This is a genomic window from Paraclostridium dentum, from assembly GCF_012922555.1.
In the GTDB taxonomy this organism is placed as follows: domain Bacteria; phylum Bacillota; class Clostridia; order Peptostreptococcales; family Peptostreptococcaceae; genus Paraclostridium; species Paraclostridium dentum.
Map to the genome: position 1 here is coordinate 230,687 of NZ_WIPK01000002.1, position 57,671 is coordinate 288,357.

The 57,671-nt window shown below is 27.4% G+C and carries 61 protein-coding genes, 1 tRNA gene and 1 other annotated feature (2 of these 63 running past the window's edge); of the genes, 49 read left to right on the forward strand and 13 right to left on the reverse strand.

Annotation, left to right across the window (positions count from 1 at the left end):
* Window positions 1–764: the 3' portion of a serine/threonine-protein kinase gene (locus GFJ41_RS07035; protein WP_021429935.1), read on the forward strand. 298 nt of this gene lie to the left of the window's left edge; the window shows 764 of its 1,062 coding nt (coding positions 299–1,062); its start codon lies beyond the left edge, outside the window; it ends in the stop codon at window positions 762–764.
* Between the two features lie 246 nt (window positions 765–1,010).
* Here the strand turns inward: GFJ41_RS07035 and fdxA are convergent, their stop codons facing one another.
* Window positions 1,011–1,181 carry a 4Fe-4S ferredoxin gene (gene fdxA / locus GFJ41_RS07040; RefSeq protein ID WP_035114423.1) on the reverse strand — a complete coding sequence of 57 codons (171 nt, stop codon included), beginning with the start codon at window positions 1,179–1,181 and terminating at the stop codon, window positions 1,011–1,013.
* A 197-nt stretch (window positions 1,182–1,378) separates the two neighbouring features.
* Here fdxA and GFJ41_RS07045 point away from each other — a divergent pair, with 197 nt between their 5' ends.
* Together GFJ41_RS07045 and GFJ41_RS07050 are read left to right on the forward strand one after the other, a co-directional pair.
* The gene (locus tag GFJ41_RS07045; RefSeq protein ID WP_170074965.1) at window positions 1,379–2,284 is read left to right on the forward strand and encodes a transglycosylase domain-containing protein; all 906 of its coding nucleotides are present in this window, start codon (window positions 1,379–1,381) and stop codon (window positions 2,282–2,284) included.
* 12 nt (window positions 2,285–2,296) lie between these two features.
* Complete coding sequence (locus GFJ41_RS07050; protein WP_170074966.1) at window positions 2,297–2,716, forward strand: DUF3785 family protein; 420 nt, start codon at window positions 2,297–2,299, stop codon at window positions 2,714–2,716.
* A gap of 30 nt (window positions 2,717–2,746) precedes the next feature.
* Here the strand turns inward: GFJ41_RS07050 and GFJ41_RS07055 are convergent, their stop codons facing one another.
* Window positions 2,747–3,385 carry an SIMPL domain-containing protein gene (locus GFJ41_RS07055; RefSeq protein WP_170074967.1) on the reverse strand — a complete coding sequence of 213 codons (639 nt, stop codon included), beginning with the start codon at window positions 3,383–3,385 and terminating at the stop codon, window positions 2,747–2,749.
* 209 nt (window positions 3,386–3,594) lie between these two features.
* On the opposite strand from GFJ41_RS07055, the gene GFJ41_RS07060 reads away from it, so the two are divergent.
* Window positions 3,595–4,872, forward strand: a complete 1,278-nt coding sequence (locus GFJ41_RS07060) for a replication-associated recombination protein A (RefSeq protein ID WP_170074968.1) — start codon at window positions 3,595–3,597, stop codon at window positions 4,870–4,872.
* Between the two features lie 40 nt (window positions 4,873–4,912).
* Here the strand turns inward: GFJ41_RS07060 and GFJ41_RS07065 are convergent, their stop codons facing one another.
* Window positions 4,913–5,470, reverse strand: a complete 558-nt coding sequence (locus GFJ41_RS07065; RefSeq protein WP_170074969.1) for a hypothetical protein — start codon at window positions 5,468–5,470, stop codon at window positions 4,913–4,915.
* 213 nt (window positions 5,471–5,683) lie between these two features.
* On the opposite strand from GFJ41_RS07065, the gene GFJ41_RS07070 reads away from it, so the two are divergent.
* From GFJ41_RS07070 to GFJ41_RS07100, 7 genes are all read left to right on the forward strand, one after another.
* On the forward strand, window positions 5,684–6,454 hold the full coding sequence (locus tag GFJ41_RS07070; RefSeq protein ID WP_035114406.1) for a GNAT family N-acetyltransferase: 771 nt from the start codon (window positions 5,684–5,686) through the stop codon (window positions 6,452–6,454).
* 165 nt (window positions 6,455–6,619) lie between these two features.
* Window positions 6,620–7,069: an RrF2 family transcriptional regulator gene (locus tag GFJ41_RS07075; protein WP_035114403.1), complete on the forward strand. Its 450-nt coding sequence runs from the start codon at window positions 6,620–6,622 to the stop codon at window positions 7,067–7,069.
* 18 nt (window positions 7,070–7,087) lie between these two features.
* Window positions 7,088–8,275: a cysteine desulfurase NifS gene (gene nifS / locus GFJ41_RS07080; RefSeq protein ID WP_021429866.1), complete on the forward strand. Its 1,188-nt coding sequence runs from the start codon at window positions 7,088–7,090 to the stop codon at window positions 8,273–8,275.
* Window position 8,276: 1 nt separating this feature from the next.
* Complete coding sequence (gene nifU, locus GFJ41_RS07085; RefSeq protein WP_035114400.1) at window positions 8,277–8,732, forward strand: Fe-S cluster assembly scaffold protein NifU; 456 nt, start codon at window positions 8,277–8,279, stop codon at window positions 8,730–8,732.
* A gap of 392 nt (window positions 8,733–9,124) precedes the next feature.
* A complete protein-coding gene (locus GFJ41_RS07090; RefSeq protein WP_170074970.1) occupies window positions 9,125–9,820 on the forward strand; it encodes a response regulator transcription factor in 696 nt (231 codons plus the stop codon).
* Entirely contained in the window at window positions 9,795–10,019 is a 225-nt protein-coding gene (locus tag GFJ41_RS07095; protein ID WP_021429896.1) for a hypothetical protein, read from the forward strand. The genes GFJ41_RS07090 and GFJ41_RS07095 overlap by 26 nt, the downstream gene beginning before the upstream one ends.
* Window positions 10,020–10,043: 24 nt before the next feature.
* Window positions 10,044–12,041 (forward strand): HAMP domain-containing sensor histidine kinase, encoded by a 1,998-nt coding sequence (locus GFJ41_RS07100; RefSeq protein WP_170074971.1) that lies wholly within the window; start codon window positions 10,044–10,046, stop codon window positions 12,039–12,041.
* Between the two features lie 140 nt (window positions 12,042–12,181).
* Here GFJ41_RS07100 and GFJ41_RS07105 read toward each other — a convergent pair whose 3' ends face one another.
* Complete coding sequence (locus GFJ41_RS07105) at window positions 12,182–15,613, reverse strand: pyruvate carboxylase (RefSeq protein ID WP_170074972.1); 3,432 nt, start codon at window positions 15,611–15,613, stop codon at window positions 12,182–12,184.
* A gap of 518 nt (window positions 15,614–16,131) precedes the next feature.
* Here GFJ41_RS07105 and GFJ41_RS07110 point away from each other — a divergent pair.
* Both GFJ41_RS07110 and GFJ41_RS07115 read left to right on the forward strand, forming a co-directional pair.
* Window positions 16,132–17,802 (forward strand): MFS transporter, encoded by a 1,671-nt coding sequence (locus GFJ41_RS07110; RefSeq protein WP_170074973.1) that lies wholly within the window; start codon window positions 16,132–16,134, stop codon window positions 17,800–17,802.
* A 192-nt stretch (window positions 17,803–17,994) separates the two neighbouring features.
* Window positions 17,995–18,915, forward strand: a complete 921-nt coding sequence (locus GFJ41_RS07115; RefSeq protein ID WP_170074974.1) for a DUF2232 domain-containing protein — start codon at window positions 17,995–17,997, stop codon at window positions 18,913–18,915.
* Window positions 18,916–18,976: 61 nt separating this feature from the next.
* Here the strand turns inward: GFJ41_RS07115 and GFJ41_RS07120 are convergent, their stop codons facing one another.
* Window positions 18,977–19,393: a DUF3783 domain-containing protein gene (locus tag GFJ41_RS07120; protein ID WP_035114386.1), complete on the reverse strand. Its 417-nt coding sequence runs from the start codon at window positions 19,391–19,393 to the stop codon at window positions 18,977–18,979.
* A gap of 217 nt (window positions 19,394–19,610) precedes the next feature.
* On the opposite strand from GFJ41_RS07120, the gene GFJ41_RS07125 reads away from it, so the two are divergent.
* The 10 genes from GFJ41_RS07125 (at window position 19,611) to GFJ41_RS07170 (ending at window position 30,084) form a co-directional block, all read left to right on the forward strand.
* Complete coding sequence (locus tag GFJ41_RS07125; protein ID WP_035114382.1) at window positions 19,611–20,030, forward strand: hypothetical protein; 420 nt, start codon at window positions 19,611–19,613, stop codon at window positions 20,028–20,030.
* Window positions 20,031–20,087: 57 nt separating this feature from the next.
* Complete coding sequence (gene mnmA / locus GFJ41_RS07130) at window positions 20,088–21,173, forward strand: tRNA 2-thiouridine(34) synthase MnmA (protein ID WP_170074975.1); 1,086 nt, start codon at window positions 20,088–20,090, stop codon at window positions 21,171–21,173.
* A 69-nt stretch (window positions 21,174–21,242) separates the two neighbouring features.
* Window positions 21,243–21,464: a binding site (T-box leader), on the forward strand.
* Window positions 21,465–21,528: 64 nt separating this feature from the next.
* Window positions 21,529–24,174, forward strand: a complete 2,646-nt coding sequence (gene alaS, locus GFJ41_RS07135; RefSeq protein ID WP_170074976.1) for an alanine--tRNA ligase — start codon at window positions 21,529–21,531, stop codon at window positions 24,172–24,174.
* Window positions 24,175–24,212: 38 nt separating this feature from the next.
* Window positions 24,213–24,473 (forward strand): IreB family regulatory phosphoprotein, encoded by a 261-nt coding sequence (locus tag GFJ41_RS07140; RefSeq protein ID WP_021429857.1) that lies wholly within the window; start codon window positions 24,213–24,215, stop codon window positions 24,471–24,473.
* 9 nt (window positions 24,474–24,482) lie between these two features.
* The gene (locus tag GFJ41_RS07145; protein ID WP_035114373.1) at window positions 24,483–26,651 is read left to right on the forward strand and encodes a hypothetical protein; all 2,169 of its coding nucleotides are present in this window, start codon (window positions 24,483–24,485) and stop codon (window positions 26,649–26,651) included.
* 145 nt (window positions 26,652–26,796) lie between these two features.
* Entirely contained in the window at window positions 26,797–27,222 is a 426-nt protein-coding gene (ruvX, locus tag GFJ41_RS07150) for a Holliday junction resolvase RuvX (RefSeq protein WP_025161651.1), read from the forward strand.
* 67 nt (window positions 27,223–27,289) lie between these two features.
* Entirely contained in the window at window positions 27,290–27,559 is a 270-nt protein-coding gene (locus tag GFJ41_RS07155) for a DUF1292 domain-containing protein (RefSeq protein WP_021429862.1), read from the forward strand.
* A gap of 97 nt (window positions 27,560–27,656) precedes the next feature.
* A complete protein-coding gene (locus GFJ41_RS07160) occupies window positions 27,657–28,418 on the forward strand; it encodes a YdcF family protein (protein ID WP_170074977.1) in 762 nt (253 codons plus the stop codon).
* Window positions 28,419–28,503: 85 nt separating this feature from the next.
* Window positions 28,504–29,475 carry an LCP family protein gene (locus GFJ41_RS07165; protein ID WP_170074978.1) on the forward strand — a complete coding sequence of 324 codons (972 nt, stop codon included), beginning with the start codon at window positions 28,504–28,506 and terminating at the stop codon, window positions 29,473–29,475.
* A 174-nt stretch (window positions 29,476–29,649) separates the two neighbouring features.
* Entirely contained in the window at window positions 29,650–30,084 is a 435-nt protein-coding gene (locus GFJ41_RS07170) for a Fur family transcriptional regulator (RefSeq protein WP_025161654.1), read from the forward strand.
* 21 nt (window positions 30,085–30,105) lie between these two features.
* Here GFJ41_RS07170 and GFJ41_RS07175 read toward each other — a convergent pair whose 3' ends face one another.
* Window positions 30,106–30,843, reverse strand: a complete 738-nt coding sequence (locus GFJ41_RS07175) for a metal-dependent hydrolase (protein ID WP_035114365.1) — start codon at window positions 30,841–30,843, stop codon at window positions 30,106–30,108.
* Window positions 30,844–31,068: 225 nt separating this feature from the next.
* Here GFJ41_RS07175 and GFJ41_RS07180 point away from each other — a divergent pair, with 225 nt between their 5' ends.
* The 13 genes from GFJ41_RS07180 to GFJ41_RS07240 all read left to right on the forward strand — a co-directional run bounded on the left by GFJ41_RS07180 (window position 31,069) and on the right by GFJ41_RS07240 (window position 42,619).
* A complete protein-coding gene (locus tag GFJ41_RS07180; RefSeq protein ID WP_093430348.1) occupies window positions 31,069–32,745 on the forward strand; it encodes a ribonuclease J in 1,677 nt (558 codons plus the stop codon).
* 56 nt (window positions 32,746–32,801) lie between these two features.
* Entirely contained in the window at window positions 32,802–33,137 is a 336-nt protein-coding gene (locus GFJ41_RS07185; RefSeq protein ID WP_168932143.1) for a YlbF/YmcA family competence regulator, read from the forward strand.
* Between the two features lie 114 nt (window positions 33,138–33,251).
* Window positions 33,252–34,361, forward strand: coding sequence for an ABC transporter ATP-binding protein (locus tag GFJ41_RS07190; protein WP_168932142.1), 1,110 nt, complete (start codon window positions 33,252–33,254; stop codon window positions 34,359–34,361).
* A 97-nt stretch (window positions 34,362–34,458) separates the two neighbouring features.
* Window positions 34,459–35,229, forward strand: a complete 771-nt coding sequence (locus GFJ41_RS19045) for a helix-turn-helix domain-containing protein (RefSeq protein WP_025161656.1) — start codon at window positions 34,459–34,461, stop codon at window positions 35,227–35,229.
* Between the two features lie 93 nt (window positions 35,230–35,322).
* Window positions 35,323–36,483, forward strand: coding sequence for a D-alanyl-D-alanine carboxypeptidase family protein (locus GFJ41_RS07200; RefSeq protein WP_150886287.1), 1,161 nt, complete (start codon window positions 35,323–35,325; stop codon window positions 36,481–36,483).
* Between the two features lie 101 nt (window positions 36,484–36,584).
* On the forward strand, window positions 36,585–37,178 hold the full coding sequence (locus tag GFJ41_RS07205) for a site-2 protease family protein (protein ID WP_021429892.1): 594 nt from the start codon (window positions 36,585–36,587) through the stop codon (window positions 37,176–37,178).
* Window positions 37,179–37,211: 33 nt separating this feature from the next.
* A complete protein-coding gene (locus tag GFJ41_RS07210; RefSeq protein WP_021429960.1) occupies window positions 37,212–37,937 on the forward strand; it encodes a segregation and condensation protein A in 726 nt (241 codons plus the stop codon).
* Between the two features lies 1 nt (window position 37,938).
* The gene (gene scpB, locus GFJ41_RS07215; RefSeq protein WP_142730431.1) at window positions 37,939–38,466 is read left to right on the forward strand and encodes an SMC-Scp complex subunit ScpB; all 528 of its coding nucleotides are present in this window, start codon (window positions 37,939–37,941) and stop codon (window positions 38,464–38,466) included.
* 69 nt (window positions 38,467–38,535) lie between these two features.
* Window positions 38,536–39,213 (forward strand): hypothetical protein, encoded by a 678-nt coding sequence (locus GFJ41_RS07220; RefSeq protein WP_021429926.1) that lies wholly within the window; start codon window positions 38,536–38,538, stop codon window positions 39,211–39,213.
* Window positions 39,167–39,598 carry a GerW family sporulation protein gene (locus GFJ41_RS07225; protein ID WP_025161659.1) on the forward strand — a complete coding sequence of 144 codons (432 nt, stop codon included), beginning with the start codon at window positions 39,167–39,169 and terminating at the stop codon, window positions 39,596–39,598. The genes GFJ41_RS07220 and GFJ41_RS07225 overlap by 47 nt, the downstream gene beginning before the upstream one ends.
* A 190-nt stretch (window positions 39,599–39,788) precedes the next feature.
* Window positions 39,789–40,229 (forward strand): MarR family winged helix-turn-helix transcriptional regulator, encoded by a 441-nt coding sequence (locus tag GFJ41_RS07230; RefSeq protein WP_150886283.1) that lies wholly within the window; start codon window positions 39,789–39,791, stop codon window positions 40,227–40,229.
* Between the two features lie 78 nt (window positions 40,230–40,307).
* The gene (locus tag GFJ41_RS07235; RefSeq protein WP_170074979.1) at window positions 40,308–41,741 is read left to right on the forward strand and encodes a leucyl aminopeptidase; all 1,434 of its coding nucleotides are present in this window, start codon (window positions 40,308–40,310) and stop codon (window positions 41,739–41,741) included.
* A 239-nt stretch (window positions 41,742–41,980) separates the two neighbouring features.
* Window positions 41,981–42,619, forward strand: coding sequence for a hypothetical protein (locus GFJ41_RS07240; protein ID WP_170074980.1), 639 nt, complete (start codon window positions 41,981–41,983; stop codon window positions 42,617–42,619).
* Window positions 42,620–42,624: 5 nt separating this feature from the next.
* Here GFJ41_RS07240 and GFJ41_RS07245 read toward each other — a convergent pair whose 3' ends face one another.
* Window positions 42,625–43,296: a TMEM164 family acyltransferase gene (locus GFJ41_RS07245; protein ID WP_170074981.1), complete on the reverse strand. Its 672-nt coding sequence runs from the start codon at window positions 43,294–43,296 to the stop codon at window positions 42,625–42,627.
* A gap of 206 nt (window positions 43,297–43,502) precedes the next feature.
* Between GFJ41_RS07245 and GFJ41_RS07250 the strand changes: the two genes are divergently transcribed.
* Both GFJ41_RS07250 and GFJ41_RS07255 read left to right on the forward strand, forming a co-directional pair.
* On the forward strand, window positions 43,503–44,459 hold the full coding sequence (locus tag GFJ41_RS07250) for a 2Fe-2S iron-sulfur cluster-binding protein (protein WP_035114331.1): 957 nt from the start codon (window positions 43,503–43,505) through the stop codon (window positions 44,457–44,459).
* Between the two features lie 30 nt (window positions 44,460–44,489).
* Complete coding sequence (locus tag GFJ41_RS07255; RefSeq protein WP_170074982.1) at window positions 44,490–45,773, forward strand: FAD-dependent oxidoreductase; 1,284 nt, start codon at window positions 44,490–44,492, stop codon at window positions 45,771–45,773.
* 832 nt (window positions 45,774–46,605) lie between these two features.
* On the opposite strand, the gene GFJ41_RS07260 is transcribed toward GFJ41_RS07255, so the two are convergent.
* Window positions 46,606–46,851 carry a hypothetical protein gene (locus GFJ41_RS07260; protein WP_046822359.1) on the reverse strand — a complete coding sequence of 82 codons (246 nt, stop codon included), beginning with the start codon at window positions 46,849–46,851 and terminating at the stop codon, window positions 46,606–46,608.
* A 393-nt stretch (window positions 46,852–47,244) separates the two neighbouring features.
* Here GFJ41_RS07260 and GFJ41_RS07265 point away from each other — a divergent pair, with 393 nt between their 5' ends.
* Window positions 47,245–48,198, forward strand: a complete 954-nt coding sequence (locus GFJ41_RS07265) for a DnaD domain protein (RefSeq protein ID WP_170074983.1) — start codon at window positions 47,245–47,247, stop codon at window positions 48,196–48,198.
* A complete protein-coding gene (locus GFJ41_RS07270; protein ID WP_264318548.1) occupies window positions 48,182–48,868 on the forward strand; it encodes a DnaA ATPase domain-containing protein in 687 nt (228 codons plus the stop codon). The genes GFJ41_RS07265 and GFJ41_RS07270 overlap by 17 nt, the downstream gene beginning before the upstream one ends.
* Window positions 48,869–48,906: 38 nt before the next feature.
* On the opposite strand, the gene GFJ41_RS07275 is transcribed toward GFJ41_RS07270, so the two are convergent.
* The gene (locus GFJ41_RS07275) at window positions 48,907–49,335 is read right to left on the reverse strand and encodes a hypothetical protein (protein WP_170074985.1); all 429 of its coding nucleotides are present in this window, start codon (window positions 49,333–49,335) and stop codon (window positions 48,907–48,909) included.
* Between the two features lie 259 nt (window positions 49,336–49,594).
* On the opposite strand from GFJ41_RS07275, the gene GFJ41_RS07280 reads away from it, so the two are divergent.
* The 5 genes from GFJ41_RS07280 to GFJ41_RS07300 all read left to right on the forward strand — a co-directional run bounded on the left by GFJ41_RS07280 (window position 49,595) and on the right by GFJ41_RS07300 (window position 53,303).
* On the forward strand, window positions 49,595–49,804 hold the full coding sequence (locus GFJ41_RS07280) for a hypothetical protein (RefSeq protein WP_170074986.1): 210 nt from the start codon (window positions 49,595–49,597) through the stop codon (window positions 49,802–49,804).
* 579 nt (window positions 49,805–50,383) lie between these two features.
* Window positions 50,384–50,453 (forward strand) — tRNA-Ser (locus GFJ41_RS07285).
* Between the two features lie 86 nt (window positions 50,454–50,539).
* Window positions 50,540–51,235 (forward strand): hypothetical protein, encoded by a 696-nt coding sequence (locus GFJ41_RS07290; RefSeq protein ID WP_170074987.1) that lies wholly within the window; start codon window positions 50,540–50,542, stop codon window positions 51,233–51,235.
* Between the two features lie 330 nt (window positions 51,236–51,565).
* Window positions 51,566–52,210: a hypothetical protein gene (locus GFJ41_RS07295; protein ID WP_170074988.1), complete on the forward strand. Its 645-nt coding sequence runs from the start codon at window positions 51,566–51,568 to the stop codon at window positions 52,208–52,210.
* Between the two features lie 223 nt (window positions 52,211–52,433).
* Window positions 52,434–53,303, forward strand: coding sequence for a hypothetical protein (locus GFJ41_RS07300; protein WP_206001524.1), 870 nt, complete (start codon window positions 52,434–52,436; stop codon window positions 53,301–53,303).
* 295 nt (window positions 53,304–53,598) lie between these two features.
* On the opposite strand, the gene GFJ41_RS07305 is transcribed toward GFJ41_RS07300, so the two are convergent.
* Entirely contained in the window at window positions 53,599–53,754 is a 156-nt protein-coding gene (locus GFJ41_RS07305) for a YvrJ family protein (protein ID WP_170074989.1), read from the reverse strand.
* A gap of 75 nt (window positions 53,755–53,829) precedes the next feature.
* Window positions 53,830–54,036: a DUF2922 domain-containing protein gene (locus tag GFJ41_RS07310; RefSeq protein ID WP_170074990.1), complete on the reverse strand. Its 207-nt coding sequence runs from the start codon at window positions 54,034–54,036 to the stop codon at window positions 53,830–53,832.
* A gap of 241 nt (window positions 54,037–54,277) precedes the next feature.
* Between GFJ41_RS07310 and GFJ41_RS07315 the strand changes: the two genes are divergently transcribed.
* Entirely contained in the window at window positions 54,278–54,625 is a 348-nt protein-coding gene (locus GFJ41_RS07315; RefSeq protein WP_035114268.1) for a four-helix bundle copper-binding protein, read from the forward strand.
* A gap of 141 nt (window positions 54,626–54,766) precedes the next feature.
* On the opposite strand, the gene GFJ41_RS07320 is transcribed toward GFJ41_RS07315, so the two are convergent.
* Window positions 54,767–55,009 (reverse strand): hypothetical protein, encoded by a 243-nt coding sequence (locus tag GFJ41_RS07320; protein ID WP_170074991.1) that lies wholly within the window; start codon window positions 55,007–55,009, stop codon window positions 54,767–54,769.
* Between the two features lie 167 nt (window positions 55,010–55,176).
* Between GFJ41_RS07320 and GFJ41_RS07325 the strand changes: the two genes are divergently transcribed.
* Window positions 55,177–55,485, forward strand: a complete 309-nt coding sequence (locus GFJ41_RS07325; protein WP_035114249.1) for a hypothetical protein — start codon at window positions 55,177–55,179, stop codon at window positions 55,483–55,485.
* Window positions 55,486–55,542: 57 nt separating this feature from the next.
* On the opposite strand, the gene GFJ41_RS07330 is transcribed toward GFJ41_RS07325, so the two are convergent.
* Window positions 55,543–56,820, reverse strand: coding sequence for an urease accessory protein UreH domain-containing protein (locus GFJ41_RS07330; RefSeq protein WP_170074992.1), 1,278 nt, complete (start codon window positions 56,818–56,820; stop codon window positions 55,543–55,545).
* Between the two features lie 156 nt (window positions 56,821–56,976).
* Between GFJ41_RS07330 and GFJ41_RS07335 the strand changes: the two genes are divergently transcribed.
* Window positions 56,977–57,651: a response regulator transcription factor gene (locus GFJ41_RS07335; RefSeq protein WP_170074993.1), complete on the forward strand. Its 675-nt coding sequence runs from the start codon at window positions 56,977–56,979 to the stop codon at window positions 57,649–57,651.
* A protein-coding gene (locus tag GFJ41_RS07340) for a sensor histidine kinase (protein WP_170074994.1) crosses the window boundary here: on the forward strand, window positions 57,641–57,671 show its 5' portion. Its footprint extends 1,379 nt past the window's final position; 31 of the gene's 1,410 nt are visible here — the first part of the coding sequence; it begins with the start codon at window positions 57,641–57,643; its stop codon lies off the right edge, out of view. Before GFJ41_RS07335 ends, GFJ41_RS07340 begins: the two co-directional genes overlap by 11 nt.

The following is a 57,671-nucleotide window of genomic DNA, read 5'->3' on the forward strand; positions in this document are numbered from 1 at the left end:
ATTTAACTATACGAGAAATAAAAAATTATGCACTAGATTTTTTGTATGCTGTTGAGTATATACACAATATAGGAATTGCACACTGTGATATAAAACCAAATAATATACTTATAAGTAATGAAAATAAAGCTGTATTAACTGATTTTGGCTCAGCTGTATATTTAAATAAAAATGGAGTTGGAAAATTAAGAAATGTTTATTATAAACATATAGCTCCAGAACAATGTAAGAGCACTGTTATAGATAGAAAAGTTGATATATACCAAATAGGTACAACTTTGTATAGAATGTGTAATGGAAATTTAGAATATAATAATCAATTAAAAAAATATAAAGATATAAACATGGTTAAAGTAGCATCAGCATGTGGAAAATTCCCTAAAAGAAATAAATATTTACCACATGTCCCAAAAGACATGATAAGTATAATTGAAAAATGCATAAATGTAAGTCCACAAGATAGATATGAAAATGTATCAGAGATAATCAATGACATTAAGTGTATAAATGAAAACTTAGATTGGAAATACGAAGGTAGTGATGAAAATCATTACTTTACAAGAAGGAACAATGACAATACTACTATACAAATTATAGTTAGTGAGGATTCAGGCTATTGGAATATAAAAACTATAAGAGTTAATAAGGAAAGTAGAAAATATAATATATATAAAGGTTATTGTTATGAATATATAGAGAAAAAATCTGAGGCTTTTAAGGAAGTAAATAAAATAATAGCCTTACTTTCATACCGATCAAAGTAAGGCTTTTAAAGGGGTAAAATATATTATAAAAAGGGGTTTATTAGGGAATATATTTTATTTGGGGAGTAAAAATTTTAAGGTTATCAGGGGAATAACCTTCTGAAATAATAATAGCAAGATTCGACAAATATGTCAACAATTTTCGACAAAAAAGTATAAAATAAATCAAATTGAATTTTGGATTTGAAAATAGACAAAAAAAGAAAAGCTAAGAGCTTTTCTTTTTTTGTCTATTTTATTTATGTATTATTCTGGTTGAGGAGCGTCAACAGGACATACGCTGTTACAAGTTCCACATTCTATACATATATCAGGATCTATAACGTATTTGTCATCTCCTGCAGATATACAACTAACTGGACATTCTGGTTCGCATGCTCCACAGCTTATGCAAGCATCATTTATTTTGTAAGCCATAATAAATACCTCCTAAAATTTTGTGTCAGATTTTATTATACCCTAAAAAATCAAGTTTACACAAAAATTTCAAAATTTATATAAAATAATTTTAAATAATAAGTACAAAAAAACATAAAACTATATACAATTAAAGTTTTGATTTATTTGGCATAAAAAGGTATAATTACTCATATATTTAAAAAGGAGAGAAAAAAATGAGTTATTATGATGATGGAAGTAATAAAATAAGGCGTAAGAAAATTAGCTCTCATAATGTAAACTCAAAAACTCAAGTTATTAAAAAAAATAACATAAATAGAGCTGAGAATAGTATTAATTATGATAATAGAAAAGAATATACAAGTAGTGGGAAAAGAGTTGAAAAAGTAAGAGCTAAAAAGAAATTAAGAAATAAAAAGTTTTTAGGAGTACTAAAAAAATCCTTGATATTTTTACTTATAATATCATTTGTAGGAGCTATAGCTGGAAATGCATTAATGAATGTAATGTTTAGAAATACTCCTGAACTTACATACTCATATATGAAGGACAAGTCAATAAGTAGCGACTATGTGAGTATAAGTAAAATTCCTGTGAATTTACAAAATGCGATAGTTTCTATAGAAGATGAACGATTTTATGATAATAAAGGTGTAGATTATATGGCTTTAGCGAGGTCGGTTGTACACAATGCTATAAGTAAATCTACACAAGGTGGAAGTACACTTGAAATGCAACTTTCAAAAAATCTTTTAACTACTACAGACCAAACTATAAAAAGAAAACTTAAAGACATGTATAACGCTAAGCAAATGAATAAACATATGAACAAACGAGAAATATTAGAACTTTATTTAAACAATATATATTTAGGAAAAGGTTCATATGGAGTCGCAAAAGGAGCCAAAATCTATTTTGACAAAAATGTAAGTGAACTTAATTTAGGTGAATGTGCGTTATTGGCTGGGATAACAAATAATCCAGGACTATACTCCACAGATTATGAAGCAGCTAAAAAAAGACGAGATATAATTTTATATAAAATGCAAGAATTAGGATATATAACTAAAGATGAATATGAAACAACTAAAAAGCAAGAAACTCCAATGAATATAAAGTAAAAGAGGTGTATCATGAGTAATTTTAAATTTAAATTTAGAGAAAAAGAGTATGAACTAAATGAAAGCAACTGTAGTGGGCTAATAAATGATGACGAAAAGCCAGTATCTAATATAGATTTAGATGAGGTCTTAAGATTATTAAATCAAGATGAAAATATTGATTTTGATTTAGAATACTACCAAGAAGCTTGTCCAGAGTGTTTAGCTGGAGTTAAAGAAAAACAAAAATTCTTTGGATTCTTAGAATATCATTTTTATGTATTTTCAAAAGATGGTAAATATGTAATTAGTGATATAGATAAAGAATATGAAGGAATGTCATTTAATAAGTTAAGTAGATCTGGAAAAGTAGATGATAGTTATATAGTAAGTATAATAATATGTGAGCATTGTAGTGATTATATAGTTCAAATAGAAAATTGTATAGTATAAAAAGCTGCTTTTATAGCAGCTTTTTTATTTTTATATATAAGTATTGAAGACAACAGTTACTTGAGCTGTAACTACTAAATCACCTGAGGATAGATAAGGAGAGCTTGAATATCCAACATCTCTTTTACTTACAGAATAAATCGAAGTACTATTTTCAAAAATACTTTCAGGTAAAGGTCTTAATTTTATACCAAGGTTTTTAGCTAATAATGCCCCTTTATCCAAGGCATCTTGAGTTGCAGCTAAAAGTGCATCTTTATAATGAGGAGCTGTATCTGATATAGTAAATGAAATATTAATATTGCTATTAGCGCCGTTTTCTATAGCTAAAGAATAAATATCTCCTAAATTTTTTAGATTAGTGATTTCAACTCTTAAAGTAGTAGTAATTTCATAAGCGACAAGTTCATTTGATATATTGTCATATTTTTTATTTATAGAAACATCATAAGCATTTATATTTTCTTTTGGAATCCCATAATCAGTTAGACTAATTATTATAGCATTTACAGTATTTGAATTTTCTACTTGAGCTACTTGAACATCAGGATTAGATGTAGTTACACCTACTGTCAACAAAGCTAAGTCAGCTCTAACCTTAACAGTTCCAACTCCATTTATAGAGAGTTGCCCTTTCTCTCTAATTGCATTCATATTCATATATTGCATAAAATATCCCCTTTCAACAATCACATATACTATAAATATACTAATTTAAAATAAAATTTATTCCTAAGATAAGGCTTGATTAGAAAAAATGATATATAGTAAAAGTACTATAGATGAAATAAAATTTGAAAGGTAGTATAATAATGTAAGTAAAAAAGAACTAGATTTTTATTTATATACAATTTTACATATAAAGTTAGGAGGTAAAAATGCAACCATTAGCTGATAGATTAAGACCTCAACAAATAGATGACATGATAGGGCAAACTCACATAATAGGAAAAGGAAAAATTATAAATAAACTGATTGAGAATAAAACTATTCCAAATATGATTTTATATGGTCCTCCTGGTACGGGAAAAACTACATTAGCTAATATAATAGCTAATGTAACAGGTAAAAAATATATAAAGTTGAATGCAGTTAACTGTGGAACTAAAGAAATTAAAGATGCTATAGATAGCAGTAAGAGAGATTTATTTTCGTATAACGGAATAATTTTAATGCTAGATGAGATACAAGCTTTAAATAGAAAGCAACAACAATCACTTCTTGAAGTTATAGAGGATGGATCAGTTACATTAATAGCAAGTACAGCTGACAATCCATATTTTGTAGTATATAAAGCTATATTAAGTAGAAGTACTATATTCGAATTTAAACCAATAAATAAAAATGATATATTTGTAGGTCTGAAAAAGTCTGTAGAAAAAATTAAAAAACTTAATACATATGAGATTGAAAATGTTGACGAAAATGCATTAGAGTATATTGCTCAAACTTGCAATGGCGATATGAGAAGTGCATTGAATAAGCTAGAGTTAGTTGTAAATTTAGGAACAGATATAACATCTAACAGTGTGAATATAACACTAGAAAATGTTATGGATTGTTCAACTGTAAAAATGATGAATTTTGATAGAGGTGGAGATGATGGATATTCTATACTATCTGCATTTCATAAATCTCTTAGAGGCTCAGATGCAGATGCAGCTATACATTATTTAGCAAGGCTTGTAAAAGCAGGAGATATACAAGGCATAACAAGAAGATTATTGTGCGTTGCAAGTGAGGATGTAGGCCTTGCTGTTCCTCAAGCTATAACCATAACTGAAGCTTGTGTTTCAGCAGCTCTTCAACTAGGGTTTCCAGAAGCGAGAATTCCTCTTGCACAAGCTACAATATACTTAGCTCAGTGTCCAAAGTCAAATTCAGTAATAAGCGCTATAGATTTAGCATTAGCTGATTTAGATAGTATAGAAACAGGGGATATACCTATGCACTTAAAAGATGCTCATTATTCAGGGTCAGCTAAGCTAGGTAGAGGACTCGAATATAAATATCCCCATGATTATGAAAATAATTACGTAGATCAACAGTATTTACCTGAGCCTATAAAGTATAGAAAATATTATACTCATGGATTAAATAAAAATGAAAAATCATTTGAACAGTATTGGAAAACTTTAAAGAATAAAAATGATTAATTAAAATAAAAAAGTACAGCTTCGATGCTGTACCTTTTTATTATATTCTTTTATATATTAGAGGATCTACAAATCCAAAAGTTATCTTATCATTTTTATAAAAAACTTCACTTACATATAATGTAGAGTCTTCTATTCTTTCTTTTAGTTCGAATTTAGTTACAGGTGAAAAATGACTAATACTTTCTCCAGTAAACACCCCATCAGACTCATCATAGACCATAGGTGTAAACTTTTCAGATACAATTAAATCATTATAATCCATTGTTAATGATTCATTGTCATTTCTAAAATCTTCTTTTTTAACTCCTTCAGGTAATTCATATGATGTTAACATAACCTTATTATCTTCATTTAGTGTAAATAAAAATAAATGAGGTAATATGTTGCTAAAATTACCTTGTTTATAATAACTTTCTTCTATAACAAAGTAACCTTTAAAATCTTTCGGTAAATTTTTAATTTTATCATTACATATACCATTTATATGTTTTGCATAAGGGTGTTTTACCTCACCTTTTTTTAATTCAGATTCTATTTGCTCATCGTTATTAAATGTTCCACATAAATTCTTAACAAAGACATCTAATACAGTCATAATTAACCCTTCTTTCTGAAATTATTAAAACTAATATATCACTATGAAAATACATTTTCAAGTAATTTGACTATAAAAATAAAATTTTGTTTTAATTTGATATAATTATAAAATAATAACTAATTTAATGAAGGAAAAAAGCCTTATAAAAAAGAATAAATAAATAACTAATAACATATTATTTAGCATTAAGCTTATATGTCGGAGGATAAAATGATTCTAAAGTTAGATGAATGTTACCATAATCAAATTATTGAATACTTAAGAAAAGAAGAAGATTTTAATTTATTTGTAATAGGAGATATTGAAAGATATGGATATGATAATCAATTCTTTAATATGTGGGGAGATTTAAATACTGTTGGGGATATAAATGGATTACTTATACAATACTTTGATCTATTAACGTTGTATTCTTATGACAATAGAGATTTGACTTGCTTTATTGATCATATAAATAGCCTACCATTTAGTAACATAAATGGGAAAATTGAAACTTTAAAATATATAGAGCCATATATTAATTATGATAGAAAAAGGATTGTTAATTTTTGTATATTGAAAAATATAAGCTATTTAAATGAATATAAATTAGATAGTGATGTTAAAAAAATTAGATTTGGGAAAATAGGTAAGGTGCTTAATTTATATGAAGATATAAATGAATTTCAAAAACCTACAATACAAAGTATAAGAGAAAATTTAAGAACTGGAAGAGGTTATTACATTGAAAAAGATAAAAAAATTGTATCTATGGCAAAATCTACATCAGAAAGTGCTACACATGCAATGATAGTTGGGGTAGGTACACACCCTATGTATAGGAATAAGGGGTATGCAACAAAATGTATAGTTAAGTTATGTAATAATTTGATAAATGAAAAAAAGAAGCCATGCCTATTTTATGATAATGAAGATGCCGGAAAAATTTATAAAAAATTAGGGTTTAAAGAAGTCGGTCAGTGGGTAATTTATTATAGGTAAAGAATAAAAAGAGTTGAAAACACAAGGTTTTAACTCTTTTTTTAATTCCTACAAAAATAGTATGAATTTAATGTTGACAAGATCACTAGGATATAATAAAATAATCTTAAAGATAAAACCTAGTAAGTTAGTCGGGAATACCTATTTGAAAAGAAGGTGTATAAAATGAAGTTATCAACTAAAGGTAGATACGGACTAAAAGCAATGTTTGAGCTTTCGTTGACACAGAAAAATGGACCAGTTCCATTAAGACAAATAGCTCAAAAGCAAAATATATCAGAGCAATATTTGGAGCAAATATTTTCAGCACTTAAAAAAGCTGGATTGATTAAAAGTGTAAGGGGTGCTCAAGGAGGATACTTATTAGTTAAAGAACCTAAAGATATAACTGTAGGAGATATACTAATAGTACTTGAAGGTCCTGTTTCAATATCAGATTGCGTAGTAGATGAAGATATATGCGAAAACTCTGGAATATGTGTTACTAAAATTGTTTGGGAAAGACTTAAAAAAGGTATTGAAGATGTTATAAATTCAATAACACTTCAAAACATGATAGATGATTACAAAAAAAATAAAAACATAAATGATATAACAGATTTAATTATAAAATAGATTTAGGAGATGAATGAAATGGAAAAAAGAAAAATATATATGGATTATTCGGCTACAACTCCTGTAAAACAAGAAGTATTAGATGCTATGATGCCTTACTTCACTGAAACTTTCGGAAATGCATCAAGTTTTCATTCTTTCGGGAGAGATGCAAAGAATGTTTTAGATAAATCAAGAGAAACTGTAGCTAATCTTATAAATGCAAAACCAAATGAAATATACTTTACAGCTGGTGGAACAGAAAGTGACAACTGGGCAATAGAAGGAGTTGCTTTTGCAAATAAGGCTAAAGGAAATCACATAATAACTTCTAAAATAGAACATCATGGTATATTACATGTTTGTGAATATTTAGAAAAGCATCACGGATTTGAAGTAACATACTTGGATGTAGATGCTGATGGTAGAGTAAATGCTGAAGATGTTGAAAAAGCAATAACAGATAAAACTATATTAATAAGTATAATGTTTGCTAACAACGAAGTAGGTACTATACAACCTATAAAAGAAATAGGAGAAATAGCTAAAAAACATAATGTTATATTCCACACAGATGCTGTTCAGGCTGCTGGAAATATACCAATAGATGTTAAAGAGTTAAATATAGATTTAATGAGTATGTCATCTCATAAGATTTATGGCCCAAAAGGTATAGGTGCTTTATACATAAGAACTGGTGTTAAATTACACACATTCGTTCATGGTGGAGCACAAGAGAGAAGAAGAAGAGCAGGTACAGAAAATATACCAGGTATAGTTGGATATGCAAAAGCATGTGAACTTGCAAAAGCTAACATGGAAGAGCATATAGAAAGACTAACAGCGTTAAGAGCTAAACTTATAGATGGTATACTAGAAAGAATACCTCATACAAAAGTTAATGGAAGCTTAGAGTACAGACTTCCAGGAAATGTAAACTTCTCATTTGAGTTTATAGAAGGAGAAGGAATACTATTAATGCTAGATATGTTAGGTATAGGAGCATCAAGTGGATCAGCTTGTACTTCTGGATCATTAGATCCATCTCACGTTCTTATGGCTATGGGGCTACCTCATGAGATAGCTCATGGATCATTAAGACTTAGTATAGGAGATTTTACAACAGAAGAAGATATAGATTATATAATAGATAACTTACCAAAAATAATAGAGAGACTAAGAAGTATGTCACCATTATACAACAAGTTAGAAAAGGGAGGTAATTAATATGCAATACAGTGAAAAAGTTATGGATCATTTCATGAACCCAAGAAATGTTGGAGAAATAGAGGATGCTAGTGGAATAGGAGAAGTTGGAAACGTTAAATGTGGAGATATAATGAGAATATATCTTGATATAGATAATGACACTAAAATAATAAACGATGTTAAGTTTATGACTTTCGGATGTGGATCAGCTATAGCAAGTTCTTCTATGGCTACAGAATTAATAAAAGGTAAAACTATAGAAGAAGCTTTAGAAATAACAAATAAAGCTGTTGCAGAAGCATTAGATGGATTACCACCAGTAAAAATGCACTGTTCAGTATTAGCAGAACAAGCTATAAAAGCTGCTTTAATAGATTATTCTAAAAAGAATAATATACACATAGCTGCTTTAGATGGTGTTGTTATAGAAGATGATCACGATCATCACCATGATGTAGAAGAAGATTTAGTTTAAAATTAAGTTCCACTCGGTTCAGTTATGTATGTTTCCTTCACACGACGTACTATGTACGTAAGTGTTCTGTCAACATACATAACTAAACCTTCGATAATCTTAATATTTAAACTTTGGATAGAGACGAAAAAAGAGGACATTTATAACTATAAGTTATAAATGTCTTTTTTTGTGCGGAAATTTTTATAAAAAATGAAACTTTTTTGAATAATTTATCGTCTAATATATGAAGATATTTTTAGAAAGAAATAAAATTGTAAGAAAATCTTAAGATTTATGTTAAGAAATTCTTAAGATTTATAGTTTATTATATAAATATAGAAAAAATAAAGATAGAAAGGTCGGGATATTGTATAATCAAAACTGATGATTAAATGAAGTGAGGTAAGTATATGAGCAATATTTTAGTTGTTGATGATGATAAAGAAATAGTAGACTCGATTGAGATTTACTTAAGAAATGAAGGATTTAATATATTTAAAGCTTATGATGGTATGGAGGCATTAGAAATTTTAGTATCAGAAAATATTCATCTGATAATTATGGATATAATGATGCCTAAATTAGATGGAATAAAAGCTACTATAAAAATTAGAGAAGAAAAAAATATACCAATAATATTAGTATCTGCAAAAAGTGAAGATAGTGATAAAATTATTGGATTAAATATTGGAGCAGATGATTATATAACAAAACCATTCAATCCATTAGAACTTATAGCAAGAACTAAATCGCAACTCAGAAGATACATAAATTTAGGAAATTACCAATCTGTAGAAAATAAAGATATTTTACAAAGTGGAGATCTTAAATTAAATATTAATAGTAAAGAAGTATTTGTTGATGAAGAATTAGTTAAACTTACGCCTATAGAATTTAAGATTTTAAATCTTTTAATATCTAATAAAGGTAGAGTTTTTTCAATAGATGAAATTTATGAAAGAGTTTGGGAAGAAGAGAGTTTTAACTCAGAAAATACAGTCAGTGTTCATATTAGGAGAATTAGAGAAAAAATTGAAATTAATCCTAAAGAACCAAGATACTTAAAGGTGGTGTGGGGCGTTGGATACAAAATCGAGAAGTTATAATATTTTAAAAATTAAAAGATGGAATATACAGTTAGTAATGCATTTTGCACTTTTACTTATATTTTTCTTTATGGCGCAAGTTGGAGCTGTTTTAATAGGGTTTACATATTTAGAAGGACAGTTAGGGCTACAATTTTTAGTTTTAGCAGTTTCAAATTTTATTTTTTACAAAACTATGAGAGCTATGAATTTATTATAGGTAAGATAAGAAATGGGTGAATAAATGAAAAAGACAAATAAAAAAATATTAAAGTTTATAACTTTAATCATATTATTAATTTCAACAGCAATATGTGGAGCAATAGCTGGGGATTTATTTTTTGGATATACATACAGGCAAATAAAGCCAAGTAATTTAATCAACAATTCAAATATACCACATGCAAGTAATTTTTTTGAAAGTGATGCATTTGAAAGTAGGATTCTTCCAAATATATTAACAAGCATGGAGATATCAACATCAAGTAAATATCCAAAGGAAGATATAGTAGATGCTAGAAGAAGATTAGATGAAATTAAAGGTATGAAATTTTTTATTGAAAATAATTCTACGGGAGAAGTTTATAGCAATACTAGCTTCATAAATAACGAAGAGTTTAGAAAATATCAAAAAGATTATTATAATTTAGATATTGATTTTCAAGATAATTCCGTTACGTATACTAAAATTATAAATAACAAACGAAATGAATATAAGCTAAATAGAGCAAATAATTATTGGGGTACGGAAGAGAATCTTAAAATAAGCATGTCATTGCCGAAACAAATTAACTATAAGTTAGACTATTATGATAGCTTGGGCTTTAAATGGAATTACAATCAGTTTCAGCATTATAAAAATTTATCAAAAGATTTAATTAAAGTTTTAATAATATCAGCTATCATATCAATTATTTCATTAATAACATTTATAAAAAATAAAGAAAAACTTATAAATAAAGATAGTTTAATATTAAAAATATATACAAGAATACCTTTAGAAATATATACTTTTATATTTTTAGTATTAGGTATGTTTTCAATTTTAGACGTAAGTTCTAGGTGGTCTGTAATTTTAAAGTTTATATTTTTAAGTTTCGTATTTATTTGGATAAGCTGTTTTATAAATTTAGATAGAAAAACTAATATTTTAAAAAATAGTATAACTTATAGATTTGGAAAATTCTTTACAAATGTAATAACAAATACAATTAATTATGGGAAAAAAGTACCTTTAATAAAAAGATTAATTTTATTAGATTTATTGATACTAATGTGTACAACCTTTATACTTATGTTTTTTAATGTACAATTTTATTCAATTTCATTTAGAGTAGTTATGTTTATTTTAACTCTACTATCATCAGTTTTATTTATTGTAACTGGATACACAATAAACAGATTAGCTTATATTGATGAAATTATAGAAGGGACAGAAAAAATAAAAAATGGAGATATAAATCATAAAATAAAATTAAGAGATAATAATAGCTTAACTATTCTTGCAGAAAATATAAACAATTTAAGTGATGGTCTAGAAAATGCAATAGAAGAAACATTAAAAAGTGAAAGAATGAAAACTGAGCTTATAACAAATGTAAGTCATGATTTAAAAACGCCTTTAACATCAATAATCAATTATGTTGACTTAATAAAAAAAGAAGAGAATGTACAGCCTGAGTACTTAAATGATTATATAAATATATTAGACAATAAGTCAAAACGTTTAAAAAATCTTATAGAAGATTTGTTTGAGGCTAGTAAAGCAAGTAGTGGAAATATTGATCTTAATATTGAAAAGTTGGATTTAAATCAACTATTAAGACAAAGTATAGGCGAAAATGAAGAAAAATTAATAGAATCTAATTTGAGTTTAAAATTAAATATCCCAAAAGAACCTGTTTATATAAATTGTGATGGAAGACGAATGTATAGAGTATTTGAAAATTTATTAGTAAATATATCTAAATACTCTCATGAAAATACAAGAGTATATGTAGATATGGTAGTGAATGAAAATCAAGTATTTGTTTCTATGAAAAATATATCGGCATACGAATTAAACTTTGAAGCAAGTGAAATACTTGAAAGATTTAAAAGGGGAGACTTAGCTAGAAATACAGAGGGAAGCGGACTTGGACTAGCTATTGCTAGAGACTTGGTACAACTTCAAGGTGGTAAATTAGGGGTTCAAATAGATGGAGACTTATTTAAGGTAGAACTCTCCTTCAACACAATATAAAATAAAAAAGCTATATCAAATAAATCAGCATAGTATAAATAGATAAGTTTTAGCGACCTTTCAAATCGTATTTTTGATTTGGGGAGCAAAACTTATCTATTTATACGGAGTTGCAGTCAACTTGATATAGCTTTTTATTTTTATTTCATATCTATTAGTAATTGTTTATCTTTTACCATTTCATCTTGACTTACATAAATAGATTTAACACATCCACTTGTTTTAGCTACAATAACAGTTTCCATTTTCATAGCTTCAATAACTATAAGTGGTTGATTTTCTTTAACTTGTTCGTTTTCTTCAACTAATATATTTACAACTTTTCCAGGAATGCTAGCACCTATTTGTAGAGGGTTGTTCATATCAGCTTTTAAGATATCTTTTATATTTGAACTATAGTGAGTATCACTAACTTCTATATCTCTCATCATTCCATTTAGTTCAAATGATAAAGTTCTATTTCCGTCCTCTTTTATATCCCCGATTTCTATTAACTTTATAGTTAATACTTTTCCTTCTTCAATCTCTACTTCACATTCTTCCCCTATTGATAAACCATAAAAATATACATGACTTTCAAGTTTTGAAATATCATTATATAACTGTAGATGTTTTAAATAATCTTCATAAACATTAGGATAAAGTGTGTAACTTAATATATTTCGTACATTAGAATCCATACTAAATTTTTCATCCAGATGTTTTTTTACAGATTCAAAATCTTCACTTGGAATTAATTCTCCAGGTCTTACTGTTATAGGAGTTTCTCCTTTTAGTACTACCTTTTGAATATTCTTAGGTATTCCTCCCTCAGGTTGGCCTATCATACCCCTACAATAGTCAACAACTGAATCTGGGAATGAAAGATTTTTCCCTTCTGAAACTATATTATCTTTATCTAATTTATTTTTCACCATAAATATTGCTAAATCACCTACAACTTTAGATGATGGAGTAACTTTAATGATATCACCTAATATTTCATTAGATTCTTTATATTTTTCTTTTACTTGATCAAACTTATCAGATAAACCTAAACTGTCAGCTTGAGGTTTTAAGTTTGTATATTGACCACCTGGAATTTCATATTTATAAATTTCAGCAGATGGATTCTTTAAATCACTTTCAAATTTTGAGTATACATTACGTAAATCTTTATAGTAATTTCCTAATTCTTCAAATCCATATAAATCTATTTTAGTATCTCTTTCTGTATTTTTAAGAGCTTCTACAATTGAATTTAATGAAGGCTGACTAGTAAGTCCTGCCATTGTTTCAAGTGCTCCATCAACAATATCAACACCAGCTTCAGAAGCCATTAAGCATGTAGCAACTCCATTACCACTTGTATCATGAGTGTGTAGGTGTATAGGAGTATTAACATTTTCTTTCAATGCTTTTATAAGAGTATATGCAGCGTATGGTTTTAAAAGGCCTGCCATATCTTTTATACATATAATGTCAGAACCTAATTCTTCTAACTGTCTAGCCATATTAATGTAATACTCTAAATTATACTTAGTTTTATTTGGATCTAAAATATCTCCTGTATAACATATTGTAGATTCAACAATTTTACCAGTCTCAAGAGCTGTATATATAGATGGTTTCATATTTTCAACCCAGTTAAGAGAGTCAAATATTCTAAAAACATCAATTCCTTTATTTGCAGATTCTTTTAAAAATTCTTTTATAACGTTATCGGGATAGTTTTTATAACCAACTCCATTAGATGCTCTAAATAACATTTGAAACATTATGTTAGGAATTTCTTCTCTTAGTTTTTCAAGTCTTACCCATGGAGATTCTTTTAAGAATCTATATGCTACGTCGTAAGTTGCCCCTCCCCACATTTCAAGAGAGAATAAATCTTTCATATGCTCACTTGTTGGCTTTGCAACTTTGAGTAAGTCATAACTTCTAAGTTTTGTTGCTAAAAGAGATTGATGTGCATCTCTCATAGTTGTATCTGTTAGAAGTAGTTTTTTCTCTTTTTTTATAGATTCTAAATAATCTTTTTTACCTAGTTTATCAAATAATATTTTACTTCCTTCGTTTGGAGCAAACGAATTGCTTGATTTAGGATTATATATAGTTTGAAACTCAGGTTTTTCAGAACACTTATTTTCATTTACTATAGTATTTCCTATAAATTGAAGTAGCTTAGTTCCTCTATCCTTGCTTTCTTTTATTTCAAATAAATCTGGATTTTCATCAATGAATTTTGTACTACAGTTTCCTTGTGAGAAAATTGGGTTATTTAATACATTAACTAAGAAACCTATATTTGTCTTAACACCTCTAATTCTAAGTTCCTTAATTGAACGAACTGTTTTATTTATAGCGCCTTTAAAAGTTCTATCCCAAGATATTGTCTTAACTAACAAACTATCGTAGTAAGGGCTTATTGTAGAGCCTGTGAACCCGTTTCCTCCATCTAACCTTATACCAAAACCTGAACCAGTTCTATAAACTTGTATTTTGCCAGTATCAGGCATAAAGTTGTTTTTAGGATCTTCTGTAGTTATTCTACATTGGATAGAGTATCCTCTTACTTGTATGTCTTCTTGCGATTTTATGTTTATAGGTTCATCTTCTAGCTTATATCCTTGAGCTATTAATATTTGACTTTGAACTATATCTATACCTGTAATCATTTCTGTTACAGTATGTTCAACTTGAACTCTTGGATTCATTTCAATAAAGTAGAAGTTTTCATTTTCATCAACTAAAAATTCTAATGTACCTGCATTTACATAGCCAACATGTTTAGCTATTTTTACAGCATTAGTACATATTTGTTCTCTAAGTTTATCAGATAGAGAAAATGCTGGAGCATATTCTATTATTTTTTGATGTCTTCTTTGAACTGAACAATCTCTTTCATATAAATGAACTATATTTCCAAACTTATCTCCAAGTATTTGAACTTCTATATGTTTTGGATTAGGTATATATTTTTCTATAAATATAATATCTTCACCAAAGGCTTTTCTTGATTCACTACATGCAGTTTCGTATTCTATATTTAAGTTATCTTCGCTATATACAATTCTCATACCTCGTCCGCCACCGCCATTAGAAGCTTTAAGCATTATAGGATAACCGATTATATTAGCTATTTCTTTAGCTCTTTCTATGCTTTTAATTGACTCATCTATACCTGGAATAGTGGGAACATTAGCTTCTTTAGCTATTTGTTTTGAGTTGATTTTATCTCCCATCATATTCATTATTTCAGCAGATGGACCTATAAATATTATTCCGTTTTCTTCACATTTTTTTACGAACTCTGGATTTTCAGATAAAAATCCGTAACCAGGATGAATTGCATCTACATTTTTACTTTTGGCTAACTCAATTATGCCATCTATATCTAAATAAGCATCGATAGGACCTTTATCCTCTCCTATTAAATATGATTCATCAGCTTTAGTTCTAAATAAAGAATATTTATCTTCTTTGCTATATATCCCAACGCTTTTTATACCCAATTCAGAGCAAGCTCTAAATATTCTAATCGCAATTTCACCACGATTGGCTACTAAAATTTTATTAATTTTTTTAAGCATAAGTGAAAAAATCCCCCTTAATTCTTTTGATATTAAAGATTATAGACTAATTTACTTTAATTTTAAATATAGTTATAAAAACTCCTTAATAAATAAGAAATATTTATCGAATCATGCAACTTATATAATTTAAAAGTACATAAATATCTTATTAAACACGTGTAAAAAAGGTGAAATCACTTAAAAAGTATATTTTTCGAATAAATATAAAGTAAGCTTTTTAAAATACTTTATATTAAAAAGAAATAATTAATTATACAAACATATATTTAAGAAAATTTAATATAATTTCACCAAATTTACTTTGATTAATAATGTGAATAATTTTAATTAATGTGGGTATATGAACATTATTGAGATAATTGAGTGTTGTAAAAAGCAAAAATTTATATTTACTTTAGCATATAATATTAAATTTATTATATTTTAAAATGAGTATAAGTTAAAAATAGGAACAAAAACTCTTCAATTATCTTAAATTAATAAATAAATAGGTTTAAGTAGAGGAGTGTTTTTTTATGAATGAGAAATCAAATAAAAATACTACAGCTATAGCTATGATAGTATTTTTACTTGGAATTTTTATGGGGGCTATGGATTCAGGTATAGTATCTCCGGCAAGAAATGTAATAGCAAATGGTCTAGGGGTATCACAATCAGCAAGTGTATGGATGATAACTATATATACATTAGCTTATGCAGTATCTATGCCAATAACAGGTAAAATGGCTGATATTCATGGGCGTAAGAAAGTATATATAATTTGTGTTTCATTATTTGCAACAGGGTCTTTGCTTTGTGGGATATCTGATATAGTCGGAAGTTACGAATTTTTATTAGTATCAAGAGTTATTCAAGCTATAGGTGGAGGCGGTATAATGCCAATAGCTACGGCTTATATAGGAGCATCATTTCCAGAAGAAAAAAGAGGTTCAGCTCTTGGTATGGTAGGTGGAATATATGGGATAGCAACAGTTCTTGGACCTACTTTAGGAAGTCTTGTTCTTTCAATTGCAGGAGATAGCAGATGGGGATATTTATTTTTAATAAACGTGCCTATAAGTATAATAATTTTATTTACATCTTTTAAATTAGAAGAAAACAAACAATCTTCTAAGGTGAAAAAAATGGATGTATGGGGATGTGTAGCATTAAGTATAGTTGTAGCATCTTTAATGTATGGATTAACTAATTTAAAATTCTATGATTTTGCAAACTCAGTTAAATCAATAGATGTATGGCCTTATTTATTAACAACTATAGTTTTTATACCTATAGTAATATATATAGAAAAAAGAGCAGAAGATCCTGTTTTAAACTTAGGATTTTTTACAAATAAACAGACTGCATTAACTTTGTTTTTAAGTTTTATAGTTGGATGTGGTCTTATGGGAACTGTATTTCTACCTCAATTCTCAGAGAACGTATTAAAACTAAAAAGAGGTAGTGGAGGATATATAGTAACTTTATTTGCTGTATTTACAGGAATAGCTGCACCTGTTGGTGGAAAATTTATTGATAAATATGGAGTTAAAAAGCTTTTATTATTGGGATTTAGCTCAAGTATAATAGGGGTTTTATACCAAGCATTTATTACAGCAAATCATCCTAATTTTACAAACTTAACAATAGGTTTAGTATTTATGGGAATTGGTATGGGATTTACGATGGGAACGCCTATAAATTATTTAATGATGAGCTTAGTTAAGCCAGAGGAGATATCTATGGGGCAATCTACTGTATCCTTACTTAGATCTATAGGGGTTGCGGTATCACCTAATTTACTTATAAACTTTGTTTCTGACGCCGGTAGAAATGTACCAGCGGCTATTCAAAAAGTAATGCCTCCAATACCAGGAGCTTCTTTTGGGGGAGGAAATATGTCAGCTGAAATGCTAAATAAGTTTCAAAATGCAGATGTAACAAATATATTTGATATTGTTAAATCTTTTGTAAATTCTATGTTTAATGGATTACAACATACGATGGCATCTAATCCTAATATGAATTTTGATGTGTTAAAAAGTAATTATTTAATTAGTTTGGATAAAGCGAAACCTAGTATAGTTCATGCTTATCAATACACAATGAATCAAGGATATGCACATTTATTTATAGGAACTGCAGTAATAGCTTTATGCGGATTAATAGCATCTTTATTTTTAAAAAAACATAAAAAAGAAGCTTAATTAAAATAACTACAATCTAGGTTTAGAACTAGATTGTAGTTATTTTAATGTATAAAGAATTTTATTAACGTCTATGTTATAATGTATCAATATGTATATTTTAAATCACTTATAAACTTGATCAACATATATAGTTTGTAATGTCGTTGGCAAAATTATATATGTGAATTTTGTATAGAAAGAAGGCTGTATATGGAAATAAAAAAGATGACTGAGGCAGCTATAATGTCTTCACTTTTCATAGTTTGTAGTATATTTGCAATATCTACAGGACTTTTATATGGACTTTACATAGACATAATAGTTCCGATTTTTATAGCAATTATATATTTAAGATGCGATTTTAAATTTACAATACTTGCAATGGCAACTTGCTTGTTAATTGTGGGATTAGTAATGGGTAATATAGGATCGGCAATTTGTATGAGTCAAAGTATGATTATTGGAATTATGTGTGGTTATGTTATAACTAAAAAGACTAAAATCTTTGATGATTTATTTTATTTGAGTATAGTATCTTGCTTTATAATGGTTATGATAGATGTGTGGTTTTCTAAATTAATTGGATTTAGCTTCATAAAAGAGTATAAAACTATGTTAGCACCTTGGCCTGTAAGTGATGGGTTTAAAGAAGTTTTATTTTATATGTTTATAGCTACACTTCCTCTTGGAACTATTATAATGACTTATTTTGCAAGTTTATTTATTGGAGATAGAATTAAGTCTTTGAATGAAGAAGGTAAACGAAAATTATACATTTTGAAAAACATTAGACAGTATGCAAATTACATATATTGTTCAAAATATACTGTATATTTTGGATTAGCATATTTATTTGTAATTCAGTTGAAAAATATATTAGGTGTTGATATAAAATTTGTATATTTACTTACTATAACTGAAACTATAAAGTATATTGTTTATTATTTTTTAATAAGAGATGCATATGCATATTTAAGACTTTATACTTATCAAAAAACAAAGTCTATAATGGCATTAAATATAATGGGAATGACATTTTTAGCTTCATTAGTTATAAAGTTTAATATTAGCTTTTGGATAATTTCAGCACTTGCATTTTTCTATGCACCAATGAAACTTAAGATGACTTAGAACTATTTAAAATAAAACAAAAAAGCACCCTGTAGCATTTGTTGCGGGGCGCTTTTTAAATTTAGTGATTAAGAGGTTTCCCTGATTTTAAGGCTTCTCTTTCTTCAATTAAGTTTTGTATTACAGTATTTAATTCCCAGTCAATGGAAGTTTCAGTAACTACAGCAATTAAAGGTCTTTGTATCCTAAATTTTTTAAGAGCTTCCATAAAAGAGTGAATTTTAACATGGTCCACATTATTAAATATAACAGCGTTATGCTTTAATCCATCTTCGCAACTTTCATCTATATTATTATTTAAAATATCTTTTACTAAAGTTGTAGCATTCTTAGGCATAAGAATTATTTGATCTTTTAGGCCTATTAGATTGCATATATTTTTTAACATACCTAAATCTTTTGCATTAAAGTTATAAAGTAAGACACAAACTCTATCGTCATTATAAGTAGGCAAAGTATTTATATTTTTAAAATCCATAGTAATTTAAGCACCTCCTTTTTAATAAGTTTACTATTATTGATACCAAATTTAGAAAATTTTAAACATAAACACGAACTTTATAAAAGAAATATTTAAAAATGTGACTATTATATAAGTGAATTAATATGGATATTTCATTTAAAGACATCTTAAGTATTTTATGGTATACTATTATGTAAAACATAGTAGTATATATTTTAAAAGGAGCAATGAAATGGATAAAACTCAATTTTTAAATTATACAAATAAAAAACTTAAAAATCAGGTTAATATAAGTAAAAACTGGGCATTAAGAAAAGTACTAGAGAAACCCTTGGAAATAATTTCAAAAGTACTTATAGTTCCGCCAATTGTTTTTACGGGTATAATGGTATTTGGGATGTTAATTTTAAGTTCAATGAGTTGGTTTAGTATAAGCTATTTTCCTGACTTTATTCAAATAATGGATACAAAAATAATAATAGGAATGATTGGGGTTATAATTAGCATTATATTTGCAGTGATAAGTATAGTGGCTTGGCCTATATATATAGTAGTTTTAATATTTGGAATTTGGTTTATAAAAACTTATAGAGGGTTTATAAAAAATCATAATTTATACAAAAAAGCAAATGATTTAATGGATAACCTATAAGTTAATACTTTAAAAAATATATCAAAGTATATATAATATAAAGAACGAGGTGATAATATGAAAAAAAGAGTAATGATCGGTATGAGTGGTGGAGTAGATAGTTCTGTTGCAGCGTATCTTTTAAAAGAGCAAGGATATGATGTAATAGGTGTTACTATGAAATTATGGCAAGACGATGATGATGAACTTATAGAAAATGAGGGTGGATGTTGTTCATTAGCAGCAGTTGAAGATGCGAGAAAAGTTGCTGATAGAATAGGGATACCTTTTTATGTATTAAACTTTAGCGAGGTATTTAAAGAGAAGGTAATCGAACCATTTATAGATGAATATTTAAACGGAAGAACTCCAAATCCTTGTATAGCTTGTAATAAGCATATAAAATTTGATGATTTCTTTAATAAAGCTCGTCAAATAGGATGTGATTATGTAGCTACGGGACATTACGCTAAAATAGAAAAAGAAGAAGAGACAGGTAGATATTTACTTAAGAAGTCTGTTACGGATAAAAAAGATCAAACTTATGCATTATACAATTTAACTCAAGAGCAATTAGAGCATACTTTACTTCCTATAGGAGAGTATGAAAAAGATAAAGTTAGAGAGATTGCAAAAGAAATAGGTATAGAAGTCCACAATAAACCAGATAGTCAAGAAATATGTTTTGTAAAAGATAATGACTATGCAGGATATGTACAGAAACATTCTAAAAAGAGAATTGATCCAGGATTTTTCGTAGATACTAATGGTAATGTATTAGGAAAGCATAAGGGAATAATAAATTACACTATAGGTCAAAGAAAAGGGCTAGGAATTGCATTTGGAAAGCCTATGTTTGTTGTTGATATAGACCCAGTTAAAAATACAGTTGTATTAGGTGATAATGAAGATATATTCTCAAATGCATTAATAGCGAGGGATGTAAATTTAATCTCAATAGATGATATAAATGAACCTATAAGAGTACAAGCTAAAGTTAGATATTCAGCAAAAGCATCAGATGCTACAGTAACTAAAGTTGGAGAAAATACATTTAAAATAGTATTTGACCAACCACAAAGAGCTATAACTAAAGGTCAATCAGTTGTTATGTATGATGGAGAAAAAGTTGTAGGTGGAGGAGTAATAGAAAAAAGCCTATAATAAAAAACTATTGATTATTTTCATAAAATTTAGTAATATAACTATTAATCATATAGAAATAAAATAATTTTAAATACAGTGAAAAGAAATAGTAAATTAATTGATGCATTACAGAGAGAGGGAATAGGTGAAAGCCCTTATGATAGATTAGTTGAAGCAGTCTTGGAGTATCAACTTTGAAACTAAGTAGGAGTTGACGGTAGTTCCGTTATAACTTAAGGTTTTCCGAAGATACTGTAGATTTTTTACAGTAATTAGGGTGGTACCGCGAGATATATCCTCGCCCCTATAGTATTATAGAGGCGGGGATTTTTTAATTCATAGAAAAGTAGCAAATTTAAGGAGGAAATTTAAAATGCAAAAAATGGGATTAAACGAAATAAGAAGTAAATTTTTAAAATTCTTTGAATCAAAAGGACACTTAGTTCAACCAAGTTATTCATTAGTGCCACATAATGATAAAAGTTTATTATTAATAAATGCAGGTATGGCACCTCTTAAAAATTATTTTTCAGGAACAGAGATTCCACCAAGTAAGAGAATGACTACTTGTCAAAAGTGTGTAAGAACAGGAGATATAGAAAATGTAGGGGTTACAGCTAGACATGCTACATTATTCGAAATGCTTGGAAACTTCTCTTTTGGAGATTATTTTAAAGAAGAAACTTTAAAATGGGGATGGGAGTTTGTTACAGAACATTTAAACATACCTCAAGATAAAGTATGGGTAAGTGTATACTTTGAAGATGACGAAGCTTTTGAAATATGGGAAAAAGAAATAGGTATACCAAAAGAAAGAATAGTAAGACTTGGAAAAGAAGATAACTTCTGGGAAATAGGAACTGGTGCTTGTGGACCTTGTTCAGAAATTCACTTTGATAGAGGTGAAGAGTATGGATGTGATAATCCAGATTGTAAACCAGGATGTGATTGTGATAGATACTTAGAATTCTGGAACCATGTTTTCTCTCAATTTAACAAAGATGAAGAAGGAAATTACAATCCATTAGAGAACAAAAACATAGATACAGGTATGGGTCTTGAAAGAATTGCATGTATAATGCAAGGAGTTGACACTATATTTGATGTAGATACTATAAAGCAAATATTAAATGCTGTTGAGAAAATGACAAATTCAACATATGGAAAAGATTACAAAACTGATAAATCTATAAGAATAATAACTGATCATATAAGAAGTGTAAGTTTCTTAGTTGCGGATGGGGTTTTACCATCAAATGAAGGTAGAGGATACGTATTAAGAAGATTATTAAGAAGAGCTGCTCGTAATGGTAAATTACTTGGAATGAAAGATCCATTCTTATACAACTTAGTTGATGAAGTTATATCTGTAAGTGGAGAAGCTTACCCAGAGTTAGTTGAAAAAGCTGACTATATTAAAAAAGTTATAAGAATAGAAGAAGAAAAGTTTAATGAAACTATAGATAAAGGTAATGAAATATTATCTTCATATATAGAAGAGTTAAAAACTAAAAATGAGAAAACTTTAAGTGGAGAGAATGCATTTAGATTATATGATACTTATGGATTCCCTGTTGACTTAACAAAAGAGATATTAGAAGAAGAACATTTAGAAATAGATGAAGAAGGCTTCAAATCTGAAATGGAAAAACAAAGACAAACAGCTAGAGATGCAAGAGGAAATATGGATGCAGAAGCATGGAAAGAAGATGCTATAGCTAAATTAGATAAAGATATAGTTACAAATTTTGAAGGATATGATATTCTATCTATAGAATCAACTGTTAAGGGAATAGCTAAAAATAATGAATTAGTAGACTCAGCAAGTGTTGGTGATGAAGTTATAATAGTTCTTGATAAAACTGCATTTTATGCAGAAGGTGGAGGACAAGTTGGAGACAAAGGTCTTTTAGTTAATAAAAACGAAGATTTAGTAGTAGAAGTTTTAGATACTAAAAAAGGTCCAAATAACACTATAAAGCATGTATGTATAGTTAAATCAGGAATTATAAAACTTGAAGATGTAGTATATACTAAGGTTGATAAAGAAGTTAGATTAGCTTCAGCAAGAAACCACAGTGCTACACATGTTCTTCATAAAGTATTAAAAGAAGTTTTAGGAGATCACGTAAACCAAGCTGGATCACTTGTTACTCCAGAAAGATTAAGATTTGACGTAACTCACTTTGAATCTATATCAAAAGATGAGTTAAAGCTTATTGAAGAAAAAGTAAACAATATTATATTTGAAGCATTAGATATAACTTGTGAAACTATGAGTATGACAGAAGCTGGTCAAAAAGGCGCAACAGCATTATTCGGAGAAAAATATGGTGATGAAGTAAGAGTTGTTTCAATGGGAGAATTCTCTATGGAATTATGTGGAGGTACTCACTTAACAAACACTTCTCAAATAGGTATGTTTAAGATACTTTCTGAAGGTGGAGTTGCAGCAGGAGTAAGAAGAATAGAAGCTATAACTGGTAAAGAAGTATATTACTTCTTAAATAACAAGCAAGATTTAATAAATGAAGTGTGTACATCTGTTAAAGCTAAAGAAGATAATTTAGTAGCAAGAGTAACTAACTTATTAGATGAAAACAAGTCATTAGCTAAAGAATTAAATGAAGTAAAAGCAAAAATGAGCTTACAATCTGCAGATTCTATATTAGACTCTAAGACAGATATAAATGGAGTAAATATAGTAACAGCTAAGTTTGAAGATATGGATATGGATACACTTAGAAACACTGCAGATACTTTAAGAGACAAGTTAGCTTCTGGAGTAGTAGTATTAGGAAATGTAGCAGGAGGAAAAATAAACTTTGTTGCTACAGCTACTAAAGATGTACTTGAAAAAGGTGTTCACGCTGGAAATATAGTTAGAGAAGTAGCTCAAGTAGCAGGAGGAAAAGGTGGAGGAAGACCTAATATGGCACAAGCTGGAGCTCCAGATGTAGCTAAGGTTGACGAAGCTTTAAATCATGCAAAAGAGGTTTTAAAAACTCAAGTGAAATAATAATTTTAAATAAATATTAAAGATAGGGGTGTTGTAGTATGAATGAAAATATGGATTATACAATGAAATTCGAAGGTATAACATCTGAACAAATGAGTGTTAGTGAGGCTATCGATTTAGTTTATGATTCACTTCAAGAGAAAGGATATAACCCAATAAATCAAATTATAGGATATATACTTTCAGGAGATTCTAGTTATATAACAAGTCACAATAATGCTAGAGGGATAATGAAGAAATTTGAAAGAGATGAAATATTAGAAGAGGTTATCACTTATTATTTGAACAATAGAAAGTAGGTCAATCTTATGAAAAAAAAGATTGTATCCTTATTAACAATTTTAATGATACTTATAAGTTCTGTTCCTAGCATTTGTTTTGCTGATGATAAAGGCAAGGCAATAGTAATTGATTTAAATAGGACTGGCCTTGAAGATATGCTAAGTATAGACTCTCTATCTAAAAAGATGGAAAAAGAAGGCTATATAGGGCTTATGAATATCAGAGGTGACAGAGGAACAGATGACAGAAGGTCATATGCAGCTGTAGGTGCTGGAGGAAAAGTTACCTTGCCAAATCAGAACCTAATTAACTTTGAAGAAGTTAATAAAGGTAATGCAAAGGCGTATAAAGCTGAAACAGGACACAATCCCAAGAAAATAAATGATATGACAATAAACCATTCTCTAAGTGAGAACTTAGAGAATGGTTCTTATGGTTCTGTACTTGGATCGTTAGGACAGACTTTATCAAATCATAAATTAAGGGCATCTGTTATAGGTAACGCCGATAGAGTTAATAATGGAGAACTAATAAAAAATAGAAATATAGCATTAATGGCTATGGATAACATAGGTAGAGTTGACGATGGTAATGTAGACAATATAAATATCAAAGACAACACTATGCCCTATGGAATAAGAACAGATTATGACAAACTAAAAAGTGAAACTAAAAAGTTTTATGATAATAGTGATGTTTTATTTGTTGAACTTGGAGATACGTATAGATTAGATGATTACAAAAACTATTTAAACGATAAAACTTACAATAATATGAAAAAAAATATTTATAAAAATATAGATGATTATTTACAAGAAGTTTTCAAAATGGTTGATGAAAATGATACAATTTATATAATGTCAGCTTTTCCAAGTAAAGAAGATTATAAAAATCAAAAAAGGTTATCTCCTATAATTAAATTTGAGGGTTCTCAAAAGGGAGTTTTAAAATCTGCTACAACAAGAAGAGAAGGTGTAGTTGGAAACTTAGATATAGGAGTAGATATACTTGCTAAGTTTGGCCTAAAAAATGAAAAAATGGTAGGAAGAGCATTTGAGGAAGTTAATAAAGAAGATAATATAAGTTTTATCAATCATGAATTTGATAAAATGGTATCTATGCTAGGAGTGAGAACTCCTATTGTAAACACTACTGTAGGAATAGTTGCAGCAGCATGGATTATATGTACGGTATTATTAATTTTCTTTAGAAAAAAACTACCTAAAAAAGAATTAGTTTTTAGCATATTAAAAGAATTTATAAAACTAGGGGTAGTGATACCTTTAGCATTTATAGTTTCGCCTATTTTTAATTTTGCAACTCCAACTAGTATAACCTTAGGAATATTTGGAACCTTATTGGTATTATATTTAATAGGAAAAATTTTCTTTAAGGACGATATTAAGTATATGGCATTTTTCTCTATAATTACTATTATAGTAATAGTGGTTGATTCTATATTTGGAACACGCTTAATGCAAAATAACATAATGAGTTATGATGCTATAATAGGTGCTAGATACTATGGTGTTGGAAATGAATATGAAGGTATAACTATAGGATGTGCAATATTTGCGATGTCAGTATTAGTTAACTACAAAAAAATACCTAAATGGATTGCAGTTGTTGCATCTTTAATTATACTTATAACTAGTGCTTATCCATCAATGGGAGCAAATGTTGGAGGAGCAATATCAGAATCAGTGGCATATACATTATTTTTATTACTTGCATTTGATGTTAAGATGGATCTTAAAAAGAGCATATTACTATCACTTGTGCCAGTAATGATTGTTTGTATATTTGCTGCACTAGATGTGGTTTCTAAAAGCCAGTCTCATTTATCTGGATTTGTAAACCAAATATCTGTAAATGGGCCAATTGCTATAATTCAAACATTTACTAGAAAGATACAAATGAATGTAGATATTGCAACTAGCAATATATTAATTGTTGTAGCTTTAGTAGTTGCTGGATATATGACTAAGTTTATTTTTAAACCTGCTAATCATTTTAAAAAGTTGTCAGAAAAATATCCTTATATATTTAAGGGATTTGTAGCAACAACAGTAGGGTGTATAGTTACTTTAATTTTTAATGATTCAGGAATAGTTGCGGCTGGAACAGCATCTATTTATATATTAATACCAATATTGGTTATGAGCGTAAATATGATGATTTTTGATAAAGAGTAGTATAATATTAACCTAGATATTAAAAAAATAATATCTAGGTTAATTTTTTCTGTACATAATGTGTTGAAATTAGAGTACAATAAGAATATAGTATATACATATAGTGAATAATTATTAAATTTGGTTGACCGAGGAGAATTAAATGATATTAGACGGAAGAATAATGGGTCTTGACGTAGGAGATAAAACTATAGGAGTTGCAGTTAGTGACCTTATGGGAATTACGGCACAAGGAGTTAAGACTGTAAGAAGAGTTGGAAAGAAAAAAGATATAGAGGAATTAAAAGCTATTATAAAAGAAAGACAAGTTAATAAAATAGTTTCAGGGCTTCCTAAAAATATGAATGGAACGCTAGGACCACAAGGTGAAAAAGTTATAAAATTTTGTGAGTTATTAGAACAAGAAACGGGTATAAAAATAGAATACTGGGATGAAAGATTATCTACAGTAGCAGCAGAAAGATCTTTAATAGAAGCTGACGTTAGAAGAGAAAAAAGAAAAAAAGTAATTGATATGCTTGCGGCAGTAATAATTTTACAAGGTTATTTAGATAGTAAAAGAATTTTGTAAAATCTATGTAAAATAACATTGATATAAGTTATAATATATTTAAATAATTAAATTTGAGGTGATATACATGCAAGAAAACATAGTAAACTTAATAGACCAAGATGGAAATGAAATACAATTTGAAATAATATTAACTTTAGAAGCAGAAGGAAAAGAGTATGCAATACTTATGCCTTTAGAAGATAATGATGCTGAAGAAGCTTTAATATTTAGAATTGATACAGATGAAGAGGGAGATATATTAACTCCACTTGAAAATGACGAAGAGTATGAGACAGTTGTAGCTGTATACAATACTTTAATGGAAGAAGAAGGATTAAACTTCGACGAAGAATAGTTAATATTAAAATTGTATAGTTTATAAATGGGAGTATCCTTTAAGGTGCTCCCTTTTTACGCTTTAAACGAAGTGAATTTTATATAGGAGGAGTTAGATGATTAAATATATAGATATATTAGTAGGGATATTAGGGGTATGTTACTTTAGTTATCTAGAAGTATTTTATGGAGGAATGGCCTTTGGAAGTTTCTTCTTAGTTATAGGTATTTCGCTTATAATATGTCATTTTGTAAAAAACAAAATACATATTAATGAAAAATTAAAGAATGTAATTAAAATATTTGTAACTATAATTCTATTAACATTTTTAATAGTAGAGTCTGTATTAATATTTTTTCCGAAAAATAATGAGAAGGACAAATGTGACTATTTGATTGTACTAGGGGCATCAGTTAAAAATACTACGCCAAGTTTAACATTAAGAGGGCGACTTGATAAAGCTATTCAATATTTAGATGAGAGTAAAGATGATTGTTATATTGTTGTATCTGGAGGAAAAGGAAGTGATGAAAAACTTTCAGAGGCAAAAGCTATGGAAAATTATTTAGTAGAACATGGTGTAAACAAAAATAAAATAATACTAGAAGATAAGTCTACAAATACATATGAAAACTTTAAATATAGTAAAGAAAAAATAGAAAAAAACAGTAATAAAGATATAAAGAATCTTAATGTAAAGGTGGTCACTACTGATTTCCACAGCTTTAGGAGTTTTATACTAGCCAAAGTAAATGGGTATGGAAATGTTAATTTTTACACTAGTAAATCTATAAGTAAGTTTGTACCAGTTTATTATGCAAGAGAGTTTTTTGCAACTATAAAAACTATGATATTTGATGTATTACCTAATTTATAAGATAATCTAAAATTTTATAAATTAAGATTTAAATTTATTTATATGGATAAAATAAAGTTAATGAAAGTATAAGGGGCAATGAAATATGAATAAATTTAAAAAGTATTGTGTAGTATTGAGTGCTAGTGTTGTGATTGCATCTACTTTAAGTAATATATATGCGTTAAATAATTATAGTAAATCTATAGAAAAAGCTACTATCAACAATAGTAAAAGTAGTATAAATCAAGAGAACTTAGATAAAAATACTCAAGAAAAAAATAAAAATGTATCTAATATATTACTAATAGGAAGTGATTCAAGTGGTTTTGATAAGGTAGGAAGATCAGATTCAATGATAATTCTTACTATAGATAAAGATAATAAAAATTTAAAACTAACTTCATTAGCAAGAGATACGCTAGTAAATATTCCTGGACATGGGTATGAAAAATTAACTCACGCATATGCATATGGAAAATCTAAGTTATTACTAGAGACTATAGAAAAAAATTTAAATATAGATTTAGATGGATATGTGGCTGTAAACTTTAATTCTTTTATAGATCTAGTTGATACCTTGGGTGGTGTTGAAGTAAATGTCCATAAAAATGAAATAGAACATTTAAATGATATAATAGTAAACTCTTTTAAGGTAGCAAAAGATAAAGGGGAAGAACCCCAATTTATAAGATTTGAAGGTAACCAATTACTAAATGGATATCAAGCATTAGCTTATGCTAGAATAAGACAAATTGATAGTATATATGAAAGAGATAAAAGACAAAGAGATGTATTAAAAAGTATAGCTAATAAACTAGTAGAACTTCCTGTAACTAGTTATCCAAAGGTTATAAAAGAAATGATGCCTTATGTAGATGTAAATTTACCTATATCAAAGCTTCTTACAATAGCTATGACATCTAAAGAATTATATAATTATGAATTAGACCAAATGGAATTTCCAGTTGCAGAGTATAGAGAATCTGGAAGGCTTAAAAAAGATAATAGCTTTGTAGTTAAGTGGGATAAGACAGAAAATTTAAAAGTTTTAAATAATTTTATTTATAATAAATAAAATTTATTTAAAACTTATAAACTTTGGGTATTATTATAAAAGTAAAGGTTTAAAACCTTTACTTTTATTTAATTAATATAAGCGTAAATTTGCTGTTATATTGACAAAAGGAGAATAATAGAGTACAATAATTAATAAAGATTATCATTTGAAAATGAAGGCGGTAAATGTAAAATGAATCAAATGGATATATTAAAGGAAAAGTTAAAGGAAACGGGATTTAAAATAACTCCTCAAAGAAGAGCTATTGTAGAGACGTTACTAAAGCATAAGGATGAACATTTAAGTAGTGAAGAAATATATGACCTAGTAAGAGTTGATTGTCCAGAAATAGGACTTGCTACAGTTTATAGAACAATGCAATTACTAGATGAAGTTGGTGCAATTTCTAAATTAAACTTAGATGATGGATGCATAAGATATGAAATCGATTTAGATGACTCTGATGCACACAATCATCATCATTTAATATGTAAAAACTGTGGGAAGATAATAGAGGTAAAAGAAGATTTACTAGATTCTATAGAACTGGAAATACAAAAATTATATAATTTTAGCATAATAGACCACGATCTTAAATTTTATGGTTTATGCGAATCCTGTAAGTAAAGATGAGCCCCTTATTGGGGCTTAAAATTTTGATAGAGTTAACAAAATACATAATATTAGTATTAATATAAATAGAATTTCTAATATATTGCTTAAACGCCCTCCAACTCTTAAAAACCCAAGAGAAAATTTCTTTTCACTGATAGGATAAAAAAGTGGTATTCCTGATTTTGTAAATAAATCTCCTAAAAATAAATGAGATGCATATCCGATAGTTCCAAAAAAGCATAAATTTGATATATTAGTTAATAACTCAATTTGTTTAAGTAAAAAACTTATGATTAAGATTGCTAAAATACTATGTGATAATTTCCTGTGTTTTAACCAAGGGAAAGAAGCTAAAACAATATTAAATAGAATAAAATAGAATTTACCATTGGCTAAATATATGCAAATAGCTAAAAGTAAAAATATTAGAGATAAAAATAGCTTTCTTAAAAAGCCATGATTAATTTTAGCTTCTAATATTATTATTGCTATAAATGTTATTACTGAACTTATGAAAAAATTTTCATTTATTTTTAAAGATATTAAAAAAATTAATATATCTAATGTATAAACAATAATCTTATAAATCTTTTTAGATGTATTATGATTTAAAAGTGTATTAGATATAACGGAGTTTGACGTGTCTAAATCAGGTAATATTGAAAATAATGAACATATTCCAATATTCATTAGAGAAATTGGCTTATTAAATAGGATAGAAGCTTGCAGTGAAGCCAAAATACCTATAGTGAAATGAGTTTTACCACGCATTATAACCTCCCCAAAATATTATATTTTGAGAATAGCAAAATAATTATAGTTTGTCAAAACAATACGGTAAATGTATTTTAAATATATCTTAAAATATACTTCAACTTGTGATACAATTATAATAACTGGTAAAGAGTGCGTGATTTGATATTATTTGTATGTTCGTTAAGGAACGTTTAAAGAGTGAGATTTAAAAAGTGCGAAAAGTTAGGACAAAAGGAGATGATGCAATTGTTCAAAAAGAGTTTGAATAAAATTAAAGTTATGGCTCTGGGTGGGCTAAACGAAATCGGAAAAAACATGACTGTCATTGAATATAAAGATGAAATTATCGTTATAGATTCAGGGTTAAGTTTTCCAGAAGAAGAGATGCTAGGGGTAGATATAGTTATACCAGATGTAACTTACTTAGTGAAGAATAAGGACAGAGTTAAGGGAATATTTATAACTCATGGTCATGAGGACCATATCGGAGCATTACCATATGTATTAAAAAAGATAAATGTTCCAGTATATGCTTCTAAGTTAACGGTTGGACTTATACAAGTAAAATTAAAAGAACACAAATTAAATAATGTAAATTTAAATGTTATAACTCCAGGTCAAGCTATAAATCTTAAAAACTTTGAAGTAGAGTTTTTAAAAGTAAATCATAGTATACCAGATGCTTGTGCAATAGCAGTTCACACTGACCAAGGGATAATATTCCATACAGGGGACTTTAAAATAGACCTAACTCCTATAGATGGAGAAGTAATGGATTTTCAAAGAATATGTGAATTAAGCAAAAAAGGCGTATTATTAATGCTTGCTGATAGTACAAACATTGAAAGACCAGGATATAACCCATCAGAAAGAACTGTAGGAACAGGACTGGATGGATTATTTGCAAAGGCTAACAACAGCAGAATAATAGTTGCAACATTTGCTTCTAATATACACAGATTACAACAAATTGTTAATGCTGCTCAAAAATTTGGAAGAAAAGTTGCTGTATCAGGAAGATCTATGGTTAACGTTATGGCTGTAGCAAGAGAATTAGGTTATATAGACATAGATGATGAAATGATAATAGATTTAAATGATATTCATAGATATGAAGATAATGAATTAGTTATAATAACAACTGGATCTCAAGGAGAGCCTATGTCAGCACTTGCTAGAATGGCATCAGCTGAACATAAAAAAGTAGAAATAAGACAAGGTGATTTAGTAATAATATCAGCACATCCAATACCAGGGAATGAAAAACTTATTTCTAAAGTTGTAAACTGTTTATTTGAAAAAGGTGCAGAAGTTGTTTATGATGATGCAGCGGATATACACGTTTCAGGTCATGCTAGACAAGAAGAATTAAAATTAATGCACAGATTAGTAGCTCCTAAGTTCTTCATGCCTGCTCATGGTGAGTTCAGAATGTTAAAGAAACATGCAGAGGTAGCAGAAGATTTAGGTATGCCAAGTCAAAATATATTTGTGATGAAAACAGGTGAAGTTTTAGAATTAGATAAAACTTCAGCAAAAGTTGCATCACATGTGCCAACTGGAAATGTATTAGTTGATGGACTTGGAGTTGGAGATGTAGGAAATATAGTTTTAAGAGATAGAAAGCATCTATCAGAAGATGGATTAATGATAGTTGTAGTTACAATATCTAAAGAAGATGGAAAAGTTTTAGCAGGGCCAGATATAATATCTAGAGGATTTGTATATGTAAGAGAATCTGAAGACTTAATGGATGGAGCTAAAACTGTTATAAAGAATGTTTTAATAGCTTGTGAGCAAAGTCATATAAAAGAATGGGCTTACTTAAAAAATAATATAAAGGATAACTTAAAAGAGTACTTATATCAAAGAACTAAGAGAAATCCTATGATACTTCCTATTATAATGGAGGTATAAAACAGAAAGATTGAATATAATATATTATATTCAATCTTTTTTTTAGGAGGAAAAGCATGGGGGTATATGAAAGTACTACAAAACTTGCAAGTGATATAAAGGACAGTAAAGAGTATAAAGAATTTAGAAAGCATATGAAAGTCGTAAGATCTAATCCAAACTATGAATTAATTTTAAATAATCATAAAAAAATTGAAATGGATATAAGATCGAAAAAATTAAGAGGGGTAAAATTAGATAGTAAAACATTGAAGATGTCACAAGATTTAAAGAAGCAAATATCTGCTAATAAAGATTTAAAAAGTTATTTAGAATGTGAACAAAAATTTACAACTATGATGGATAAAATAAATAAAATTTTAGCATCGGCAGTATATGAAGATTACAAATAAACAGGACTTCTTGTACAAATTGAATGAAATTATTTAGACAATATGACTATATATGTGAAAACGTTTTTAATATATACTTAAACTATATTAAATATGGTTTGGGGGAGATTAAAAATGGCAGAGGTAATTTTAAAAAATATAGGTAAGTCGTATGATAATGGTTATGAAGCTGTAAAAGATGTAAATATAGATATAGACGATAAAGAATTTGTTGTTTTAGTAGGACCATCTGGTTGTGGAAAGTCTACAACACTTAGAATGATAGCAGGTCTTGAGGAAATATCATCAGGGGAGTTATATATAGGAAATAAAATAGTAAACGATGTAGCACCAAAAGATAGAGATATAGCTATGGTTTTCCAAAACTATGCATTATATCCGCATCTAAGTGTATACGAGAATATGGCATTTGCACTTAAACTAAGAAAGATGCCAAAAGCTGAAATAGACTCTAAAGTTAGAGAAGCTGCAAGAATACTAGACTTAGAAAAAGTCTTAGATAGAAAACCAAAGGCATTATCAGGTGGACAAAGACAAAGGGTTGCGCTAGGAAGAGCGATAGTAAGAAATCCTAAGGTATTCTTAATGGATGAACCACTATCAAATTTAGATGCTAAGCTTAGAACTGCAATGAGAACAGAAATTACAAAGTTACACAAAAAGCTTGGAACAACATTTATATATGTAACACATGACCAAGTAGAAGCTATGACAATGGCAGATAGAATAGTTATAATGAAAGACGGAGTTATTCAACAAATAGATACTCCACAACATGTATATGATAATCCAGATAATATGTTCGTTGCAGGATTTATAGGAGCTCCTCAAATGAACTTAATAGATTGTAATATATCTGAAGAAAATGATGTTGTTTTCGCAAATGCTAAAGACTTTAAAGTAGCGTTAGACAAAACAAAAGCAGATATATTAAAGCAAAATGGTTATATAGGTAAAGAGGTTGTATTAGGAATAAGACCAGAAGATATTCACATAGAAGATATATTTATAGATAACAGCCAAGATACAATATTTAATGCTACAGTAGAAATAAGTGAGCTTATGGGGGCAGAAGTATATGCATACTTAACTGTTGGAGGTAAGAGTATAACTTCAAGATTTGATTCAAGATACAATGTTAAATACGGTCAGAACTTAAAATTAGCTCTAGATAAAAATAAAGTTCATCTATTTGATAAAGAAACTACTAATGCAATAAGATAGTAAACTATTTAAAAGCTGAGAAACTAAGCGTATATTTTGGTTTCTCAGCTTTTGTTTTATAATAGATATAAGTAAACTAAAAATAAGAGGTGGGATGGTGAAGGATTTAATAGAGTTTTTTGAAAGTCAATTGGGGAAAAAGATTAATTTATACAAATATAATAAAAATGATATTTTAAAAGAAAATCATCAAGTTGTAGTTTGGGACAATCAAAAGTATGTTATTGAACTTATAGAAGAGAATAATATTAATAATTTAAAAGGCAATTTTTATTTGATATATCAAAAGAATGTAAATAAGACTTTACTAAATGAGATTTTAACTACTCTATATGAAGATGTTAATATAGTAAACTATAAAGGAAATTTTATATTAAATACAAATAATATAGATTTAATAAATAAGGATACTCCTCAAATTATAGAGACTGAATCTTATGAAAAGACATACATAATAAATTTAGGCGAAATTAAAAGTAAAGATGAGTTTGATATTAAGCTAGATTTGACTAAAAAATTAAAAAAATACATAGCAATTGAAAATAGTGATAGGAAATATTTTGATATATTTGATTTAGCTTTATACAACATGATTGAGCTATGTGGAACTGATATTATATATAAAAATTTATTTGATTATAACTTAATTGATAAGATAGATAATTTAGTTTTAGAAACTGGAATAGCTTTTATAGAAAATGGATTTAACATATCCAAGACATCTAACAATATATATTTGCATAGAAATACGTTAATATATAGACTAGAAAAAATTAAAGATATATTGGGAATGGATATAAAAAACTTTAATGAAGCTTGCATATACTATATAATTGTAAAGAATTATTTGGTAAACAAAACCATATAAAAACCATATAATTGATGTTTATTAAAATACTCGCATAAATTTAGGCAAAATGTGAAAAAATAGTATCAAATAAAACATCAAGAGGTGAAATTAATGAGACGATTTACTAGTGTAGTTTTAGCTATTATGATGGTTTTTATGTCTTTTAGCTTTACAGCTTTTGCAGATGATAAAAAAGCTAATACATCTATGGAATTATCATCTAAATCAGCTATACTAATGGATGTAGGAAGTGGACAAATATTATTTGAAAAAAATTCACATGAGAAACTTCCTCCAGCAAGTGTTACAAAAGTAATGACAATGTTACTTGCAGTTGAAGCTTTAGATAGTGGAAAGATAAAGTTAGATGACCAGGTTCAAATAAGTGAAAGAGCATCGGAAATGGGTGGAAGTCAGATTTTCTTAGAACCAGGAGAAACTCAAAAGGTTGATGATTTACTAAAAGGTATCGCAGTTGCTTCTGCAAATGATGCATGTGTAGCTATGGCTGAGTTCATAGGAGGAAGTGAAGAAGAGTTTGTTGGTATGATGAATGATAAAGCAAAAGAATTGGGAATGAAAGATACTCATTTTGCTAACACTAATGGATTACCAGTAGACAATCACTATACATCAGCACATGATATAGCTTTAATGTCTAAAGAATTATTAAAGCATGAAAAAATAACTAAATATTTGACAACTTGGATGGACAAAATAGTAGTTGGTAAAAAGCAAGTATCTATAGGGCTTGCTAATACTAATAAAATGATTAAACACTATCAAGGAGCAACTGGTGTAAAAACAGGATTTACTCAAGAAGCAAAATACTGTTTATCTGCATCAGCTAAAAGAGGAGAGACACATTTAGTAGCAGCAACTTTAGGTGCACCTACAACACAAGAAAGATTTAAAGATGCATCATCTCTTTTAAGTTATGGATTTGCAAACTATGAAAGTGTTAAATTATGCTCTAAAGGAGACGCTATAGCTACACTAAAATTAGATAAAGCTGAAGAAAATAAAGTTAACTTAGTTGCAAAAGAAGATTTAACAGCTCTTATCAAAAAAGGTGAAAGCAAAGATTTTACTAAAAAGATACAAGTTTGTGAAAATATAAAAATGCCAGTTAAAAAAGGTACTAAATTAGGAACTATAAACATTTATAAAGGAAACAATCAAGTAGGTAAAGTTGATCTTGTAAATGAAAAAGATATAAATAAAGCAAGTTACTTTAGAATGTTTGAAAGAGTAATAGATAACATGTTTTAAAAGGCCTAGATAAACTAGGTCTTTTTTTATTAATCTAATTTGATTATAAACATAGATATTGTTATAATAATATTAAAACTTAAAAAATAGGAGAAAATTGAATGAATATGTTAAGTCAGTTTTTGGTAACTGCAGTAGGAATAGCAGTTGCTATATCTGTTCATGAATTTGGACATGCATATGTAGCTCATCTTTTAGGAGATGATACTGCAAAAATGAGCGGAAGAATGACGTTAGATCCATTAAAACATCTGGATCCATTAGGACTTATAATGCTTATAATTGCAAGATTTGGGTGGGCAAAGCCAGTTCCTGTAAATCCAAATAATTTTAAAAATTATAAGGTTGGGAATTTAATAGTTTCTTTAGCAGGGCCAGCATTTAACCTGTTGACTGCTATAATATTTGCAAACCTTATGAGATTTGCTAATATTGAAGCAATATTAATTATATTTAATGCTATAGTTTCGTATTGTATAGGATTTGCAGCATTTAACCTATTACCATTGCCACCACTTGATGGATGGGGAATAATATCTACATTTATACCACTTAAATATTATGATGTTGCTTATAAGTATGAAAGTATGAGTACATTTATATTTATACTTTTAATATTAACTAACTTCCATTTAATAATATTAAATCCTATAGTAAATGTATTATATAGTATAGTGGCTACATTTATAATTTAAATGGTAAATTTATACTAAAAACCGAGGTAATTTATGAAATATAGTGTACAACTTAAGGTATATGAAGGACCTCTAGATCTTTTATATGATCTTATAGCAAAACATAAAATAGATATAAAGGATATATCTATAATAGAGATAACTAAACAATACTTAGCATACTTAGATATGCTTGAAGAATTTGATTTAGAAATAGCAAGTGAATTTATAATAATGGCATCGAAGCTTTTACAAATAAAATCTAAATACTTACTATACAAGCAAAGAAATGATGAAGAAGAGGAAGATCCTAGACTTGAACTTATGGAAAAGCTTGTGGAGTATAAAAAGTTTAAAAATGCTACAGAAGATTTAAAAAGTAATGTTACTTACATAGAAGATGTATTTTATAGAAAGAAAGAAGAGGTAGTAGTTGAAGAAAATTTAGACTTAGAAACAATATCTCTAGACTCTATAGTAAAAATACTTCCTCATATATTAAAAGTAAAAAAAGATGAATTAGAAGAAGTAAAAGATGAAAAGTTAAACAAGATTGTTAGAACTCGTATTATATCTGTAGAAGAAAAGATGCACTATGTTAGAGATATCATGAAAGAAAAAGAAAATATAAGGTTTACAAATCTTATAGATACATATGAAAAAGATGAAATAATAGCAACTTTTTTATCGGTTTTAGAACTTATAAAAACAAATGAAATAATGGTTGTTCAAGACTTATTCTTTGAAGATATCTTAATAAAGAGGAATATGGAGAGTTAATATGAGACGTGATGAAATAAAAAATATTATAGAAGCTATAATGTTTGCATATAGCGAACCTATAAGCATAAAGGATTTAAATAATGCTATAAACGAAGAACTTTCTTCTAAAGAAATTGAGATAATGTTAAACAGCTTAATTGAAGATTATAAAGAAAATAACAGGGGTATTCAAATTATTAAATTACAAGATAAATATCAAATGTGTACAAATAAAGATTACGCAGAGTTTGTAAAAAATATATTAGAACCAAAAAGAAAGAAAACTTTAAGTCAAGCAACTTTAGAAACTTTAACAATTATCGCATATAAGCAACCTATAACAAAGGTTGAAATAGAAGAAATAAGAGGCGTTAAAAGTGATAAGGTCGTACAAACACTTCTTGAAAATGACCTTATATATGAAGCGGGAAGACTAGATAAAATTGGTAAGCCTATAATTTATAAAACTACTAATGAGTTTTTAAAATTACTAAATATAGAAAAGTTAGAGGATTTACCATCTATAGAAAAATATGAAAACGAATAAATCTTAAAATAGTAGATGAGATAAAATATTTATTTATCATCTACTATTTTTTTGCATACTTTTGAAAAAATGGAAAATAATATAAATATGAACTATAAAGATTTAATGAGTATTTTATTTATTTCTATTGTAGTAGGAATACCAATTCTATTTTTTATTTTAAATAGTAGGATTCATGTAATCGTAACAGCTGATATAGATAATAAAAATACAGAGATAAGGGTATCACTTAGATACTTTTTTAATTTAATCAATATAACAAAAACAGTCTATCCTATAAGTAAACCGAAAGAAGAAAAGAAAAATAAAAAAAATAAGGAGAGTAAAAGTAAATCTAAAAAAGTTAAATTACAAATGATTCAATTAGAAAATTTACTAGCTTTATATAGAATTGTTAGAAAGGTTCAAGTAAGCGAAGTATATTCTAATTTATCATATGGAAGTGAAAATATAAATTTTACTTCTTTTATATATGTCTTAATAAATATTTTATATGGAAATGTAAGTAATTATTTTGATTCAGAAAAAATGTATTTAAAAGTAACACCCTGCTATACTCAAAACTTCATAAAGTATAAAGGTGTTTTACATATAAGACCTACCATGAAGGATATAGTAGTTTTAATTAAGGGAGTTTATAAAATATATATTGATATAAAAATATATAAAAAAGTAAAATATAATGAGGAGTGTGAAGTGGATGAGATCGGCAAGTTCAATAAAGAGTATAATGGATACAACTCTTGATTCAATTAGGACAACTATTGACGCAAATACTATTATTGGAGATCCAATTAGAACAGAAACAACTGTAGTAGTTCCTATATCTAAAGTAACAATAGGATTTGGTATAGGTGGAGGAGAGTATTCAAGAGGGCAATGTGAAAAACAAGGTGAAAAAAAAGAAGTACAAAATACAGATGATTCAAACTTTGCAGGAGGAAGTGCAGGTGCGATATCACTTCAACCAGTAGCATTTGTAGTAGTTGAAAATGGAGAAACAAGACTTATGAGTTTAGATCATAATATAAATATGGTTGATAATATATTAAGTGTTACACCTAAAATACTAGAAAAAATTCAAAAGCTAAAAAATAATGATTGTGAAAACAAGGATAATAAAGAATGTTAAAATAAAGAATAAAAGCTATAGAAAAAGGTTAATTAATTTCTATAGCTTTTATTCTTTTAAAAATATTTTACAATTTAATCATTTGTTACTTAAAAAATTAGAAAAACAATAGTATAATACATATAAGGCAAGTTAATTTTTAGGGTTAAATTAAACTGGCAGGGTTTTAAACTATAGGAGAGGTGAGCATATGGAAAATAAAGAAATATCAAAATTATTGATACATAGTATGAATAATTATCAAAATTTGATTAAAGCAACAAATACTGATAGATACAAAAAAGGGAAAGTACTAACAAAGAAACAATTTTTTACTTTAGTTGAAATTCAAAAGCGTGAAAAAATAGAGTTAAAGAATTTAAGTAAAGAGTTATATGTTTCAACATCTAGCTTATGTATACTTTTAAACAAGCTAGTAGAGTTAGGATATGTTTATAGAGAAGAGGATTCTAAAGATAGAAGAAACACTTTCTACGGTATAACAGAAGAAGGTGAAGTTGTAGTTAATACAGAAATAGAAAAGTTTATGCAGATAGTAAATGATAAAATAGATAAGTTAGATTTGCAAAAGAAAAAAGAACTTGAAGAAAGTTTACAAAAAACTATTAATATAATGAAAGAAATAATATAGCCTATGTAGAATAAATTTATAGTGTAGATATTTATAAAGTGGGTAAGTATCTATTATAAATTTATTTGGAGGTATATTATGAGTATAAAGATTGCGAATGAAAAAAAATTGATACAAGAAAATGATTTAAGTATATTTTTTATAGGCAGAAATAAAAGAGTTGTATTTAAAGAAAAGGCTTTAGAAGCTTTAAAAGAAGAGTTTGAGACTACTTGTTGTAATATAGAATTAAATAAAGTATATACAGAAGATAAATTTTTAAACGTAATGTTTGTTGGATTAGGAAATGATGAAAACTTATCTATGGATGAAATAAGAAACATTGGTGGAGACATATCAAGAAAATTGAAAAAAATGAAATCTAAAAAGGTAAGTTTTTTAAATATAGAAGAGTACTTAAATAAAGATCATGTAAAAGCTTTAGTAGAAGGTCTTGAATTAGGGGCATATGATTTTACTAAGTATATTACAAGTAATGAAACTAATGAAGAAATAGAAATAAATTTAGGCTTAAATGAAAGCTTCATAGATAGTATAAATGAAGGTGAATTACTTGCACAAATGACATTAGTATCAAGAAGCCTAGTGAATGAACCAGCAAATGTTATATACCCAGCAACTCTAGGTTATGAAGTTGTAGAATTAGGTAAAACGTTTGGCTTTGAAACAGAGGTATATGGTAAGCAAGAAATTGAAAATTTAGGAATGGATGCATTTTTATCAGTAGCTAAAGGTTCTGATAAAGAGCCTAAACTTATAGTTATGAGATACTTTGGAGATAAAAATAGTGAAGATGTATTAGGTTTAGTTGGAAAAGGATTGACATACGATTCAGGTGGATACTCTATAAAACCTACTAACTCTATGGTTGATATGAAAACAGACATGGGTGGAGCAGGAGCTGTAATTGGAGCTATGTGTGGTATTGCAAAAGCTAAACTTAATAAAAATGTTATAGCTGTAGTAGCTGCTTGTGAGAATTTAATTTCTGGAAATGCATATAAGCCAGGAGATATAATAAATTCAATGGGCAAAAAGACAATAGAAATTTTAAATACAGATGCAGAAGGCAGATTAACTTTAATAGATGCTGTTTATTATGCTATAAATAAAGAAAAAGCTAATAAAGTTGTAGACATAGCTACATTAACAGGAGCCGCTGTAGTAGCCCTTGGAGATGTTGCAACACCTGTATTAACTAATAATGAAGAGTTCTATACTTTATTAGATGAAGCAGCAAAAACATCAGGTGAAAAAATCTGGAGAATGCCAGTATTTGATGAATATAAAAAAGTTTTAAAAGGTAAGCAAGCTGATTTAAACAATAGTCCTGGTAGAGATGGTGGTTGTATAACTGCTGGATTATTTATAGGTGAATTTGTAGGAGATACTCCTTGGATTCATATGGATATAGCAGGAACTAGTGTTAGTTCTAAAGACAGTGGATATAAATCTAAAGGAGCTACAGGAGAAGGAGCAAGAACTTTATATAATTTAACAAAATTAATTTAAAAGATTTCTTAAGTTAGTACAATCTAGGTAAATTGTGGTATAATTAAATTAACCTAAGATTTTAAATTTTCTTCTTACATACTAAAGTATATATTTACTCGCCTAGTGGCGAGTTTTTTTTTGTAAAATATAACAAGTAAGTTTTTTTGTTTATTAATCTGAAAATTAAGAAAAAAGATAGTTTATATGTGATATAATTAATATATATATAAATATTTTAAATTCAGTGGGGTGAATTTATGGGGGATAAAGAAAAGAGTTTTACAGATGAAAATTTTATTATTTACACTGGTATGGTAAAGTATATAAGAAATTTAAAGATGCTTGAAATTCATAAAAGAGATATAAGTCAAAAGGTTTATAATTTGTATATAAACTTAAGTAATAAAAATACTAGCTTAGGGAAATATATAGTTAACCCTAGGGAGTTTTGTGATACTATATGCAAAGATTATATAATAAATACACCTGTTTATGCTGTGTACTTAGAGACTATCAAAAAACTTTCATTAGTAATAGCAATAATGGCATTGTTTTGCGACTTGATCTTAGACAAACCATTAGTTAGCAAATATTTTGTATATATATTAATTGGTGCTTTTTTTATTTCAATACTATTAACATATCTAAAGCTTTATAGATCAGAAAAGTATGGTTTAGAAGAAGAACCACTTAAATATAAAGTTTTATATAATATTAGTGCATTGATTTTAATAATTCCAATTTTTATATGGAAAAACAAAATCTTAGAAAATGGGAAAATTAGTATGATTTTTATAGGATTAATTTTCATAGGAATGTTTTTTATAAGTTCTTATATAGTTAAAAAAAATAAAAAGAATATAGATAAAAAAATAAGTTATAAGAGTACTATTTAATACTCTTATAACTTATTTTTTCGTTTAAATTTAAAATCAATACTATTGTTATCTTTAATTAATGTAGGTAAATAAATTAAAGATGTAATAAATGTGAACAATAATATGCTATAAAAATTAGCATTTGAAAAACTATAATCATAATGAGCATTAGTGAATTGATTTAATAAAAAAGTAAATAAGAAAAATAAAGAACATGCTTTTATATTATCTACTATACATCTAGAATTTACATAAAACTTTCTGACTCCAACTAAATAAACTAAAGAATATAAAAGTAATAATCTAGATGCTATATAAAAGAAATAAAGAATATGTGGAAACTCAAAATATAAATCTTTAAAAAATATTAAGTCGCCTATAGAACAAACTATACTCCATGAGAAAAATACATTAAATAAATGATACTTTTTAAAAAATAAAATAGCTATACACAAATATATTGTTATGCTTGTTATGTTTATTGGAAGTGTGTACAAAACATTATAACTTCCTAAAGAAATTAAACATATTTGTTCTAATATAATTATGAATACAAATGATAGGCATATAATTTTTTCTACTAAATAGCTGTATGGAAGTAAGTTTTTGGTTAGCTTAGGCAATAAGAATAAGAATATAGCTACAAAAAGTAGAATTATTAAATGTTCATTAGAAAAAACAAAATTAGAATTCATAAACTCCCCCCTAACTATTTATAAGCAAGTTTAAATATGTAATCATGTCCTTTTATACATTATATTCCAAAGTAGTAGTTATGATATATAGTTTTTAAAAATTTATATAAATATTTAATTGTAACAAAATAAAAATTAGATAATAAATTAATATTATAGCAGTTAAAAATTAGACATTTAAAAAATCATCCAAAGGAAGTGGTCTTTTGAAAAGAATAAGCATACAACCATGTGCTGATTGCGGAAGCAAATATTGTCCGTGTCATTTAGCATATTCAGGAGATTGTATTCAATGTAGTTTAATACAAGGCAGTAAAACTTGTGATTGTATTTGGCAGGGGGTTTGTGTATACAATGAATTGCAACATAATCGAAATGTAGCTTGCAATGAAAAGCAAGATGTTTTGTGTGATGTTGTAACAAAAAAGGAATTAAAAGAGGATATATACTTACTAGAGATAAGAACGCCTAAAATTTTATTAGAAGAACTATTAAATCCTGGTTCTTATATATTATTAAGATGCAAAGACCAAATTGACTCAAGATACAATGTACCTATATCTGTTATGGATATAGATGTTGAAAATGAAATTTTAAAAGTAATAATTAAAGAGGTTGGACATAAGACTAAATCGTTATTAAGTTTTGATAAAGTATGGGTAAGAGGTCCATACTTAAATGGGGTATTAGGACTTAAGGAGTTTAAACTTACAACAAATAGTAATGTAGCGGTAATATTAAGTGGGTTATCTCAAGTAAATGCACCTAAAATAATTAAGTATATCTTAAAAAATAATAATCATGTAGAAGTATTTGTAGACACTAGAAGAACTATTTTAGATGAAGTTATAGATAAAATAAAAGAGTTAAATGTCAATATCCACTTCATAAATATAAAAGAAGATGAAGAGCTAATTAAAGACTATATAAGAAGAAATAATGTAGAACTTGTATATAGCGGCGGATTTAATTCTTTTAATAAGGAAATCATGAAACTGGTTGATAGTGTTGACGAAAATATTAGATTCTCAATAGCAAATAATAATTTAATTGTATGTGGAGAAGGGATATGTGGAGGATGTACGGTTGTAATTAATGGTAAGAGAACGAAATCTTGTAAAGCTCAAATTAATGGAAGAGAGTATCTAAAAAGTTTAAAATAAATTTGTTTTAGGTTTAAGGGGGAATTTAAAGTGGCAAAAGTAGTAGTTATAGGCGGCGGATGGGCTGGTTGTGCAGCTGCAATATCTGCAAGGAAAGCAGGAGCAGAGGTTACTATTTTAGAAAGAACAGATCTTTTACTAGGGCTTGGGAATGTTGGAGGAATAATGAGAAACAATGGAAGATATACTGCAACAGAAGAAGCTATAGCCTTAGGAGCAAGTGAACTATTTGAATTAACAGATAAGTATAGTACACACAAAGACATGGATTTTCCAGGGCACAAACATTCAACTATATATAATGTAACAGAAATTGAAAAACCTGTAAGAGAAAAAATATTAAGTATGGGTATAGAAGTAAGATTTTTCTCTAGAGTTATAGATGTAAAATTAAATGGCAAGAAAATAAAAGCTGTTGTTTTAGAAGATGGGGAGATTATAAATGGAGACTCATTTGTAGAAACAACAGGATCTTCAGGACCTATGGGAAATTGCACTAAGTATGGTAATGGATGTGCTATGTGTGTTTTAAGATGTCCTTCGTTTGGAGGAAGAGTTAGTATAACTAGCAAGTGTGGAATAGAAGATATGTATGGAAGAAGAAACACAGGGGAGTTAGGGGCTTTTAGTGGTTCTATGAAGCTATTAAAAGAAAGTTTAAGTGAAGAAATTCAAAAAGATTTAAATGAAAAAGGTTGTGCTGTAATACCTTTACCAGAAGAACTTATAAATACAGAAAAACTTGATATAAAAGTTTGTCAACAGTACTCACTACCTGAGTTTGCTAAGAATTTAATTTTAATAGATACAGGTCATGCAAAATTAATGGCACCGTTCTACCCACTTGAAAAATTAAGAAAAATTCCAGGATTTGAAGGAGCTATAATAGTAGATCCATACTCAGGAGGAAAGGGAAATTCAGTAAGATATTTTTCAGTTGCTCCAAGAGATAACTATATGAGAGTAACAGGACTTGAAAACTTATTTGTAGGTGGAGAAAAAAGTGGATTCTTTGTAGGTCATACAGAAGCTATATGTACTGGATCTTTAGCTGGGCATAATGCAGCTAGAAATGCTATAGGTATGTATTTACTTCAATTACCAACTAATATTGCAATTGGAGACTTTATATCTTATGCTAACCAAGAATTAAAAGAAGAACATGCGGATAGGTTAAAATTTACTTTTGCAGGAAGTATTTACTTTAATAGAATGAAGGATTTAGGTTTTTATACAATAGATAAAAAAGAAATAGAAACTAGAGTTAAAAAGGCAGGATTAGAAGGGGTTTTTAATAAAAAAATAATAAAATAAATAAAAGGAGATAACTTTGGTTATCTCCTTTTATTTATGATAAAGGATGAAGCTTAAAACATAGAAAAGATATCTAATGCAGCAAACGTAAAACTCACAACTGTATTAAATAAAGAAAAAAACTGTATTATACTATAAAGCTTATAGTTATGGATCATATCATATAAGCTGATACATCCAATAGTCAATAAGCCTACAATACTTAAAATAATAATATCAGCAAATATATCAATGCAAATTAAGATTAAAGCAATGATTGCTAACATAGAAGATAATGAAAAACATTTAGATAAAGTATAAGTATTTGTTGCACTTTTCAATATAAATCACCTCTATATACTTATATGAAATTATATAAGAGCTAAAACTAAATAAAATGTATTGAAAAATGGACAAGCACTATAGTAAGTAGAACACTAGTAGTAAAAAATAGAAAATAATCCAGCAACTATAAATACTAGAGCAAAAGGAAAAGACTTTAAGTCTAATTTTCCAGAATCCTTATAAGCAAAATAAGTTTCATAAGAAAATATAAAACCAAGTAAAAGAGTCACTATACTAGTTAAAGTAATAGAGTAATTGAAACAGTTATAGATAATCATACAAGTGCAGATAACTTTTAGAGCGTTAAACCTAGACATGCTACTCAATTAAACACCTCCTTAACGTATTCAACATAATTGTAGTTAAGGAAATTTCAAATAGCAATATATTAAAAATGATAAAAATTAAATTTAACAAACAAAAAATAAGATGACATAAAAGTTAGTAGTTTCCTAAAATTTATATCACCTTACTTTTAATTATAAACTATCAAAATCTAAAGAAATATTTATGAAAAGCAAATTAGCGAGAAACCTATAAGTAAGCCCATTACAGCAAAAACTATAGATAAGAAGTTTAAAGTATTAAAAGTTTTATAGTGGATATATGAATCATATGAATTTATCAATCCAGCAATGAAAATACCTAGACCACCTGAAATGGCAGAACTATGTATTATAGAGAAATAAATAAATACAAAAAATAATACATATAAGAAGCTTCTTAATGGACTTAACTTAGTAATAGTATTCAAATAATCACCTCCTTAGATCTTTCAAGTTAATACCAGCTAAGTTTACTTTAAATAGCAACGAAATAAGTATATACAAACAAAGTAGTATTCAAACACAAAAAGGCTTGGGGGCGGCGAGAATTTTCTTGCGAGTTAGTGAAGTAGTAAGTAAATACATAGACGAAACATTAAAGCTCAAGTTTTTAGGATTTTACAATAAAGAATCAAAAATAATAAATCAGTATTCAATCAAAAAAGGCACGGGGTGGCAAGATCGTTCTTATGAGCTAGTGAAGTGGTAAATAAATTCATTGACGAAACGTTAAAGCTCGAGTTCTTTAGAGCTTTACAGTGAAGGAAAGGAATATATTTATCATGAACGCCCACCTAACTAAGAAAAAAGGGGGATATATTATGGCAGTTTTCAGACAAGTACACATAGATTTTTGGCAAGATGGTTTTGTATTAGATTTAACACCAGAAGAGAAATACTTCTACTTATATCTAATGACTAACAGCAAAACTACTCAATGTGGAGTTTATGAACTTCCAAGAAGAATAATAGAAACTGAAACAGGATACAACAGAGAAACAGTTGAAAAACTTTTAGATAGATTTGAAGGCTATAAAAAGATAGTCTATGATAAATCTTCAAATGAGATATTTATAAATAACTGGGTTAAATACAATAAGATAGTTAGCCCAAAAGTTAAAAAATGCGTAGAAAAAGAGTTAAAAGAAATTAAAAGTCAAACTTTAATAAATCTATTTTTAAATGAATGTAATAAGTATGGATACAGTATCGATACCCCTATCAAAAAAGTGGACAACTATTTAAATACAGTATCGATACCCATGACCAAACTTGAAAGCAACTTAGATAACCACTATGGGGAAGAAAAAGAAAAACAAAAAGAAAAAGAAGAAGAAAAATACATAAATAAAGATGTAGGTATGGATATGTGTGTAAAAGAAGATGTATCTAAATATGCAAAACTATATGAGCAAAACATAGGACTTATTAATGGAATTGTAGCAGAGTGGTTAATTGAAATTAGTGAAACTATAGATAGTAGATTATTTAAAAGAGCTATAGAAATAGCAACAGATAATGGAAGGTGTAATAAGGGATATGTTAACGGAATTATAAAACAATGGATAGAAAAAAACATAAAGACTTTTGAAGATTTAAAAGCTTATGAAATTGGAAGAACAAATCAAGGGGGAAATGAAAATGGAGCACCTATCAATGAGCATGGAAAATCTAAGTATCAAAAAGATGCTAACTCAGAGGACTCAAACATTTATAGAAAGCCAACAGAAGAAGAACTTAGAGAAATCAGAGAATTCATTGAGGGAGAAAACTAAATATAGATGCAATAAGTGTAGAGATTTAACATTTATAATTGAAGGGGATGTGGCAGTTCCTTGTGAATGTAGAGAATTAAGAGAAGCTGAAGAGATTTTAAAATCAAGTGGTATAAGTGATGAATTTAGGAAAAAGACTTTTGAAAGCTTCGATTATGCATATGATATTCAAGTCGTAGAAGCTTATAAAAAAGCTAATAAATATGTTAATAGCTTTAATGAAATTAAAGATACTAGAAATAACTCAATAATGTTTTTAGGACAAGTAGGTTCAGGAAAAACTCATTTATCATTAGCGATTGCAAATAAGCTAATGGATAATTGTGTTGGAGTTTTATATATGTCTTATCAAGAAGCTATAACTAGTATTAAACAAAATGTAATGGACAGTGAAGAATATGAAAGGATTATTGTTAGATACAAAAGAGCTAAGGTGCTTTTAATAGATGACTTATTTAACGGAAGTATTACTAAGAGTGATATAAATATTATGCTTGAGATTATTAATTTTAGATATTTTAATAATTTGCCAGTTATAGTTAGTTGTGAAAGAGAAGTTGAAGAGCTTTTGGATATTGATGAAGCGGTGGGGAGTAGGTTGATTGAAATGAGTAGGGGCAGTGTTGTGGAGTTTAAGGGTAGTAAGCTTAATTATAGGGTTTATGTATGAGATAATTAAATGTAATAATAGTGTTTTATATACAGATTCTAATCATCTAGATAATTAGAATCTGTAACATTGCCATTCTTATCGTAATAAATATAGTTCTTAACTGATGGCATTTCATCACGTTTAAAAGGGTCATAACCTCCGTTACCGTAATCTTCAGAAATCCTCAATTGATTACCCATTATAAATGGATTTTTATAGTCATAATAATCCACTGTTACTTGGAGAAAACTGTTAACTGAAGCTACCATTTTATTTCCGTTTTTATATACAAAATGTTGTGGACCAGCAAAAGCAATTATAACAAATGAAAATAATAGAGTTAGAATCATCATTATAACTATAATTAAAATACTTAATCTATTTAGAATTAATAATAGAAGGTCGAAAGATTTTCTATTTTTAAGGTCATTTAAAAAGTTAATAGTTATTACAAAGATGGATAAAAATATAATTGTTAATGTCATAATAAAAGTATTATTAACAATATGAGTATAAGTAAGATTGTGCAAATTGAGATAATATCTTGAAGATGCATAAATAACCACTAATAATATTAGTAATATTATTAGTTTTAAAAAAATATTTTTTTTATTCATATATATAACCCCTAACGAATTAGTATAGTTAATAGCAAAACTTAAACAAAATTAAATATTCATTTTGTTTAAGTTTAATTTTTTTGATGTTGCACATTTAAGTATAACATAAATTTATCACCTTAATATGGGAAAAAATTGTTATGTAAATAGATTCAATGATATTAAAAATACTAGAAACAACTTCATTATGTTTTTAGGACAAGTAGGTTTAGGGGAAGAACATTTATCACTAGCGATTGCAAATAAGCTAATGGATAATTGTGTTGGTGTTTTATATATGACTTATAGAGAAGTTATAACTAGGATTAAGCAAAATGTAATGGATAGTGAATAGTATGAAAGGATTATTGGTAGATATGAAAGATCTAAGGTACTTTTAATAGATGACTTGTTTAAGGATAATATTACTAAGAGCGATATAAATATTATATTTGAGATTGTTAATTTTAGATATTTTAATAATTTGCTATTTATAGTGAGCTGTGAAAAGGAAGCTGAAGAACTTTTGGATATTGATGAAGTGGAGGGAAACAGGTTGATTTAAATAAGCAAAGGTTGTATTGTTGAACTTAGTGATAGGAACTTGTAGATATGTTTATACTATGAAATAAAATTATAGATACTGGGAAATAGGGAAGAAAGTGATTTATAAATTTTTCACATCCTAATTCAAAAAAACATAATGTTAAAATGTTTCATAAAAATAAATATTTTATTAAAGATAATATAAAACTTATACTTATATAAATATAGTATTTAGAGTAAGTAATAGCGAACCGTATTACAAGTAACAGAGCGCAATTTGATAAATTAATAGGTTGTATAGGAATAGATTTAAACGTATGACTAAAGGTATTTTTATGTAACTTTATAGAAACTATTTATATATTATGATATAATAATGGTATAATATGGGGCGATGGTGTAATGGTAAAAACACACTGAAGATCAGAATAATAGTTAGGTTCGATTCCTAACCGCCAAAGGCTATAATTATTAAGAAGATTGTAGTTTTTGGCGATTAGGAAATCTAAATGAGGTAGATATGTATCATAAGCATTGTGAGAATTTGAGGTATCTTAAAAAAGGAATAGATGTATTGAAGTTAGATTTAAATCAAAGTATATCTCAAGAAGATGAAATTAAAATAAATATATATAATAAACTTTTATCCGCTTTAGTTACAAGCTGGGCTGAAGTTAGGGTTTTAAAACTTGTGAATGAACCAAATGGATTTACTGAACTTGAAAAAAATTTTATTGAGGATAAAAAACTAAGTTTAGAGCAAAAATGGAAAAAATCATTGAAAATAGCAATATGTAAAGCATATGGCATTAACTATCTAACACCTAATAATAAATTAATTAAAGATAATATTGTTGAAGCCAATCTTAGTGGGGATATGAAAATTAAATTTAAAGAGCTTAAAGATATAATTGATAAAGATTTAGTCCCATCAATAAACATAAGAAATAAAATAGCACATGGTCAGTGGAGGTATCCAATATCTAATGACTTCAAAAGTGTTAATATTGAATTAGAAGATGAATTTTATAATGAAAATATAATTATATTTTCATATAGAATTAATGTATTTGAAAAATTATCTCGAATTATTCATGATTTATGTGTATCAAGGCCAACATTTGAAAGGGACTTTGATAGATTATTTGCAAATATAAGATCTGAAAGAGGTCGTAATCACATAAAAACATACGAAAAACATTGTAGACAAAAAATTGAGAAATATAAGAGAAGAAGATAGATTAGTAATTTAGAATAATAGTTTTTAGAATAAAATAGATAACCGTATCATTTACTTATGATACGGTTTTTGCAAATACGGAAATAATAGTATATATTATATTGAGATAACTATATAAGCATTTTGTTTATAGAATGGTGGGAAGTTAATTTAATACAACATAGTAGATATAGCAATTTAAATAAAGAATAGACAAGAAGCTATTTTAAGAGAGTATAATTGTAAAAGGTGATGATATAGAGATAATTAAGTGGGATGAATAGGTATAATAAAAGTATAAAGTAATTTAAAGGTAAATAGGTATTTGTAGTTGATATGGAGGATTTATAAATGCAAATAAAAGATTATATTACAATAACAATTTCATTGGCTGCTTTGTTTTTTTCATTTTGTAGCGTATTATTTACTTTTTTAAATTTTAGAAGAACTACAACAAGATTAAAATTTGAACAGTTGCAATTCTTACCTAATCCCTTATCAAATAGGGCTCGACCTAATATTTTATATTTATATGGGGAGCAAAATCCAGACTTGTGGACTGTTGCTCCTATATTTTATTTGGTTATATATATAAAAATAAATAATTTAAGTCATACAGGGATTACAATAAATAATTTTATTATTAACAATAAGTTTTTGGTTTCAAAATTCAATACAGAAAAGCTAGAAAAAGAGCTTACACTTAGTTATTTTTCTAGTAAGGAATCTGAAATTAGAGATTTAAAAAACTATGGGTATGTGATTCCGGTGGATTTAACTACTTTAAGACCTTATGATTATGATTTTATAAGTATAGGGGATAGAATAGAATCTAAATCTAGTATAGAGGGTGTAATAATCATTTCGGGAAATCGAGATTTATATATGTCTGTTGATGAAGGTATCAATAAATTGACTATTGTAACACCTGATAAAAAATTTGATAATTATATAGAAATTGACAAAACGGTCATACCTAAGGTCAATAAAAGTTAATTTATAGATATTTTAGTGGATAGTAGAATTTTAACTAATTATTTAGTGGCTGAATATGTCAAATGTAGAAATCGTTAAATTCCAGTTTACTATACCAAGAAAAATGAGCATAGCCTTTATATGCTAACATATATAGGTATAGATAGAATATAGCAAAAAATAAATATACATTATAATTAAGACACATATTGTAACCAATTTTAAAATAAGGGAGGGACAATTCATGAACTCAAAACATATAAACTTTTTAAAAAGTGTAGATCCGTTAGAGTTAATGAGTAAGATAAGAAGTTTTAGAAAACTAGATATTAAAAATATGGAATATAGTGAGATTTCTAAAGCGATTGAAGAAGTATTAACATTTAATGGGGAATTTATATATACTACAAATATTCAAATATATCCAAAGGGAACAAAGTTTTTTAGAGTAAGAGAATTAAAAGGAAGTAAAATACCTAATGAAAATTTATCCTTTGAGTCAGATTTTTGGAATGCTCCAGAAAAATTTATAACAAAGTATGGAAGACTAAATAAACCAGGAGAATCATTATTATATACGTCACCAATCAATCCACAAGTGGCAATTAGAGAGGTTAAATTAGCTGATAATAGCTTTTATGCAATAATTGTATATGAAGCTAAAGCAGACATTAAGGTAAACTCTATAGGAATGGAATATAGTTATGAAAAATTAGGTATAGATAATAAACAAGCAATTTTAATTAATGATATGATAAATGATTTTTTAAGAGATGAGTTTAGTAGGGAAGTAGGTAATGGAACTGAATATTTATATAAAATTTCAGAAATTATATCTAAAGGGTATTTTGATTTGCCTCCAAGGGTAGTACAAGATGCATGGGCGTATCCATCAATAAAAGATAAGTTATCTTACAATGTATGTTTTAGACCGGATATTGCAAAGGATGTTCTTGAACTTCAAGGAGCGCTGATATGCAAGTATGATAATACTGATAATATAAATGTAAAATGTGTATCAAATGGGTTCAATGAATATGGTTATACAAATTTTTATGAATTAGGATCTCCGATACAAAAGCAAATATTTCCGGAAATTAGCATAGGCAGTTAAAAACACTTAAAATTGGATAATTATATTACAATTGAATAGAACTATAAGAAAGTAAATAGAACCGTAATCTTTAGAGTAAGATCATAAGAAGAGTATCACAAAGTATATAAAAACAAATACTATAGATGTTATTTAAGTACGTATTTATGTAAAAGTGTATATATATTTTTTATGCAAAACAAAATAATTTTTTAGTTTAGTAATTGAATTTTGATTTCTTGTATTTTAAGAATAAAGTTGAAAAATAAAAAAGTGTAGCTAATAAATCTTAATGATTTAAAATAGATACACTTTTTTATTTCTTATTATTAAGTTCATATATATTATTGCTTAATGAATTTATACTAGTACTCAGATTTTCAAGTTGACCTTCTATTCTAATTAATAAATACATAGTAACAATAGCAGGAAAACCTAAGTTAGATACTAAAGCCATTAAATCTAATTCCATATAGAATATACCTCCAATAAAATTAAAAATACTATTAGGAAACCCCCTCTAAATTTTAGAAGGGTTTCATGTAAACTATATAACTAAGTCATATCCAGTAGTTGCAGTTTGAACTACTTTTGCTTCTAATGGAGCTTCTAACTCTTCACCAAATCTAGGAGCGAATATGTTCTTTTCAACTATTTGTTCCATATCAGCTTTTATTTCTTCCTCAGTTAAATCTTCTATAGGATCTGAAACAAATAAGCTTATTTTTCTTCCAAGAGTTGTAGAGAAAACCATTAATAATCTAGTTTCTAATAATTTACGAAAAAGAAGTTGAATAACTTTTTAATTTTGATGAGTCAGAGGAAAGTAGGCTAATTGAAATGAGTAAAGGGGTATTATAGAGATTATAGTACGAAGTTTAATTAGGTAGTTTTGATTTTTAAAACATTATAGTAAGATACATAAAGCATGTATAAAAATTTATTTAATTACAGACCCTAATTAGGAAAACCATGAAATTTCAGGAGGCTTAACAATGGGTATAGTAACGAATAAGACAGATAAACATCAAGCATGTATAGATGAATGCCAAAAATGTGCTCAAGCATGTTATGAATGTTTTAATGAATGTTTAAATGAACCAGACATTAAAGAAAGAAAAAACTGTGTAAGTACCTTAGTTGAATGTGCTATGATGTGTCAAATGTCAGTATCAATGATGGCGATGAATGGAAAATTTTCGAAAGAACATTGTGAATTATGCGCTAAGATTTGTGAACAATGTGAGCAAGAATGTGCTATGTTTAAAGATGATCACTGCCAAAAATGTGCAAGTGTATGCCGTTCATGTGCAGACGAATGCAGAAAAATGGCTAATATGTAATTAGCAAAAAATCCATTCTATTTATAAATAGAATGGATTTTTTACAATCGATAATTAATACTTGGTGAAAAGTAATATTTAATACCTATAAATAATTTATTAAACAGGCTATGTCCCCTTATTTTATAAGTTTTAAATTATCTATTTTTCAATAGTATTTGAGCTTTTATCAGAACAACAAGATTTATTTCCTTTAAATATGAAAAACAATGCTCCCACCATGACTATAGGGCATATAAAGGGTGCTATAAATGATACAGCTAATGCACTGGAAACACTATATGAACTAATTAAAGGAACTGCAAGAAGCAATAATATAGGAATTATACAACACAGAGATAGTGGTAAAAATCGTTTTAAATTTTTTCTATTGTTTTCATTCATTTGAATTACCTCCATAAATTTTATATGGTAATTTTAATTTAAAGTTATGAATTAATTATGAAATTAAATATAAAAATTTATTTTTACTTTTTTATCATTTATTCATATTTTATTCACATTATTTAATTATCATTAGAGTGAAAATAATATGAAAAGGAAGTGTTTGTATGAAAAAATCATTAATAGGGTCATTAGCATTAGGATTAGTAATAGGAGCAGGTGTGATGGGAGCAACATCATTCGCAAATGAAAAAGAGGCTTCTGTTAAAGCATTTTCTAACAATGAAAATCAAATAGTATCAACTATAGATCAAAATAGTTCAACTCAAGGAGATGCACAGTTTAAAGTATTAAATCAAGAAACAAAACAATTTGAAAAAGTAGATGATAGTGAATATAGAAATTCTAACCCTAATTATGGACAAGGATGCCCACACATGAATTATGGAAGTTTTGGAAATGAAAATATAAATTAATTTCAGCAAAATAAAAAGCTAATCTCAAAATAGAGATTAGCTTTTTATTTTGCCAAATTAATTTTCAACACTTATATTTCCTCTAATCATCCCCATCCAGCAAGTAAAAGATATATCCTTTCCATTAGGATTTATTTCAGCAACTACATCACCTTTGCTTAAATCAATATACTTATCATATTGAGGGAAATACATAATATTATTACAAGAAGTTAATTCTTCAGCTTTTATAGTAAGTTTTACAGGAATATCTCCTTTTATAAGGTTACTTGAAGGTGTATATCCAGATCTATTAGCAGTAATAGTAATCTCCTGATACCCATCAACAACAGGAGCAAGATCACCTGAAGATTGAGACAAACCACTTAAGATAGGTATATTAGATCCTGTTAGAGCTAAACCTCTTTGTCCCATAGAAAGCCCTAGTATTATTATAAATATTCCACTATATTTAAATATATTGTTACTTAGTTGCTTGCTCAATCTAGCTGATGCGTACCCAAACCCTAACATTAATGGGACTGTACCTAATGAAAATGCAAACATTGATAAAGCCCCAGCTACGAAGTTACCAGTTCCTAGTGCATAAAGTTGCATAGTTTGTAGTGGGCCACAGGGCATAAATCCATTTAAAAGACCTACTACAAAAGGATTTTTGCTATTTTTACTACAATTTTTTTTAATAAATGGTATTCGTATGTTAATATTTTTAAATATTTTTAATCCAAACATATTAAGTCCGGCAATTATCATAAATAACGCAGCGATAATTTGTATAAAACCTTGCATTTTCATAGATATAGAAAATACTGAGCCTAAGGCTCCAATTATTCCCCCAAGTAAAGTGTAAGAAATTACTCTACCAAGGTTATATTTAAGAGACGTACTAAAAGAAGATTTTTTACTTGAAAGTAAATTATCTTTATCTAGTGTTTGGGTAAGCATTATTCCCCCACACATCCCAATACAATGAAGTGAGGACAATACCCCGACTATAAACAACATAAACAGAGATGCATTTTTAAGCATAGAATTCGTGTCATATCCAATCAATGAATTGCTACTTAAAAACAACATCACAACAACCATTGTTCCTAATCCTAAAAATTTACTAAAAGAATTTTTTTCTGTTGAGTACCCAGCATTTTTAATTGATTTTTTAATTTTGTTTTCACCACAAATATCATTATCATAAACGATTAGCACATTTGATTTATTATGATTAGCATCAACACTTACTACTCCATTTAAATTTTTAATTTCTTCTTCAATAGCAGTTTCACATGATTTGCAGTGCATACCATAAACATCAAAAGATTTAGTAATTTTACTCAATAATTTCACCTCATTAAATTTATTTTTCTGTGAAATTATAACTTTAGATTATGAAAAAAAAATGAAGATAAATAATAAAATTAATTCATAAATTATTTATAATTGTATGATATATTTTAATTAATTTATAATAATATGGAAAAAGGAGATTTATAGATGTTTAATATATTGATAGTAGATGATGAAAAAAAGATAACACAAGTTATAAAAGCATATTTAGAAAAGGAAAGATATAACTGTGTAGTAGCTAACAGTGGAGAGCAGGCTCTTAAATATTTTGCTGATAATAATTTTGATTTAGTAATTTTAGATAGAATGTTACCAGATATAAGCGGAGAGGAAATTTGTAAAAAAATAAGAGAAACTTCTATGGTTCATATAATAATGTTAACTGCAAAAACTGAAGATGATGATAGAATAGAAGGATTTAACACAGGTTGTGATGATTATGTTTGTAAACCTTTTAATGTAAAGGAATTAGTTTTAAGATCTAAAGCAGTTTTTAGAAAAATAGATATAGAAAATAAGGATTTATTGAAATTTGGGGATGAACTTGAAATAAATACGGCATCTCATGATGTAAAAGTTAGAGGTGAAAAAGTTATACTAACTAATACTGAGTATAAGATGCTTTTATTATTTGCTAAAAATCCAAACAGGGTATTTAGTAGAGAACAATTATTAGAATTAACGATAGATGAACATTATGAAAAAATGGATAGAATTATAGATGCACATATAAAAAATCTTAGACAAAAGATAGAGTTAGATACAAAAAAGTCTAAAATTATTCAAACTGTATATGGAGTAGGTTATAAATTTGGCTTATAAGTTAAAAAAACAAAAACTTA

Excerpts from the sequence above, each read along its gene's own strand:
- GFJ41_RS07060 (WP_170074968.1), top strand. The coding sequence starts at position 3,595 with ATGCAACCATTAGCTGATAGATTAAGACCTCAACAAATAGATGACATG.
- GFJ41_RS07110 (WP_170074973.1), top strand. The coding sequence starts at position 16,132 with ATGAATGAGAAATCAAATAAAAATACTACAGCTATAGCTATGATAGTA.
- GFJ41_RS07125 (WP_035114382.1), top strand. The coding sequence starts at position 19,611 with ATGGATAAAACTCAATTTTTAAATTATACAAATAAAAAACTTAAAAAT.
- GFJ41_RS07265 (WP_170074983.1), top strand. The coding sequence starts at position 47,245 with ATGGCAGTTTTCAGACAAGTACACATAGATTTTTGGCAAGATGGTTTT.
- GFJ41_RS07140 (WP_021429857.1), top strand. The coding sequence starts at position 24,213 with ATGAATGAAAATATGGATTATACAATGAAATTCGAAGGTATAACATCT.
- GFJ41_RS07180 (WP_093430348.1), top strand. The coding sequence starts at position 31,069 with ATGCAATTGTTCAAAAAGAGTTTGAATAAAATTAAAGTTATGGCTCTG.
- GFJ41_RS07090 (WP_170074970.1), top strand. The coding sequence starts at position 9,125 with ATGAGCAATATTTTAGTTGTTGATGATGATAAAGAAATAGTAGACTCG.
- GFJ41_RS07070 (WP_035114406.1), top strand. The coding sequence starts at position 5,684 with ATGATTCTAAAGTTAGATGAATGTTACCATAATCAAATTATTGAATAC.
- GFJ41_RS07050 (WP_170074966.1), top strand. The coding sequence starts at position 2,297 with ATGAGTAATTTTAAATTTAAATTTAGAGAAAAAGAGTATGAACTAAAT.
- GFJ41_RS07240 (WP_170074980.1), top strand. The coding sequence starts at position 41,981 with ATGGGGGATAAAGAAAAGAGTTTTACAGATGAAAATTTTATTATTTAC.
- GFJ41_RS07045 (WP_170074965.1), top strand. The coding sequence starts at position 1,379 with ATGAGTTATTATGATGATGGAAGTAATAAAATAAGGCGTAAGAAAATT.
- nifS (WP_021429866.1), top strand. The coding sequence starts at position 7,088 with ATGGAAAAAAGAAAAATATATATGGATTATTCGGCTACAACTCCTGTA.
- GFJ41_RS07155 (WP_021429862.1), top strand. The coding sequence starts at position 27,290 with ATGCAAGAAAACATAGTAAACTTAATAGACCAAGATGGAAATGAAATA.
- GFJ41_RS07320 (WP_170074991.1), bottom strand. The coding sequence starts at position 55,009 with ATGAATGAAAACAATAGAAAAAATTTAAAACGATTTTTACCACTATCT.
- GFJ41_RS07115 (WP_170074974.1), top strand. The coding sequence starts at position 17,995 with ATGGAAATAAAAAAGATGACTGAGGCAGCTATAATGTCTTCACTTTTC.
- GFJ41_RS07075 (WP_035114403.1), top strand. The coding sequence starts at position 6,620 with ATGAAGTTATCAACTAAAGGTAGATACGGACTAAAAGCAATGTTTGAG.
- GFJ41_RS07235 (WP_170074979.1), top strand. The coding sequence starts at position 40,308 with ATGAGTATAAAGATTGCGAATGAAAAAAAATTGATACAAGAAAATGAT.
- GFJ41_RS07300 (WP_206001524.1), top strand. The coding sequence starts at position 52,434 with ATGAACTCAAAACATATAAACTTTTTAAAAAGTGTAGATCCGTTAGAG.
- alaS (WP_170074976.1), top strand. The coding sequence starts at position 21,529 with ATGCAAAAAATGGGATTAAACGAAATAAGAAGTAAATTTTTAAAATTC.
- GFJ41_RS07100 (WP_170074971.1), top strand. The coding sequence starts at position 10,044 with ATGAAAAAGACAAATAAAAAAATATTAAAGTTTATAACTTTAATCATA.
- GFJ41_RS07205 (WP_021429892.1), top strand. The coding sequence starts at position 36,585 with ATGAATATGTTAAGTCAGTTTTTGGTAACTGCAGTAGGAATAGCAGTT.
- GFJ41_RS07315 (WP_035114268.1), top strand. The coding sequence starts at position 54,278 with ATGGGTATAGTAACGAATAAGACAGATAAACATCAAGCATGTATAGAT.
- GFJ41_RS07055 (WP_170074967.1), bottom strand. The coding sequence starts at position 3,385 with ATGCAATATATGAATATGAATGCAATTAGAGAGAAAGGGCAACTCTCT.
- GFJ41_RS07220 (WP_021429926.1), top strand. The coding sequence starts at position 38,536 with ATGGAAAATAATATAAATATGAACTATAAAGATTTAATGAGTATTTTA.
- GFJ41_RS07160 (WP_170074977.1), top strand. The coding sequence starts at position 27,657 with ATGATTAAATATATAGATATATTAGTAGGGATATTAGGGGTATGTTAC.
- GFJ41_RS07170 (WP_025161654.1), top strand. The coding sequence starts at position 29,650 with ATGAATCAAATGGATATATTAAAGGAAAAGTTAAAGGAAACGGGATTT.
- GFJ41_RS07275 (WP_170074985.1), bottom strand. The coding sequence starts at position 49,335 with ATGACATTAACAATTATATTTTTATCCATCTTTGTAATAACTATTAAC.
- GFJ41_RS07245 (WP_170074981.1), bottom strand. The coding sequence starts at position 43,296 with ATGAATTCTAATTTTGTTTTTTCTAATGAACATTTAATAATTCTACTT.
- GFJ41_RS07190 (WP_168932142.1), top strand. The coding sequence starts at position 33,252 with ATGGCAGAGGTAATTTTAAAAAATATAGGTAAGTCGTATGATAATGGT.
- GFJ41_RS07310 (WP_170074990.1), bottom strand. The coding sequence starts at position 54,036 with ATGGTTTTCTCTACAACTCTTGGAAGAAAAATAAGCTTATTTGTTTCA.
- scpB (WP_142730431.1), top strand. The coding sequence starts at position 37,939 with ATGAGACGTGATGAAATAAAAAATATTATAGAAGCTATAATGTTTGCA.
- GFJ41_RS07185 (WP_168932143.1), top strand. The coding sequence starts at position 32,802 with ATGGGGGTATATGAAAGTACTACAAAACTTGCAAGTGATATAAAGGAC.
- fdxA (WP_035114423.1), bottom strand. The coding sequence starts at position 1,181 with ATGGCTTACAAAATAAATGATGCTTGCATAAGCTGTGGAGCATGCGAA.
- GFJ41_RS07295 (WP_170074988.1), top strand. The coding sequence starts at position 51,566 with ATGCAAATAAAAGATTATATTACAATAACAATTTCATTGGCTGCTTTG.
- GFJ41_RS07280 (WP_170074986.1), top strand. The coding sequence starts at position 49,595 with ATGGGAAAAAATTGTTATGTAAATAGATTCAATGATATTAAAAATACT.
- GFJ41_RS07200 (WP_150886287.1), top strand. The coding sequence starts at position 35,323 with ATGAGACGATTTACTAGTGTAGTTTTAGCTATTATGATGGTTTTTATG.
- GFJ41_RS07165 (WP_170074978.1), top strand. The coding sequence starts at position 28,504 with ATGAATAAATTTAAAAAGTATTGTGTAGTATTGAGTGCTAGTGTTGTG.
- GFJ41_RS07175 (WP_035114365.1), bottom strand. The coding sequence starts at position 30,843 with ATGCGTGGTAAAACTCATTTCACTATAGGTATTTTGGCTTCACTGCAA.
- GFJ41_RS07230 (WP_150886283.1), top strand. The coding sequence starts at position 39,789 with ATGGAAAATAAAGAAATATCAAAATTATTGATACATAGTATGAATAAT.
- nifU (WP_035114400.1), top strand. The coding sequence starts at position 8,277 with ATGCAATACAGTGAAAAAGTTATGGATCATTTCATGAACCCAAGAAAT.
- GFJ41_RS07105 (WP_170074972.1), bottom strand. The coding sequence starts at position 15,613 with ATGCTTAAAAAAATTAATAAAATTTTAGTAGCCAATCGTGGTGAAATT.
- GFJ41_RS07305 (WP_170074989.1), bottom strand. The coding sequence starts at position 53,754 with ATGGAATTAGATTTAATGGCTTTAGTATCTAACTTAGGTTTTCCTGCT.
- GFJ41_RS07325 (WP_035114249.1), top strand. The coding sequence starts at position 55,177 with ATGAAAAAATCATTAATAGGGTCATTAGCATTAGGATTAGTAATAGGA.
- GFJ41_RS07120 (WP_035114386.1), bottom strand. The coding sequence starts at position 19,393 with ATGGATTTTAAAAATATAAATACTTTGCCTACTTATAATGACGATAGA.
- mnmA (WP_170074975.1), top strand. The coding sequence starts at position 20,088 with ATGAAAAAAAGAGTAATGATCGGTATGAGTGGTGGAGTAGATAGTTCT.
- GFJ41_RS07225 (WP_025161659.1), top strand. The coding sequence starts at position 39,167 with ATGAGATCGGCAAGTTCAATAAAGAGTATAATGGATACAACTCTTGAT.
- GFJ41_RS07210 (WP_021429960.1), top strand. The coding sequence starts at position 37,212 with ATGAAATATAGTGTACAACTTAAGGTATATGAAGGACCTCTAGATCTT.
- GFJ41_RS07145 (WP_035114373.1), top strand. The coding sequence starts at position 24,483 with ATGAAAAAAAAGATTGTATCCTTATTAACAATTTTAATGATACTTATA.
- GFJ41_RS07065 (WP_170074969.1), bottom strand. The coding sequence starts at position 5,470 with ATGACTGTATTAGATGTCTTTGTTAAGAATTTATGTGGAACATTTAAT.
- GFJ41_RS07335 (WP_170074993.1), top strand. The coding sequence starts at position 56,977 with ATGTTTAATATATTGATAGTAGATGATGAAAAAAAGATAACACAAGTT.